The 57,671-nt window shown below is 63.1% G+C and carries 22 protein-coding genes and 1 pseudogene (2 of these 23 only partly in view); 12 read left to right on the forward strand and 11 right to left on the reverse strand.

The annotated features are described in order from the left end of the window. Together C0058_RS21945 and C0058_RS21950 are read left to right on the forward strand one after the other, a co-directional pair. Window positions 1-559: the 3' end of a MacB family efflux pump subunit gene (locus C0058_RS21945; RefSeq protein ID WP_102369563.1), read on the forward strand. Its footprint begins 1,412 nt before the window's first position; only the last 559 of its 1,971 coding nucleotides appear in the window; its start codon lies beyond the left edge, outside the window; its stop codon occupies window positions 557-559. A gap of 7 nt (window positions 560-566) precedes the next feature. Further along, a complete protein-coding gene (locus tag C0058_RS21950; RefSeq protein WP_102369564.1) occupies window positions 567-1,976 on the forward strand; it encodes an efflux transporter outer membrane subunit in 1,410 nt (469 codons plus the stop codon). Between the two features lie 44 nt (window positions 1,977-2,020). Here the strand turns inward: C0058_RS21950 and C0058_RS21955 are convergent, their stop codons facing one another. Further along, entirely contained in the window at window positions 2,021-3,649 is a 1,629-nt protein-coding gene (locus tag C0058_RS21955; protein WP_102369565.1) for a PvdJ/PvdD/PvdP-like protein, read from the reverse strand. A gap of 152 nt (window positions 3,650-3,801) precedes the next feature. On the opposite strand from C0058_RS21955, the gene pvdM reads away from it, so the two are divergent. From pvdM to C0058_RS21980, 5 genes are all read left to right on the forward strand, one after another. Continuing rightward, the gene (gene pvdM, locus C0058_RS21960) at window positions 3,802-5,151 is read left to right on the forward strand and encodes a pyoverdine-tailoring dipeptidase-like protein PvdM (protein ID WP_008434503.1); all 1,350 of its coding nucleotides are present in this window, start codon (window positions 3,802-3,804) and stop codon (window positions 5,149-5,151) included. A gap of 27 nt (window positions 5,152-5,178) precedes the next feature. Beyond that, on the forward strand, window positions 5,179-6,456 hold the full coding sequence (locus C0058_RS21965) for an aminotransferase class V-fold PLP-dependent enzyme (RefSeq protein WP_102369566.1): 1,278 nt from the start codon (window positions 5,179-5,181) through the stop codon (window positions 6,454-6,456). A 31-nt stretch (window positions 6,457-6,487) separates the two neighbouring features. Beyond that, window positions 6,488-7,363, forward strand: coding sequence for a formylglycine-generating enzyme family protein (locus tag C0058_RS21970; RefSeq protein WP_008434504.1), 876 nt, complete (start codon window positions 6,488-6,490; stop codon window positions 7,361-7,363). A gap of 157 nt (window positions 7,364-7,520) precedes the next feature. After that, complete coding sequence (locus tag C0058_RS21975) at window positions 7,521-9,170, forward strand: cyclic peptide export ABC transporter (protein WP_003208548.1); 1,650 nt, start codon at window positions 7,521-7,523, stop codon at window positions 9,168-9,170. A 97-nt stretch (window positions 9,171-9,267) separates the two neighbouring features. Beyond that, window positions 9,268-11,733 carry a TonB-dependent siderophore receptor gene (locus C0058_RS21980; protein ID WP_003208546.1) on the forward strand — a complete coding sequence of 822 codons (2,466 nt, stop codon included), beginning with the start codon at window positions 9,268-9,270 and terminating at the stop codon, window positions 11,731-11,733. A 50-nt stretch (window positions 11,734-11,783) separates the two neighbouring features. Here the strand turns inward: C0058_RS21980 and C0058_RS21985 are convergent, their stop codons facing one another. From C0058_RS21985 to C0058_RS22000, 5 genes and pseudogenes are all read right to left on the reverse strand, one after another. Next, window positions 11,784-12,746: an alpha/beta hydrolase gene (locus tag C0058_RS21985; RefSeq protein ID WP_102369567.1), complete on the reverse strand. Its 963-nt coding sequence runs from the start codon at window positions 12,744-12,746 to the stop codon at window positions 11,784-11,786. An 84-nt stretch (window positions 12,747-12,830) separates the two neighbouring features. Further along, window positions 12,831-25,160: a non-ribosomal peptide synthase/polyketide synthase gene (locus tag C0058_RS21990; protein ID WP_102369568.1), complete on the reverse strand. Its 12,330-nt coding sequence runs from the start codon at window positions 25,158-25,160 to the stop codon at window positions 12,831-12,833. Further along, the gene (locus C0058_RS21995; protein ID WP_371857028.1) at window positions 25,160-34,654 is read right to left on the reverse strand and encodes an amino acid adenylation domain-containing protein; all 9,495 of its coding nucleotides are present in this window, start codon (window positions 34,652-34,654) and stop codon (window positions 25,160-25,162) included. The genes C0058_RS21990 and C0058_RS21995 overlap by 1 nt, the downstream gene beginning before the upstream one ends. Window positions 34,655-34,813: 159 nt before the next feature. Beyond that, window positions 34,814-36,067: pseudogene (locus tag C0058_RS33290) on the reverse strand (condensation domain-containing protein); the annotation flags it as partial. A 155-nt stretch (window positions 36,068-36,222) separates the two neighbouring features. Further along, window positions 36,223-48,591 carry a non-ribosomal peptide synthase/polyketide synthase gene (locus C0058_RS22000; RefSeq protein WP_102369570.1) on the reverse strand — a complete coding sequence of 4,123 codons (12,369 nt, stop codon included), beginning with the start codon at window positions 48,589-48,591 and terminating at the stop codon, window positions 36,223-36,225. A gap of 208 nt (window positions 48,592-48,799) precedes the next feature. Between C0058_RS22000 and C0058_RS22005 the strand changes: the two genes are divergently transcribed. Beyond that, window positions 48,800-49,051 (forward strand): type II toxin-antitoxin system HicA family toxin, encoded by a 252-nt coding sequence (locus C0058_RS22005; protein WP_003208165.1) that lies wholly within the window; start codon window positions 48,800-48,802, stop codon window positions 49,049-49,051. After that, on the forward strand, window positions 49,048-49,404 hold the full coding sequence (locus tag C0058_RS22010; protein WP_003208166.1) for a type II toxin-antitoxin system HicB family antitoxin: 357 nt from the start codon (window positions 49,048-49,050) through the stop codon (window positions 49,402-49,404). The genes C0058_RS22005 and C0058_RS22010 overlap by 4 nt, the downstream gene beginning before the upstream one ends. Here the strand turns inward: C0058_RS22010 and C0058_RS22015 are convergent, their stop codons facing one another. Further along, a complete protein-coding gene (locus tag C0058_RS22015; protein WP_102369571.1) occupies window positions 49,405-50,577 on the reverse strand; it encodes an MFS transporter in 1,173 nt (390 codons plus the stop codon). 134 nt (window positions 50,578-50,711) lie between these two features. Here C0058_RS22015 and C0058_RS22020 point away from each other — a divergent pair, with 134 nt between their 5' ends. Then, a complete protein-coding gene (locus C0058_RS22020) occupies window positions 50,712-51,296 on the forward strand; it encodes a TetR/AcrR family transcriptional regulator (protein ID WP_102369572.1) in 585 nt (194 codons plus the stop codon). 297 nt (window positions 51,297-51,593) lie between these two features. Here C0058_RS22020 and C0058_RS22025 read toward each other — a convergent pair whose 3' ends face one another. From C0058_RS22025 to C0058_RS22040, 4 genes are all read right to left on the reverse strand, one after another. After that, window positions 51,594-53,105 carry an MDR family MFS transporter gene (locus tag C0058_RS22025; RefSeq protein ID WP_003208170.1) on the reverse strand — a complete coding sequence of 504 codons (1,512 nt, stop codon included), beginning with the start codon at window positions 53,103-53,105 and terminating at the stop codon, window positions 51,594-51,596. Continuing rightward, on the reverse strand, window positions 53,095-54,225 hold the full coding sequence (locus C0058_RS22030; protein ID WP_003208172.1) for an HlyD family secretion protein: 1,131 nt from the start codon (window positions 54,223-54,225) through the stop codon (window positions 53,095-53,097). The genes C0058_RS22025 and C0058_RS22030 overlap by 11 nt, the downstream gene beginning before the upstream one ends. Continuing rightward, window positions 54,222-55,670: an efflux transporter outer membrane subunit gene (locus tag C0058_RS22035; protein WP_102369573.1), complete on the reverse strand. Its 1,449-nt coding sequence runs from the start codon at window positions 55,668-55,670 to the stop codon at window positions 54,222-54,224. The genes C0058_RS22030 and C0058_RS22035 overlap by 4 nt, the downstream gene beginning before the upstream one ends. Window positions 55,671-55,784: 114 nt before the next feature. Then, window positions 55,785-56,528: a helix-turn-helix domain-containing protein gene (locus C0058_RS22040; RefSeq protein ID WP_102369574.1), complete on the reverse strand. Its 744-nt coding sequence runs from the start codon at window positions 56,526-56,528 to the stop codon at window positions 55,785-55,787. A 161-nt stretch (window positions 56,529-56,689) separates the two neighbouring features. Here C0058_RS22040 and C0058_RS22045 point away from each other — a divergent pair, with 161 nt between their 5' ends. After that, window positions 56,690-57,490, forward strand: a complete 801-nt coding sequence (locus C0058_RS22045) for a glucose 1-dehydrogenase (protein ID WP_102369575.1) — start codon at window positions 56,690-56,692, stop codon at window positions 57,488-57,490. Beyond that, a protein-coding gene (locus C0058_RS22050) for a glycoside hydrolase family 15 protein (protein WP_008434531.1) crosses the window boundary here: on the forward strand, window positions 57,483-57,671 show its start. Its footprint extends 1,638 nt past the window's final position; 189 of the gene's 1,827 nt are visible here — the first part of the coding sequence; it begins with the start codon at window positions 57,483-57,485; the stop codon falls past the right edge of the window. Before C0058_RS22045 ends, C0058_RS22050 begins: the two co-directional genes overlap by 8 nt.

The following is a 57,671-nucleotide window of genomic DNA, read 5'->3' on the forward strand; positions in this document are numbered from 1 at the left end:
CTTGTTCGGCAGCTATAACCCCGAATACGTAGTGATTGCCGCCGCCGACGCGCGCAACGTGCACGACGCCGAACAGGCTATCAATCAGTTGTTGCTGCGCCTGCACAACGGCAAGCACGACTTTGAACTGACCAACAATGCCGCGATGATCCAGGCCGAGGCACGCACCCAGAACACCTTGTCGCTGATGCTCGGCTCGATTGCCGCGATCTCACTGCTGGTGGGCGGTATCGGCGTGATGAACATCATGCTGATGACCGTACGCGAGCGCACGCGGGAGATCGGCATCCGCATGGCCACCGGCGCGCGGCAGCGGGATATCCTGCGCCAGTTCCTCACCGAAGCGGTGATGCTTTCGGTGGTCGGCGGCGTCACCGGCATCGGCCTGGCCCTGCTGGTGGGCGGCGTGCTCATCCTCAGCAACGTGGCCGTCGCGTTCTCGATTCCGGCCGCCGTGGGGGCCTTCTTCTGCGCCCTGGTCACCGGCGTTATCTTCGGTTTCATGCCGGCCCGCAAAGCCGCTCGACTTGACCCGGTCAAGGCCCTTACCAGTGAATGATCGCCCTATGAAAGTGTCCCTGACCCTCCTCGCCGCCAGCCTGCTGCTGGCCGCCTGCAGCAGCCCCGCACCGCGTCCGGGCGCAGGCATGCAAACACCGCCCGCCTGGCACAGCGCAAGCGACGCAACGGCGCTGCGGGCCAACCAGCAATGGTGGACAAGCTTCGACAGCCCCCAGCTCAACCAACTGATCGAACGGGCCCGCAGCGGCAGTTACGACCTGGCCAGCGCCATGGCCCGAGTGCGCCAGGCCCAGGCCAGCGCAGTGATAGCCGGCGCACCGTTGCTGCCTGAACTCACCGGCGCGTTCAATGCAAACCGCCAGAAGCTGCTGCGGGGCAAGGGCTACAGCCAGCTGGATGCCACCAGCAGCAACAAGGCCGTGGATTACTTCGATGCGCGCCTGAGCGCCACTTACGAAATTGATTTCTGGGGTGGCAAGCGCGCCGCCCGGGACAGCGCCGTGGAAGAGGTGCGCGCCAGCGAGTTCGACCAGGCCACCGTGGAACTGACCCTGCTCAGCGGTGTTGCGACCAGCTATACCCAGTGGCTGTCATTGCGTGAGCAACTGCGCATCGCCCAACTCAACCTGGACAACGCCCAAAACGTGTTGAAGCTGGTGCAGACTCGCCACGATGCAGGCTCCGCCACCGCCCTGGAACTGGCCCAGCAAAAAAGCCTCGTGGCCGCACAACAACGCCAACTGCCGCTGGCACAGCAACAGGCCGACGAGGCCTTGATCAGCCTCGCGGCACTGCTGGGCACACCGGTGCAGGACCTGCACCTGGCCCCGCAACCCTTCGCCCAATTGAACTGGCCGGGCATCGCCGCCGGTGTTCCCAGCCAACTGCTCAGCCGCCGTCCCGACATCGCCAGTGCCGAGGCCCGGCTGGCAGCAGCCCAGGCAGACGTCACCGTCGCCCGGGCAGCCATGTTGCCCACCCTCACCCTCAGTGCCGACCTTGGCTCGGGCGCCAACAAGCTCGCCGACGTAGTGCGCAGCCCGTTCTACAACCTCACTTCCGGCCTGGTCGCACCGATCTTCAACAATGGCCGCCTGAGCGCCGAGCGGGACAAGGCCCGGGCGCGCCAGGATGAGCTGCTGCAGACGTACCGGGGAGCGATCATCAATGGCTTTGCCGATGTGGAAAAAGCCCTGAGCAGCATTCGCGGGCTGGATGCGCAGCGTCAGTGGCAGAGCGAGGAACTGAGGGAGGCGCAGACTGCCTTTGAGATTGCCCAGAGCCGCTATGAAGCCGGGGCGGAGGACTTGCTGACGGTGCTGGAGACGCAGCGCACGTTATATGCGGCGCAGGACATGAATGTGCAATTACGCCGATCGCGGCTGAACGCAAGCATTGCGTTGTATAAGGCACTGGGGGGCGGCTGGCAGGTGCCAGCAAGCACAATCAACTGAATGAAAGCCGGGCTTGCCCGGCCCCAGCCGTTGAGCGGCGCGCTTTAGAGCACCCGCTCCTTGACCTTCAAATGGCGCGCGTACCAGGGACGCTTCGGCACCTTGCGAAACAGCCCGGCCAGCCTGTCCTCATCCGCCCCGAAGGTAATCCGCAGCGCCAGCTTCATGGTTTCCGGGTCCATCTCCATCGACTTGCCCATCTGCAAACCCGGCGTGGTGCTGCAACCATGGGTGTCCGGCCCCAGCCACGGGTCATCCACCTCCACCCAGCGCCCCGGCGCAAACCAGGGCACGCCGTTGACTTCCAGCCGGCTCACTTCACCCGGATGAAAACGCTCGTGGGCACGAAACCAATCCTCGATGCGGTCATCGATCCAACCATGAAAACGCCAGAACACCGGATTCACGTGAGAAGAAAACGGATCTCCAAGGAAGTCATTCTCTGCCACGTACCAACGCGCGGCAAAGTCAGCCGGGTCCCGTGCAAAAGGCACCGGCGCGCCGTTGGACGGGTCCCGCGGCACCGAGGCCCAGCGCATATGCAGCCAGTCGTGCAGGCCCAGCTCCACCTCAGAGCCGAACTGCCCCAATGTGAGTTTCGCCAGGTAGCGCGGGTCGCGGTACTGCGACTCCCAGACCTCAAAGTTACTGTGGTAAGTCTCGGCCGCCTTGATATCGCTGACCCACTGGGTATACGCACTGTCATTCGCCGCCATCCAGGTAGGCGGCAACGCGAAACCGTCATGATTGTCGAAATAACGCACAAACCCCTGGCGATCACGCTCCAGCCCCGGCTGTGGCTGAGGGAAGTACGTCCACGATGGCAAGTCCTGCATCGAACGTGCGGCGCCCAGCATGTGCCGATGCATGAAAAAGAAGTCGATGCCCGAACCGTTGCGATCCTTGCGCGGCCCCCGTGCATCGCGCTCCCGGTCACGCGGACCAGGCTGCCAGCCGATCCCCCGCAAGGCATTACGCTTGTCTTCGGAGAGTTTGTGCCACTGGTCACGGGAAGCGTGCCAGAGCTGGTGAAACAGGCGATGTTCGGGAGCAATCAACCAGGCCAATAGAACCGGGTTGAGACCGATGCGCTCACGCGCCTCGGGAAACAGCCGCTTGGTGGCGACAAAATGATTGTCCCGTTCGAGCAGGGCCAATGGGCGGTCCAGGCTGAGGATCTGCCCACTCAGGGTGCCGCTGCCGGCGTTACCGAATTCGGCCCAGACTTCATCAAGGGTCATTGTGAACTCGTAGGCCGGAGCCCCGTCCACGGCATCGCGGTCGATCAGGCGCCAGTACAGATGCGCCCCGTCGCCGGGAGTCAGGTCACCCAACACACGATAGCGCGGCTCGCCGTCGGCACGCAGTTGTTCGCCAGTGTCGAGGTAGCCCCGCAGGCCACGCCCACGCGGGGCAACGTCGAGGAGCAATTCCAGGCCTTCCAGGGGCAAGCCTTTCAGGCCGGCATCGCGGCCTGCCAACTGCACATGCCAAACGCCACGCAGGCTGTCCGCCAAATGCTGGCCGGCGGTGTCTGCCAGATCCACCGTGGCTTCGCCCGGGGTAATCGGAAACTCTTCACGCGTCAGCTCGCGATGGGCATAAAAGGCCGCAGGCACTGCAGCGCCAGTCAGCGCCAGGCCGGCGATGAACCCTCGTCGAGAAATCGTCATTGCTTTACCTGTGTCAGCCATCAAGCAGGCTTTATCCAAGCTAGAACGTTCGCTGACAGGGGAAATTTAGCACCGCGCCTCCCAGGCTTAAATTTTCCCGCCCATCGCTCGTTCATCCCAGATAGCAAAGGCCTCAACTGACTGAGATGGCAATGACAAAACCACGTTCGAAAAAGGCGTTGTACTTCGGCCTGCCGCTGGTCCTGGCCATTGGCGCCGGGGCCGGGTTCCTGGCTTGGGACCATTGGTTCAGGGGCAATGCCGGGTACCCGTTGGCGGTAATCAAGCAGGCCAATGAGATGCAGGACCGCCTGCTGTCGTTCGACAGTCACATCACCGTGCCGCTCAACTTTGGTACCGCCGGCAACGAAGCCGACAAGGACGGCAGCGGCCAGTTCGACCTGGCCAAGGCCAGCCGGGGGCGCCTGTCGGGTGCAGCCCTGACGATTTTCGGCTGGCCGGAAATGTGGAACGGCCCCAATGCGCCCCACAAGCCCACCGCGGGTTTTGTCGAAGAAGCCCGCCACCAGCAGGAGACTCGCTACAAGATCATCTCCGGCATGGTTCGCGACTTCCCCAACCAAGTGGGCATTGCCTACACCCCGGATGATTTCCGGCGTCTGCATGGCGAAGGCAAGTTTGCGATCTTTATCAGCATGCTCAACGCCTACCCGCTGGGTGATGACCTTAATCAGTTGAACCTGTGGACCGCGCGCGGCATGCGCATGTTCGGCTTCAGCTACATCGGCAACAATGCCTGGTCGGACTCGTCACGCCCACTGCCGTTTTTCAATGACTCACCCGATGCCCTCGACGGCCTCTCGGATATCGGCAAGCAAGCCGTGCATCGCCTCAATGACCTGGGGGTAATCATTGATGTCTCGCAGATGTCCACCAAGGCCCTGGAGCAAGTTGCGCAACTGAGCCGCACACCGATGGTGGCCTCCCACTCGGCGCCACGGGCGTCGGTGGACATACCGCGCAACCTCAGCGACAAGGAACTGCAACTGATCAAGAACAGCGGCGGTGTCGTTCAGGTGGTGGGCTTCCCAGCTTACCTGCGCCCCCTCAGCCAGCCCACCCAGGACAAACTCAACGCGTTGCGCGCGCGCTTCGACCTGCCGCCACTGCCCAACCTGGCCGTAGCCCTGATGCCCGGCGACCCGATCATCTCGGCCTGGCCAGAACAAAAGTTTGGCCAATACGCCAGTGCGCTGTACGCCATCCTCGAAGAAGAACCCAAGGCCACCCTCAAGGACTTGGGCGATGCCATCGATTACACCGTGCGCAAGGTTGGCATCGACCACGTCGGCATCGCCTCGGACTTCAACGACGGCGGCGGCCTCAAGGGCTGGGAGAACGTCGGCGAAGTGCGCAACGTGACTGCGGAACTGATCCAGCGCGGCTACTCCGAAGCCGATATCGCCAAGCTCTGGGGAGGCAACTTCCTGCGGGTCTGGGACCAGGTACAAAAAGCTGCCAAGCCATTGGCCAACCGCTGAACCACCCTCAATGAATGAAGTGAATTCATGACCGACCGCCGTACGTTTCTCAAGCAGGCCGGGCTTCTCGCCGCGAGCCTGCCGCTGGGCACTGCCATCATCCCCCAGGCACTGGCAGGCGATGCGGCACCACCTGGCGACCCTTGGGCAGGCTTTCGCCAACTGTTTACCCAGGACCCGGACTACCTGCACTTTTCGAATTTCCTGGTGGCCTCGCACCCCAAGCCGGTGCGTGAGGCCATCGAGCGCTACCGCGCGCAGATCGACCGCAACCCCGGCCTGGCCATGGATTGGGACCTGCAAGAGACATGGAAGCGTGAAGGCCAGGTGCGCGAATGGGCCGGCCGCTACCTGAATGCCAGGCCCGGCCAGATAGCCCTGACCGGCAGCACCTCCGAAGGCCTGGCGATGATTTACGGCGGGATCCAGGTACGCCCCGACCAGGAAATCCTCACCACTGTTCACGAACATTACGCCACCGCCTACAGCCTCGATTTCCGGGTACGCAAGGAAGGCACCCAGGTACGCAAGATCAAATTGTTCGAGAGCGCCCATTCGGTGTCCGTCGATGAAGTGCTCGGTTCTATCGAGCGCAATATCCGCCCCAATACCCGTGTGCTCGGCATGACCTGGGTGCAATCCGGCAGCGGCGTCAAGCTGCCGATCGGCGCGATCGGCAAGCTGGTGGATGAACACAACCGCAACCGTGACGACAAGGACCGCATCCTCTACGTGGTCGATGGTGTGCATGGCTTTGGCGTCGAGAACCTCGACTTCCCGGACATGCATTGCGACTTTTTCATTGCCGGCACCCACAAGTGGATGTTCGGCCCGCGGGGCACCGGGATCATTTGCGCCCGCTCGGAACAGAACACCGACGTGACACCGATGGTGCCGACCTTCTCCGAAGACACCAACTTCGCCACCACCATGACACCCGGCGGCTACCACGCCTTTGAACATCGCTGGGCTGCGGATGAAGCCTTCAAACTGCACTTGCAGTTGGGCAAGCCGCAGGTACAGGCACGCATTCATCAGCTCAACGACGAACTGAAGACCCAACTGCTGGCGCACTCGAAGATAGAGCTGGTGACACCCCGCAGCAGCGAGTTGTCGGCAGGCTTCACCTTCTTCCGGGTCAACGGCCAGGACAGCCGCGACGTGGCCGCCCACATGATGAAAAACCGAGTAGTGATCGACTCGGTATATCGGGACGCCGGCCCGGTGATTCGCACTTCCCCGGGCCTGCTCAACACATCGGCCGAGATCCAGCGCTTCATGACGTTGCTGAGCCAACGGTTGTGACGCCTCTTTTTCATTTCAGCGAGATGCTCCCATGAACCATCACCCGCACCTGAAACCGCTGGCCGCAGTGATTCTGACAACACTGTGCAGTGCCCTGCTACCGGGGTTGGCCCAGGCGGCCACGCCGACACCCGGTAAAGTGTTCAAGGACTGCAAGGACTGCCCGGAAATGGTCGTGTTGCCCGCCGGTACGTTCACCATGGGCACCCCGGAAGACGAAGTGGGCCGCGAGCCTGATGAAGGCCCGATGCACCCGGTCACCTTTGCCAAGCCCTTCGCCATGAGCCGCTTCCAGGTCACAGCCGGCGAGTGGGACAGCTATGTACGCCAGTCCGGGGTCAAGATTGCCAATGGCGATGAACGACCCGGCCGCGAGTGCGTCGCCAGCAAGCCACGCTACCCCCAGGGGCCGCGCCAACCTGCCGTGTGCATGGACTTCGAGGATGTGCAGAACTACGTCGCCTGGCTATCGAAGAAAACCGGCCATCACTACCAGATGGTCAGTGAAGCCCAACGTGAATACGCCGCCCGCGCCGGCTCCACCGGCCCGTTCCCCTTCCCGTTCGACGAGGGCAAGGGCTACAGCATTGCCCAGCATGCCAACACCTACGGCCCGGCGGATGGCTACAGCTACTCGTCCCCGGTGGGCAGCTACCCGCCCAACGCGTTCGGCATGTACGACATGCACGGCAACGTCTACGAGTGGACAGCCGATTGCTACAACGATGATTACGTCGGCGCCCCAAGCGACGGCAGCGCCTGGCTGACCGGTAAATGCCAGTTCAGACGCATCCGCGGCAACGACTGGGGTGAAGCCCCCGTGTTCTCCCGCTCCGGCAACCGCAATGCGTTGGTACCGGACAACCGCGGCGACTGGATCGGCTTTCGCGTCGTGCGGGACCTGTAAGGCAGCCAGCCCTCTAAATTAACCCTCCCCCCAGTCGTTTTACAGGTGTGTGTGACCCGTCATGCAACGCATTGCGGCGCACCACCGCCCTCTATGCCACCCAGGCCGAGCCCGCGACCGAAGCCGGGCCCGGCCGATCTTCAAGCAGGGAACCTCCATGAGCAAACCAACACGTGGGGTGATCAATGAATTGTTCACCCTGCTCAAACCCTTTCGGCTGATCGTTGTCGGCTCCATTCTGCTCGGCATGGTCGGCGGCCTCAGCGTCACGGTATTGCTGGCGACCATCAATACCGTGCTGCACGCCGACAACGGCCTGACCAACACCGTGGTCGGCGCCTTTGCCGGCCTCTGCCTGCTGGCACTGGTCAGTTCGATCTTTTCCGATATCGGCACCAATTATGTGGGGCAAAAGATCATCGCCCGGCTGCGCAAGGAGCTTGGGGAAAAAGTCCTGTCGGCGCCCATCGAACAGATTGAGCGCTACCGCAGCCACCGCCTGATCCCGGTGCTCACCCACGACGTCGACACCATCAGCGATTTCGCGTTCGCCTTCGCCCCGCTGGCCATTTCGCTGACCGTCACCCTTGGCTGCATGGGCTACCTGGCGATGCTGTCATGGCCGATGTTCTTGATCATGGTGGTCGCGATCATCATCGGCACGGTCGTCCAGTACATCGCCCGGGGCCGGGGAATCAAAGGCTTCATGGAGGCCCGCGACGCCGAAGACGAACTGCAGAAACACTACAATTCCATCGCCGAGGGCGCCAAGGAGTTGCGCATCCATCGTCCGCGCAGGCACCGCATGTTTGTGTCGGGGATAGAAAGCACCGCCGACAAAATCTGCGACACACAAATTCGTTCGGTGAATATTTTCGTCGTCGCCAAGACCCTCGGCTCCATGCTGTTTTTCGTGGTCATCGGGCTGGCACTCGCCCTGCAATCACTGTGGCCGAGTGCCGACAAATCAGTGATGAGCGGCTTTGTGCTGGTGCTGCTGTACATGAAAGGGCCGCTGGAGCATCTGATCGGCACCCTGCCAATCGTCAGCCGCGCGCAGATCGCATTCCGCCGTATCGCCGCGCTGTCGGAGCAGTTTTCCTCGCCCGAACCCCACCTGCTGCTCAGCGACCAAGGCAACCAGAGTACGCCGGTGCACAGCCTGGAATTGACGGACGTGTCCTACAGTTTCCCCGCCACCGAAGGCAGCGCACCGTTTCGCCTGGGCCCGGTCAACCTGAAGATCGAGCAAGGCGACATCATCTTCATTGTCGGCGAAAACGGTTGCGGCAAGACCACCCTGATCAAGCTGCTGCTAGGCCTGTACGCCCCGCAGCAGGGAGAAATCCGCCTCAACGGGCAGCCCGTGACGGCAGTGACACGTGACGACTATCGCCAGTTGTTCACCACGATCTTCGCTGACTACTACCTGTTCGACGACGTGGTGCAGGGCGATACCCATATTCCCGAAGATGCCAACCAATACCTGCAGCGCCTGGAAATCGGCCACAAGGTCAGCGTGCGTGACGGTTCGTTCACCACCACCGACCTGTCCACCGGCCAGCGCAAGCGCCTGGCGCTGGTCAATGCATGGCTGGAGGAACGCCCGGTGCTGGTGTTTGACGAATGGGCCGCAGACCAGGACCCGACGTTCCGGCGGATTTTCTACACCGAGCTGCTGCCGGATCTCAAGCGCCTGGGCAAAACCATCATCGTGATTTCCCACGACGATCGTTACTTCGACATTGCCGACCAACTGGTCCGCATGGAAGCCGGGAAAGTAGCCACCGAACTGCAACCGGCATGAATAAGTTAGATTCTCATTCTGGTTTTTCCGGCCTCATGCGTCTAATTAAGAATCGCTAACAACTACGCAACCATTAAAACCAGTAAGAGTGAGCACAATGTCAGCAATTGCGGGGATTCCACGTTTTACCAAAGCCTTGTTCATGCGCCGTATGCTGCAGCCGGGCTTCAGCGCCACCGCGTTCAGCATGGCGCTGGCGTTGCCGTTCAGTGCGCAGGTTCAGGCCCAGGAGATCAACTTCAATATCCCGGCACAATCGCTGGCAAGCGCCCTGCAGGCACTGGGCACCCAGTCGAACATGCAAGTGCTGTACAGCGCCGATGATGTAAAGGGCCAGCACAGCCAGCCGGTGAGCGGCCGGCTGTCGCCTGAACAGGCGTTGTCGCAGATGCTGGTGGGGACCGGCGCTGTGTTCACCGTTCAAGCCAACACCGTCACCGTACGTGCCCGGGCAACGGGTGATTCACTGGAGCTGGGTGCCACCACCATCAGTGGCCAGGCTGTTGAATCGGCCTACGGCCCCGTGGACGGCTACGTTGCCACCCGCAGCGCCACCGGCACCAAGACCGATACGCCCCTCCTGGAAATCCCGCAAACCGTCAACGTGGTCACCGCTAAACAGATCGAAACCCAGGGCGCACTCAACCTGACCCAGGCCTTGCGCTACACGCCAGGCCTGAACACCGGCGGCTTCACCGACCGCAACGCGATCGCCGACGAAATCACCAGCCGTGGCTTCGCCCCTACCCAGCTGTACCTGGACGGCGCTTACTTGCCCTATGCCGGCAGCCTCGGCGGCGCCCCGCAAATCGATCCGTATACCCTGGAGCGCATCGAAGTGCTCAAGGGCCCATCGTCGGTGCTCTTTGGCCAAAACCAGCCAGGCGGCCTGATCAACATGGTCTCCAAGCGACCGACCACCGAACAACGCAGCGAGGTCAAGATCGGTGCCGGCAGCTACAACCGGGTCAACGGCGCATTCGACACCAGCGGCCCGCTCGACGATCAGAAAGAGTTCAGCTATCGCATCGTCGGCGTCGCGAAGAAAGGCAACCAGCAGGTCGATCATACCCACAGCGAACGCATGCTGCTGGCACCCAGCCTGACCTGGGCCCCGAACGACGACACATCCCTGACCGTACTGGCGCAGATCCAGCGGGACCGAGGCCTGGAAGACTATCAGGCGTTGCCAATGATCGGCTCTCTCGAGCGCGGCCCCAACGGCAAACGCATCGACCGCAATTTCTTCTCCGGCGACTCGAAATACAACGACTACAAACGTGACCAGTTCATCCTGGGCTACGACTTGACCCACAGCTTCAGCGAAAACCTGAAAGGTCGCTCCACCGCCCGCTACACCGACGTACGCGACGACTACAAAGGCTTCTACCTGCGCAGCTTCGTCACCGATGCAGTCACCGGCGCGGTCGACCAGACCCGGGCCAACCGTGTCAAACTCGACTGGCGCCAGCACAACACCGCCTACACCATCGATAACAACCTGGAATACAAATTCAACACCGGCGCGCTGGAGCACACCACCCTGGTCGGCCTGGACTATCGCAACTTCAACCGCAAATACACCGGCTACAACGCCTACAACGTACTGCCGATCAACCTCTACGGCGAAAACAACAACTACGACACCAGCAGCCTGACCCCGGAAAAAACCACCAAGTGGGACAACACCGTGCGCCAGACCGGCGTCTACCTGCAGGACCAGATCAAACTGGACAAGTGGATCCTGACCATTGGTGGCCGTCAGGACTGGGCCGAAGTTGAAAACAAGGACCTGATTGCAAACTCCATCACCGAACAGCGTGACAACAAGTTCACCGGCCGTGTCGGCCTGACCTATGTCACCGACTTCGGGCTGGCGCCGTACGTCAGCTACTCCGAATCTTTCCTGCCGACCGTTGGCACTACCGCGCCCGAACGTGGCGGCAAGGCCTTCGCGCCGACCGAAGGCGAACAGTACGAAGTGGGTGTGAAGTACCAGCCGTTCGAGAAGACGCTGATCACGGCTTCCGTGTACCAGATCAAGCAGAAAAACGTGTTGAGCCAGGATAACGAGTACACCCAGTACTCGGTCCAGCAAGGCCAGGTTCGCTCCCGCGGTGTTGAACTGGAAGTCAAATCGACGATTGCCAACGTCGACGTACTGGCTGCTGCGTCCTACCTCGACGCGTTCTACATCAAGAACAACTACGGCAACACCGGTAACCGCACCGAGCAACAGGCACCGGTTTCGGCATCGCTGTGGGTTGACTACCACTTCACCCAGGCGGTGCTCAATGGCCTGACCTTCGGTGCCGGCGCCCGCTACACCGGCCCCAAACCCGGTGATGCTGCCAACTCGTTCGAGGTCCCGGGCTTTGTGGTCTATGACACCACCGTCAGCTACGACCTGAGCAAGGTATCGCCAAGCCTGCGTGGCGTGGAAACCAGCCTGAACGTGCAGAACGTGTTCAACCGCGAGTACGTGTCCCACTGCAACTACTCGTTCGGCTGCTACTACGGCCAGGAACGCGTCGCCTCGGTTGACGTGACGTACAACTTCTAGGCAACACCCACAAAAAAACCGGGCCTGGCCCGGTTTTTTTGTGCCTGTTCTCAAGCTGCCAGCGCGGCTCGCAATGCCTGGGTCAATTGAGCGTACACCTCGTCGATATCCGGCACCACGCTCTGCAGGCGCAGGAAATCGTGAATCAACCCGGCGTACTCGATCACTTCCACCGCCACCCCCTGTTCCTGCAACCGTCGGGCATAGGCACGCCCTTCATCCAGCAGCGGGTCATGACCGGCCAACGCAATCAGCGCCGGTGGCATGCCCGGGTACCCCGGCGCCAGCAATGGCGAGAAGCGCCAGTCAAGACGATCCGCCGCCTCCCGGGCGTAATGCCGGTAGAACCATTCCAGTGTCTCGGTCTCCAGCAGATAGCCCTCGCCGAACAGCTCGGTCGACGGGCTATTGGTAGAAGCGTCCGTCACCGGATAGCACAGCAGTTGCCAGCAGGGTTTAATTGCCAGCGTCGCGGGCTCGAGCACCGACTGCAACGCCAGCACCGTCGCCAGCGTGGCCCCCACACTGTCGCCACCGAAAGCCACGCGGGTGAGGTCCAGGCCTTCGGCTGCAGCGTTATCGGCCAGCCAGGCCATGGCATCGGCGCCATCGTTCAGCGGCGTCGGGAACCTGTGCTCCGGCGCCAGTCGATAACCCACTGAAACCACCGCACACGGAGTTCTGGCGCAGAATTCGCGGCACACCCCGTCATGGGATTCCAGGCTGCCGACCACGTAGCCACCGCCATGGAAGTACACCAGCACCGGCAGGCTCTGCGCCGAAACGTCAGCGGGACGGTACACACGCAACGCCAGCGTCGCGCCATCGCGTGCCGTGAATTCGATGGGGCTGCAGCGCACCTGCGCAGGCGCCTGCCAGCGCAGTTGCGCGGTGGTGCGCTCGAACGCCTCACGAGCCTGGGCGGGCGTTGACAGGTGAAACGGCCCAGGACCGTCCGCCTGGCTTTCTTGCGCCAGGTCGAGGAAGGCATTGAGTTCCGGATGCAAGGACATCGCAGGTTTCCTTATGAAAAAGCCACAGACGAAAGAGGAGCCACAAGGGCCCCTCTTTGTATAACGATGGATCGGCCTCAATCCTTAAGCCGCTTGTGCCACGCAATGCTCGATCAGCGCCTCCAGTTCGGCCTGGTACTCTCGCATCAACTGTTCGACGGTTTCGGCACGGTAGCGGCGCGTGCTGAAAATACAGCGCATCGCCAGGCGTCCGTCATACACCTGCCCCACCACTTCCAGCCAATTGCCCAGGGCCGCCTGCGGGCTGTAGCAACTGCCATAGCTCTCCTGAGCCGGCACCAGCATCGCCTTGTCATCGAAGCTCTGGTCGAACTGCCCCAGGTAGTTGAAGGTGACACGCGCCTGGGGTGCCAGGCGCAAGGTATCGGCCATCGACACACCGCTCATGTGACGCAGGATGCCGTAGCCCAGGCCCTTGTTCGGTACGGCCGCCAATTGCCGCTGCACCGCACGCACCGAGCTCCCGATGTCAGCCCCGGCACCGGGTGCCAGGCGCACCGGGAACATGCTGGTGAACCAGCCCAGGCTGCGGCTCAGGTCGATGTCCTTGACCAGGTCTTCGCGGCCATGGCCTTCGAGCTGGATCAATACCGAAGGCTGCCCGCTCCAGCGGCACAACACCCGGCTCAGCGCGGCGAGCAACACATCGTTGATCTGCGTCTGGTAGACCGCAGGCACTTGCTTGAGCAACTGCTGGGTATGTTCCTGCGACAGGCCCATCAGCGCGACCGACTGGTACTGCACCTGGTTCTTGCCACGCGGGTTATCGCACGGCAGCTCACTGCCCGGCTGGTCGATCTGCTCAAGCCACCAGGCTTGCTCCTGCGCCGGATAATTCGCCGCGTACGCTTGCAGACCCTCGGCCCAGGCCCGGTAGCTGCTGGTACGAATCGGCAGGGCCGGCGCCTGGCCATTGCGGTAAGCCTCATAAGCGACCTGCAAATCCTGCAGCAGCAAACGCCAGGAAACGGTGTCGATCACCAAATGATGGATCACCATCAATACCCGCACCTGGCCATCGCCCAACGTCACATGAGCGGTACGCCACACCGGCCCGTCTTGCAGGTCCAGGCTGCGCTGTACCTGTTCGGCGTACAGCTCAAGCTCCGCCTCATCGGCCACGGTGTGTTGCCATAACAAGGGCTCAGTGGCCCATTGCGCCTGCATGTCCTCCAGCGGCTGGTAATGCTGGTAATAGCGTGCGCCCACCTCACGAAAGCGCAGGCGCAGGGCGTCGTGCTGCTTCAACATGCAGCGCAATGCCAACTCCAGCGCCGGCAGATTCAGCGCCTGGCGTGCACGCAGCATCAATGCCTGGTTGTAATGGTGCGGCTCGCTCATACGCTGGTCGAACAGCCACTGCTGGATCGGAATCAGGTTGAACTGGCCCTCGGCGGCCACCTGCGAAACATCCTCGATCAGCGTGGCGACGGTGCTTGAACGCTGCTCGAAAATCGCCTCGATGGTCTGCCCGCGCATCAGGTCCCGCAGCTTGAGGTCCATCTTCAGTTCAGGGTGGTTGCGTACCCGCGAGACGACTTGCAGGCTGAGGATCGAGTCACCGCCCAACTCGAAGAAGTTGTCGGTGATGCCCACGCGTTCCACTTGCAACACATCAGCCCAGACCTGTGCCAGCAGTTGCTCGTCACGAGTACGGCCGGGAACATACTCGCCGCCCTTGAATTCAGGCTCCGGCAAGGCCTGGCGATCCAGCTTGCCGTTGGGCGTGACAGGCAGCGCCGCCATGCAGATGACCTGGGTGGGCACCATGTAATCCGGCAATTGCGCGCGCAAGTCCGCCTTGAGGCGATCACCGATGGCCATGCCATCGGGCGTCACCACATAACCGATCAGTTGCTTGCCCGACGCACTGTCACGGGCGATCACCAACGCGTCACTGACATCGTCCAGTTGCCGCAGGCTCGCCTCGATTTCCCCCAGTTCAATGCGAAAGCCCCGGACCTTGATCTGGTGGTCAATACGCCCGACGTAATCAAGCACACCATCAACACGCTGGCGTACCAGGTCGCCGCTGCGGTAGAGACGATCGCCCGGCGACCCGAACGGGTCCGGCACAAAGCGCTCGGCACTCAGGTCCGGACGACGGTAATAGCCGCGGGCAATGCCCTGGCCGCCGATGTAGAGCTCACCGGCAATCCCCGGCGGCAGCGGGTTGAGGTCTTCGTCCAGCACGTACAGCGCGCGCTCGCCGACAGCACGCCCGATCGGCGCATAGGCGGCCTCGCACCGGGTGTCGACCGGGACCTTCCAGAGCATCGGCGTGACCACGGTTTCGGTGGGGCCATAGCCGTTGGTAAAGAACTGTGGACGCAGTGCCGCTTTCACTTGTTCGAAGGTCTGGTCCGGCACCGCATCGCCACCGAAGCAATACACCCGTACCGCGGGTGGTTCCTGTTGGCTATGGGCCGCGTACTCGGCCAACTGCTTGAGGTAGGCCGGCGGGAAACAGGCAATCGTGATGCCGTGTTGATGCAACGCGTCGAAGGTCTGCTCCGGTGTCCACAGGCTGGCATCGCGGATCACCAGCGTGCCCCCGCTCAATAGCGTACTGAGCCAGCGCTCATGAGCGCCGTCGAAGGCAAATGACATGAAATGCAGCTCGCGGGTGCGCTCATCCATGTCATACAGCCCGGCGATGGCCTGGCAATGCATGCTCATCGGCCCATGCGCCACTGCCACGCCTTTCGGCCGACCGGTGGAGCCCGAGGTATAAATCAAGTAGGCCAGATTGGCGCCCAGCAAACTGCTGGCGGGCGGCGTGTCGCTGTAGCCGGCGCGGTCAAACGTGTCGATGGCCAGCTGCGCCAGGCCTTCCACCGCCGGAAGGCGCGCCTGCACCTGGCTATGGGTCAGCAACAGCGCCATCGCCGAGTCTTGCATCATGAACGCCAGGCGTTCGGGCGGATAGTCGATGTCCAACGGCACATAAGCCGCGCCGCTTTTCATCACCGCCAGTAACGCCACGATCATCTCGACGGAGCGCTCCAGGGCCACCCCGACCACCACTTCCGGCCCAGCCCCCAGCTCGATCAAGCGATGGGCCAGGCCATTGGCTCGACGTTCCAGCTCACCGTAGCTCAGCGAATCGCCCCCACACACCAGTGCCGTCGCCTCGCCACGCGAATCGGCATGGCGTGCGATCAGTTCCGGCAAGAGCTGCGCGTGATAGCTGGCATTCGGCGCCGCACTCCACTGCTCAAAGGCTCGCCACTGCTCGGCCCCAAGGCGCTGAAGGTTGCCCAGGCGCGCCGTCGGCGTAACGATCATGGCCTCGAGGGTGTCTTCCATGCAGCGGCGAATCTGCTCTACCGCCTCGACACTGAAGGCATTGCGCAGGAACAGATATTCGATCGACAACTGTTCGCCGAGATTGACCGCCAGGTCCATCGCAAAGTTGGTCACGTCATGGTTACGCGACTCGCCGAAACTCAGGCCGGTGTCCTGTTGCTCACCCAGGCGCTCATCGATCGGGTAGTTTTCAAACACGATGATGCTGTCGAACAGCCCTTGCCCACCCAGCCCCGACCAGCGCTGGATATCCGCCAGCGGCGCGTGTGCGTACTCACGGATGTCCATGTTGCAGGCCTGCAACGCTTGCAGCCACTGATCCAGCGGCTGCGCGGGTTCCAGGGTCTGGATCACCGGTAGCGTATTGATGAACAGCCCCAGGATGTTGTCGGCATTGGCCAACCCCGCAGGACGGCCAGCCACGGTGGCACCGAACACCACAGTGTTCTGCCCGGTAAAGCGTTGCAGCAACAACAGCCACGCGCCCTGGATCAGCGTGTTGGGTGTGATTTGCAAGGCGCGGCAAGCCTGTTGCAGGCGTGCGGTTTGCACCGCATCCCAACGTGAGTAAAGCGCCTGGTGCCCGGGCAAATCCTCGACATGCCGCGGGAACATCGCCTGGTTCAGCGAGGTGGCCTGCTCCAGCGTCGCAAGACGGCTTCTCCAGAAGCCCTCCAGCGCCCGTTGATCCTGGCGTTGCAGCCATTCGATGAACTCGCGGTAACGACCGTTGCGTGTCGGCACGTGGCCCTGAGCATAAAACTGCATTACCTCGCCAAACAGTCGCGAACTGCTCCAGCCGTCCATCAGGATGTGATGGCAGGTCCAGATCATCTGGTAGCGGTCGTCCTCAAGCCGCAGCAACAGCACACGCTGCAACGGCGCACGGGCCAGATCGAACCCTTGCAGGTAATCAGCCGTTGCGCGCGCGCTGATCGCCTGTTCGCTGATGTCCTGGCCGCGCCAATCTTCGATCAGCAGCGGCAATTCGGCCTGGCGGTGGACAATTTGCACCGGGGCGCTCAAGCCATCCTGCCAGTGAAAGCTGGTCCGCAGAATGTCCTCACGCTCAATCACCGATTGCCAGGCTGCGGCGAAGCGTTCGGTATCCAGCCCGTGTACCGGCAGGCTGATCTGGTTGATGTACAAACCGCTGCTGTCGTCGGCCAGGGTGTGGAACAGCATGCCTTCTTGCATCGGTGACAACGCATAGACGTCTTGCACCTGCGCCACGGGCACCGGCAAGCCGTCAAGGTGCGCCTGGGTCAAACGGGCCAGCGGGAAGTCAGACGGCGTCAGGCCCTGATGCTCTTCGCCGCAGCAATGCTCGATCAGTGCCTGCAACGCGACGCCGTAGGCATCGGCCAATTGCTGGACGGTGGCCTCATCAAAAACGTCGCGGCTGAAGGTCCAGTCCAGGGACAACTGGCCGTTGTACACCCGGCCATCGATGGTCAGCCAGTTGCCCAGCGCCACGTCATCAGCGTGCCCAGCCCCGCTGCCCTCCTCGCTCGGCGCGAATAACGCCTGCTCATCAAAGCTCTGGTCGAACTGGCCGAGGTAGTTGAAGGTAATCCGGGCCTGCGCGAGTTTCGCCAGACGCGAGCGGACATCCTCTGCACCGAGGTAACGCAGCACGCCATAACCCAGGCCCTTGTTCGGCACCGCGCGCAGCTGTTCCTTGATGCCCTTGATGGTGTCTGCCGCGTGCACCGATGGGGTCAATACCACCGGGAACAGGCTGGTGAACCAGCCCAACGTACGGCTCAGGTCGACGTCGCCGAACAGTTCCTCACGGCCATGGCCTTCCAGTTGCACCAGGCACGCAGGTTGCGCAGTCCACTGGCAAATCACCTGCGCCAGGGCACTGAGCAAAAGGTCGTTGACCTGGGTGCGATAGGCCGACGGTGCCTGCTTGAGCAGGCGCCGAGTCTGTTCTGTATCCAGACGCGTGTTGACCGAATGGCCATGCACCGAAGCCTGGCTGCCCTCAGGCCGCGCCCGTGGCAGTTCCGGCAACGCATGGGCCTGTTGCCCGGTCCAGTAACTCAACTCCCGAGCCAGCCCTTCGCTGTGGGCGTAGCCCTGCAACTGCTCGGCCCACGCCTTGAACGCGGTGGACTTGGGTGGCAACACCACAGGCTGGTTTACCGCCAGCTGCCGGTAGGCCGTTTGCAAGTCTTCCAGCAGCACGCGCCACGACACACCGTCCATCACCAGATGGTGAATCGCCAGATGCAGGCGCGAACTGCCGTCCTGCACTGCGATCAGGCTGCAACGCAGCAGCGGGCCGTGTTGCAGGTCGAGGCTGCGTTGCGCCTGGTTGGCAATGGCGATGATCTCATCGGCGTTCTCTGCCTGGCGCTGCCAGAGGCCTACCGGTTGCGCGCCGACGGCCTCATGGCTGGCCTGCCAGGTACCATCGCCCGATTGCACGAAGCGCAAGCGCAAGGCGTCATGATGGGCCACCACGTGCTCAAGGGCCTGCTGCAGACATGCGCCGTCCAATGGCTCGCGCGGGGTCAGCATCAGCGACTGGTTCCAGTGGTCACGGTGCGCCATGTCATTGGCGAAGAACCAGTGCTGCATCGGAACCAGATGGCTGTTACCGCTGACCGGCCCCTGATCGATCGTTGCGGCTTGATCGGCGCTCGCAGCCCGGGCCAGCGCCTGGATGTTCTGGTGCAGGAACAGGTCCTTGGGGGCCAGGCCGATTCCCTGCTGACGTGCACGGCTGACCACTTGAATCGAATTGATCGAGTCACCGCCCAAGGCGAAGAAGTTATCGGCAGTGCCCACCCGGGCCACGCCGAGCACGGCTTGCCAGATCTCGACCAGGGCACTTTCGACTGCATTGGCGGGAGCCACGAAGTCCTGCTGTACCTCAGCCATGTCTGGCACCGGGAGAGCCTTGCGGTCGAGTTTGCCGTTGGGGCTCAGGGGCATTTTTGCCAGCGGCGTCAGGTGCGTCGGCACCATGTGTTCCGGCAGGGTCTGGCGCAGATGCGCAGTCAGCGCCTCGCGCAGTGCCGGCCAGTCGCTGGCGGCGCCAGGCTGGGTAACGACGTAGCCACTCAGGGCTTTGCCGTTGCGGCTGTCCTGCGCCACCACCACGGCTTCGCGCACGGCCCCGTGCTCCAGCAGACGGGCCTCGATTTCACCCAGCTCGATACGAAAGCCGCGGATTTTCACCTGATGGTCGATACGGCCAATGTAATCAATCACCCCGTCAACGCGGTAACGGGCCAAGTCGCCCGTGCGGTACAGCCGTTCACCCGCGACAAACGGGCTTGCCACGAATCGTTCGGCCGTCAGCTCAGGGCGACGGTGGTACCCACGCGCCAGTCCCTGGCCGCTGAGGTACAGTTCGCCGTTGACGCCGCAGGGCACCGGGTTGAGCTCGGCGTCGAGAATGTAGGTCATCAAGTTCGCAATCGGCTCGCCGATGGGCACTGCGTCACGGCCCTCGTCACGACAGGTCCAGTGGGTGACGTCAATTGCGGCTTCGGTAGGGCCGTAGAGATTGAACAGCCCCGCGCCCGGCAGCTTGGCGAAGACCTGCTGCTGCGCATCGATCGGCAACGCTTCGCCACTGCAAACGATACGGGTGAGGCTGGTGCAGCGGCTGACATTGGCATCCAGCACGAACGCTTGCAGCATCGACGGGACGAAATGCAGGGTAGTAATGCCTTCGCGCTCGATCAATTGGACCAGCTTCTGTGGATCGCGATGATCCCCAGGCGACGCCACGACCAAGCGGACGCCGGTCATAAGCGGCCAGAAAAACTCCCAGACGGACACATCGAAGCTGAACGGCGTTTTTTGCAGCACGCGGTCGTCGGCGTGCAACCCGTAGGCCTGTTGCATCCAGCACAACCGGTTGGTCAGGGCACCGTGGCTGTTGCCAGCCCCTTTGGGTTTGCCGGTGGATCCGGAGGTGTAAATCACATAGGCGAGGTTTTGCGCGACGGCCCGCGACTCGGGGTTGCCTTGCGCCTCACCGGCCAGCCAGGCATCGTCACCATCGAGTATCAGCGTGCGCACCCGTTCCGGCAGCGGCAAGGTTGCGACCAGTGCTTGCTGGGTCAGCAACCATTCGATGCCGCTGTCGTCGATCATGTAGGACAGGCGTTCCGGCGGGTATTCCGGGTCCAGCGGTACATAGGCGCCGCCGGCCTTCAGGATCGCCAACAGGCCCACCACCATTTCCAGGCTGCGGTGCAGTGCAATGCCCACCAGCACATCGGGGCCTACGCCACGCGCGATCAAGGCATGAGCCAATCGGTTGGCCCGCGCGTTGAGCTGGGCATAGGTCAGCGACTGCCCCTCGAACACCAACGCCACGGCATGCGGGGCCCGCTCCACCTGGGCTTCGATCAAGTGGTGCACCGGCTGGTTGTTCGGGTAATGCGCGAACGTGCGGTTCCAGTCCTCAACCATCATCCGGCGCTGCACCGCATCGAGCATCGGTAATTCGGCGATGCGCTGGGTGGGGTTGGCCACAATCGCGCGCAGCAGGTTCAGCCAGTGTTCGCCCAGGCGTGCGACGGTGGCTGGCTCAAACAAGTCAGAGGCATAGGACAGTGCGGCACTGATGCCTTCGCTGTACTCGAACGTATCCAGGGAGAGGTCGAACTGCACGCTGCCCGAATCCCAGGTCAATTGCTCCAGGCTCAACCCCGGCAGTTCAATCGCCTCGCGACGAGCATCACTGGCATGGTTGAACATGGCCTGGAACAATGGCGTATGGCTCAGGTTGCGTGCAGGTGCAAGCAGCTCCACCAGTTGCTCGAACGGCAGGTCCTGATGGGCCTGTGCTCCCAGTACCCGCTGCTTGACCTGATGAAGCAATTGGTCAAAGCGCAGGGGCCCCTCAATGTCGGCCCGGAGTACCTGGGTGTTGACGAAGAAACCCAGCATCCCTTCGGTTTCCAGGCGATTGCGGTTGGCAATCGGTACCCCGACACGAATATCCTGCTGCCCGCTGTAGCGGTGCAACAAGGTCTGGAAGCCGGCCAGCAGCAGCATGAACAGTGTGGTGTTTTGCTGCTGCGCCAGGCGCTTGAGACTCTCGGCCAGGGACGGCTCGAGGGTGATCGGCAGCCGGGCCCCACGATAGCTTTGCTGAACCGGACGTGGATGGTCGGTTGGCAGTTCAAGGACCGGTTGCTCGCCGCCCAACTGTTCTGTCCAGTAGCTGAGCTGCCGTTGCTGCTCACCCGCCGCCAGCCACTGACGCTGCCACTGTGCGTAATCGGCATACTGGATCGGCAGTGCCGCCAACGCCGCCGGTTGGCCTTGACTGAAGCCGCGGTATAACTGCATCAGCTCATCGATCATGACCCGCATCGACCAGGCATCCGACACGATGTGGTGCTGGGTCAGGATCAGCACGTGATCTTCAGCGCCCAGTTGCAACAGCTTGACCCGCAGCAACGGCCCACGCTGCAGATCAAAGAGTTGGCGGGTTTCAGTTTCAATCAAGCCGCGCAGGCCAGGGTCATCCAGCCCGGCAGCCGCCGACTCAAGCGCAATCGCCACCGGTGCCGGCGCGTCGACCCGTTGTACGGGACGCTCGTTCTCCAGCACAAACCGGGTACGCAAGCTCTCATGACGCGCCACCAGAGCGTCAAAACACTGTTGCAAGGCCGCCAGGTCAAGGTGTCCGCGCAAACGCAGGGCCGCGGGAATATGGTAGGCGCTGCTGGTGGGCTCCAATTGCCACAAAAACCATTGCCGTTGCTGGGCATATGACAGGGCAAGCGGCTGGTCGCGTGCAACGCGCGGGATGGCCTGTTCAGGAGTCAACGATGCCGGGGCCATCGCCTCGACAAATGCTTGCAAGGTGTTATGGGCGAACAGCAGGCGCAAAGGCACCTGGACTTGCAGTTGCTGGCGAATCCGCGAAACCATTTGGGTCGCCAGCAGCGAATGGCCGCCCAGCTCGAAAAAGTTGTCACTCAGGCCAACCCGCGGCACGTTGAGCACCTCGGCCCAGATCGCCGCCACCGCTTGCTGCACCGGTGTCTGCGCAGCCACGTAGGTTTTCTGCCATTGGCTGGCATCGGGCTTGGGCAGTTGCCTGCGGTCCAGCTTGCCATTGGGGGTCAGCGGGAACCTTGGCAACAGCACCATATGCGCCGGCACCATGTAGTCGGGCAAGTTGGCCTTGAGCCGGGCGTTCAGGCTGTCGCGCAGGCGACCCTGGCCGTCGGCATCCAGGCCCTGCCATTCGGCGGCGGGGACCACATACGCCACCAACGCCTGGCCGCCCGGGGCATCCTGGGCCAGTACCGCGGCTTCACGTACAGCGTCCTGCTCCAGCAGGCGCGCTTCGATTTCCCCGAGCTCGATGCGGAAACCGCGAATTTTCACCTGATGGTCGATCCGCCCCAGGTATTCGAGGATACCGTCCGGGCGCTGACGTGCGAGGTCGCCGGTGCGGTAAAGCCGCTCGCCGGTGCTGGAAAACGGATGGGGAACAAAACGTTCGGCGGTCAATCCCGGGCGCTGGAAGTAACCCCGCGCCAGGCCGTCCCCGCCGATCAGCAATTCGCCGGCAACACCATAGGGCACCGGCATCAGGTCTGCACCGACGATGTACAGCGATGTGTTGTCGATTGGCCCGCCCAGCCAAGGTTGCGCAGCCTGCGGACGCAGCCGGTGCAACGCCGACCAGACCGTGGTTTCCGTCGGGCCATAGAGATTCCAGACTTCACCGCCAAGGCCAAGCATGCGCACCGCCAGTTCCTGGGGCAACGCCTCGCCGCCGCACAGGCACGTGCACCCCTGGAGCACGTGGGCCTGTTCATTGTCGAGCAACATGCGCCAGGTCGAGGGAGTCGCCTGCACCACGTTGACCTGTTCGGCGTCGATCAGGGCCAGCACGGCGTACGGGTCCTGCGCCACCTCCTGGCCGGTCAGCACGATGCACGCGCCGACCATCAGGGGTACGTAGATTTCCAGGCCGAAAATATCAAACGAGAACGTGGTCAGTGACAACGCCCGATCCTGGGCGGTCATGCCCGGCACCCTGGCCATGCTTGCGACAAAGTTGGTCAGGGCGCCATGTCGCACCATCACCCCTTTCGGCTGGCCGGTGGAGCCAGACGTGTAGATGACATAAGCCAGGTGCTCCGGATCCAGCCGGGTAGGCAGATCGTCACCGGCATGGCCGTCAAGCCAATTGCCCGGTTGATCCAGCACCAGCGTAGTGACCGTGTCAGGCACCGGGATCTGGCTGAGCAGTGAATGTTGGGTCAGCAACAGGTCGATGCCACTGTCCTCAATCATGTAGGCGAGGCGATCCTGCGGGAACGCGGGATCGAGAGGCAGATAGGCGCCGCCGGCCTTGAGGATTGCCAACAACCCGATCAGCATGTGCGGGCTGCGTTCGACGGCAATGCCCACCAGCACACCCGCGCCCACCCCGTGACGTTGCAGCTCCACCGCCAACTGATTGGCCCGGGTATTGAGTTGCCCGTAGCTCAAGCGCTGGCCATTGATGACCAGCGCCTGCGCCTCCGGCGAGCGGGCCACCTGTGCCTCGAACAATCGATGAACATAACCCGCCTGCGGGGTGGCTACCGACGTGCGGACGCAATTGTCGAGCTGCGCTTGGCGCTGTTCAGCGTCAAGCAACGGCAGCTCACCGATGCTTTGTGCCGGGTTCGCGATGATTGCCTGCAGCAGGTTTTGCCAGTGCCCGGCCATCCGCGCAACCGTGTCTGCACCGAACAGATCCGTGGCATAGATCAGCGCCGCAGACAGCCCATCGGGGCGCTCCATGGTTTCCAGGGTCAAGTCGAACTGTGCACTATGGGTATCCCAGCGCAGCCCCTCGACCTTCAATTCACCGGCCGGCCCCTCGCCCGCCGGGCCTTGGGTCTGGTGGTTGAACATCACTTGAAACAGCGGGCTGTGGCTCAGGTTGCGTTGCGGCTGCAAGGCTTCCACCAGTTGCTCGAACGGCAGGTCCTGATGCGCCTGGGCATCCAGCGCAGTCTGCTTGACCTGTTGCAGCAAGGCACTGAAGGAGCCCTGGCTGTCGACCTCACTCTTGAGCACTTGGGTGTTGACGAAAAAGCCGATCAACCCCTCGGTCTCCACCCGGTTACGGTTCGCGGTCGGCACGCCAACCCGAATGTCGTTCTGCCCGCTGTAGCGATGCAGCAAGGCCTGGTAGGAGGCCAGCAGGATCATGAACAGACTGACCCCTTCGCGCTGGGCCATCTGCTTGAGGTCGCAGGCCAGCGCGGCGTCGATATCCAACTCCAGCCGGGCACCGCGATAGCTCATCACGGCCGGGCGGGCAACGTCAGTCGGGAGCTCAAGCACCGGCTGCTCGCCGCCCAGTTGCGCGGTCCAGTATTGCAACTGCCGCTCCCGCTCGCCGGCCTCCATCCAGTGCCGCTGCCAGATGGCGTAGTCGCTGTATTGAATCGGCAACGCTGGCAGTTCCAGGCTCAACCCTCGACTGAACGCGGCGTAACCCTTGACCAACTCCTCGACCATTACCCGCATCGACCAGCCATCGGAAACGATGTGGTGCAAGGTGACAATCAGCACATGGTCATCCGCGCCCAGTTGCAACAGGCACGTACGCAACAAGGGCCCCTGCTGCAAGTCGAACAGCCGGCGCGTCTCGTCTTCGATCAAATGCCGCAGTTGCGCCGCATCCGGCACCTGGGCCAGAGGCTGCACCTGCAGACTTACCGGTGCAGCCTCCTGCACTTGCTGCACCACTTGCTCGCCGTGCACCACGAAGGTGGTACGCAGGCTCTCATGGCGCGCGACCAGCGCACTGAAACTCTGTTGCAGCGCCGCAATGTCCAATGGACCGCGCAAGCGCAGGGCCGTAGGCATGTGATAAGCCGCGCTTTCCGGGTCCAGCTGCCACAAGAACCATTGACGCTCCTGGGCAAAGGACAATGACAACGTGTCGAACTCGGCACTGACAGGCGGAATCGGCAGGTTCGCCGGGGAAACGTCCTCTTCGAGCATTTTCTGCAGGTAAAGACGGCGTTTTTCCAGCGGCAGCGTTATGAAGCGCCTGGCAATACGTTGTGCGACAGCGGTGTCCATCAAACCTCCTCGAATTCATCAAGCAGCGCTTCAAGCTTGCTCAATTTTGACGTGCTCATTGACGTGCCGGTCTGCTCCAGTTGCGCGACAAACGCACCGAGGACCGGAAATTGGAATATCAATTGGGGCGTTAACTTCATGCCCAGTTCGAGCTGCAGGCGCGACACCACATTCACCACCAGCAGCGAATGCCCGCCCAGCTCGAAGAAATCATCCGCCAGACCGACCTGCTCAACGTTGAGCACGCCTTGCCAGATGGCCGCGACCTTGCATTCCAGATCGCTTTGCGGCGCCAGGTAAGCCGAATGCAGCGCGCGGGTATCCGGTGCGGGCAGTGCCTTGCGGTCGAGTTTGCCGTTGGGTGTAAGCGGCAGTTGATCGAGGAAGACCAGATGGGTGGGCACCATGAAGTCCGGCATCTGTTGTGCCAGCCGCGCCTTGAGCTGTTCACTCAAGCGCGCCTCGGCCGCCCTATCCAGGCTGCTGTCCTGGCTGACAAGCCAACCCACCAGGCTCGTGCCGGTCGCCGTTTCCCGAGCCAGCACTACCGCGTCTCGTACTTCAGGTTGAGCGTGGAGGCGGGCTTCGATTTCACCCAGCTCAATGCGCAGGCCACGGATTTTCACCTGATGGTCAATCCGGCCGATGTATTCGATTACGCCATTTTCGGCGTGGCGCACCAGGTCGCCGGTGCGATACAGACGTGCGGCGGCCGACTCGCCAAACGGATCGGGAACGAAGCGCTCGGCGGTCAGCCCTGGACGCTGGTGATAACCACGGGCCAGGGATTCACCACCGATGTACAACTCGCCAATCGCCCCCACGGCGCAAGGCTGCAAGGCGCCGTCCAGCACATAGGTGCGTACGTTGTTGATCGGACGACCGATGGCGATGATTCGCCCGTCGTCTTCGACAGTGGCCGCCACGGCATGGCTGCTGGTATCAATCGTGGCCTCCGTGGGGCCATAAAGATTGCGCAACTCGCCATCGAAGAGGCCCAGGACCTGGCGGGAAAGGTGCGCACTCAGCGCTTCACCGCCGCACAGCAGCAGGCGCAAGGAGGCCAGGTGTTCACGGGTCGCCAGCGGCAACAGCGCCTGCAGCAACGATGGCGCCATTTGCAGCACACTGATCCCCCAACGCTCCACCTCGACCCACAAGGTGGTCAAGTCCAGGTTCAATTGCGGCGCGGCCAATACCAGTTGCGCGCCGCTCATCAGTGGCAACCAGAACTCCCACACCGAGGCGTCGAAACTGATGGCGGTCTTCTGCAGGACACGGTCACTGTGATCCAGCTTCAGGCAACCCTGCATCCATTCCATATGGTTGCTCAGGGCGCCATGGCGAATCGTCACGCCTTTGGGTTTCCCGGTGGAACCGGAGGTATAGATCACATAGGCGAGGTTCTGGCTGTCGACGGTTACCGAAGGCTCATGCTCGCCGTAGCCATCGAACCGCTCGGGCAGTGCGTCCAGCAGCAGGCAGTCCACGGCCACGTCGGCGAAGTACGGCTGTATGCTGGTTTCGGTCAACAGCAAGGCAATGCCGCTGTCCTCGACCATGTACATCAAGCGATCCTGTGGATAAGCGGGGTCCAGCGGTACATAGGCACCACCGGCCTTGAGGATCGCCAGTAGCCCGACGACCATCTGCACGCAGCGCGGCATGCACAGTCCCACCAACACGTCCGGGCCTACACCCCGCTCGATCAACGCATGAGCCAGGCGATTGGCGCGCAGGTTGAGCTGGGCATAGGTCAGCGACGCTTGATCGGCCAACAGGGCCGGCGCATCAGGCGTGCGTCGAGCCTGGGACTCGAACCATTGATGAACGTGGCGTGGGTCGGTGGCCGGCACTGCCGTGGCATTCCAGTCGCGCAACAGCACGGCGCGCGTCGCCGCGCCAACCAGGTCGATATCGCCCAGGCTACGGTCGGCGGCCAGGCTCACCATCTGTGCGAGCACGTGCTCCACCTGCTCAGCCAGGCGCTGGATTGTATGTGTATGGAACGCAGCATGGGCATAAGTGAAGTGCAGGCTCAGGGTCTCATTGAGATTAACGGCCAGGGTCAACGGGAAATTAGTCTGTTCCTGATTACCCACCGTGCCGAAGCTCAGGCCTGACGGTGCCTGCGCTTGCAGGGCCTCGGCCAGCGGGTAGTTTTCGAACACCAGCAGCGTGTCGAACAGGCCTTCACCGCCCTGCCCGGCCCAGCGCTGAATCTCGAACAGCGGCGTGTGTTCATGCTCGCGCAACGCAACGTTGCGGGCCTGAAGCTGTTGCAGCAGGCTGGTGACCGATTGTTCCGGCCGGGGGCTGGCAATCACCGGCAAGGTATTGATGAACAGGCCTATCTGCTGTTCGACGCCTTTGAGTTCGCCGGGGCGTCCGGACACCGTGGCGCCGAAGGCCACCGTGTCATGCCCGGTGTAATGTTGCAGGAGCAGCAACCAGGCCGCCTGGACCACGGTATTGAGGGTGACCTTTTGCTGGCGGGCGAATTCGCCCAGGCGTTGGGTCTGCTGTTGGGACAGTGAGTGATACAGGCTGGCATGGCTGGTCTCGACAGCCGGCTGCGGCGCGGCGAAACGGTTTTCGGCGAGGCGCGTCGGCGCGTCGAGCGCGTGCAGTTGCGCACGCCAGAACGTTTCACTGGCCTTGGCATCACGCCCTTGCAGCCAGGCGATGTAGTCACGATAGCGGCCGGCCGGGCGCGGCAGCACCTGGCCATCGTAACGTTGCAACACCTCGCCCAGCAGCTGCGAGTTGCTCCAGCCGTCCATCAGAATGTGGTGATGGGTATAAATCAGGTGATAACGCTGTTCAGCGGTCTTGACCAGCACCAGCCGCAGCAGCGGCGCGAGGGCGAGGTCGAAACCCTGGTCGCGCTCGCTGGACGCCAACTCGACGAGGGCCTGCGGGGCATCCGTGCGTGTGCTCCAATCCAGCGCGGTGAAGGGTACGCGCACCTGTTTATGCACCACCTGCACCGGTTGCTCGCTGCCTTCCCAGATGAAACTGCTGCGCAAAATGTCATGGGCGTCGACCGCCGCCTGCCAGGCAGCCTCGAAACGCTGTGGGTCGAGACCGTCGATGTCCAGGCACATCTGATTGATGTACTGACCGCTGCCGTGTTCGTACAAGCTGTGGAACAGCATGCCCTGCTGCATCGGCGCCAGCGGGTAGATGTCATCCACCGAACGGGCGGCGAGGCCCAGGTTATCGAGCTGCGGTTGGGTAAAGCTGGCCAGCGGGAAGTCGGAAGGCGTCATGCCATGGTTTGCAGGGTCGCAGCAATGACCGATCAACAGAGCCAGTTCCACGGCATAATCGTCGGCCAGTTGCTGGATGGTGGCCTGCTCGAACTGTTGGTGGCTGAACGTCCAGCCCAGGCTCAGTGCGCCATCAAATACCCGCCCGTTGAGGCTCAGCCAATTGCCCAGGGGCGCCATCGCGCATTGCTCTTCACCGGCGCTTTCGCTGGCCGGGCTGAACAACGCGCCCTGTTCCTTATCGAAGCTGGCGTCGAACTGCCCCAGGTAGTTGAAGGTAATGCGCGGCACCGGCAGCGCTTGCAAGGCTGACCGGCTGGCCTCGTCACCGAGGAAGCGCAGCGCGCCGAAACCCACCCCCTTGTCCGGGATCGATCGCAACCCTTGCTTGATCGACTTGATCGAGTCCCCGAGTGCCGCCGCCGGCGACAACTGGACCGGGAACATACTGGTGAACCACCCCACGGTGCGCGTCAGGTCGATGTTGGCAAACAACTCTTCGCGACCATGGCCTTCAAGCTGGATCAAGGTACTTGCATGCCCGGTCCAACGGCAGACCACCCGCGCCAGGGCGGTCAGCAACAGGTCGTTGACCTGAGTGCGATAGGCGGCTGGCGCTTCCTGCAGCAGTTGCCGCGTCAGGTGTTTGTCCAGACGCGTATGAACAGTGATGGCCTGGCCGTTCTGTGGGCTCGCCTCGGGGTTGAGGCACGGCAGGTCAGCCGGCGCACCTTGCAGCTGCGCCTGCCAGTAGGCCAACTGTTGCTGCAATTGCGCGCTGCGTGCATGCGCTTGCAACTGTTCGGCAAACGCCTTGACCGAGCTGGTCTTGGCCGGCAATTGCAAGGCTTGCCCGGCGAGCAATTGGTTGTAGGCCGTTTGCAGGTCGTCGAACAGAATCCGCCACGACACACCGTCCACCGCCAGGTGATGGATCACCAGCAACAGCCGCTGGGTGCCATCGTCCAGGGTCGCCAACACGGCGCGCAGCAAGGGTCCGGTTTGCAGGTTCAGGCTGCGCTGGGCTTGATTGGCCAGCACTTCCAGCGCGCCAGCATCGGCCACCGGGCGCACCCATAACAGATCATTGCGCATCGATGCATCGCGATGGCTGGCACTCCAGCCTTCGGCGCTTTCGTTGAATATCACCCGCAACGCATCGTGATGCAGCACCAGCGCCTGCAATGCTTGCTCCACCAGCGCCGCTTGCAGCGCACGGGCCGGTTGCAGCAGCACCGACTGGTTGTAGTGGTGACGCTGCGGGATGGCGTCGGCAAAGTAAGCCTGTTGAATCGGCAGCAGCAACGCCGGGCCCTGCACCGCAGCTTGATCGATTACCTGCAGCTGGTCACCGGTCTGCGCGACAGTCGCCAATGCCTGCACCGTCTGGTGCTGGAACAGGTCTTTTGGACTAAAGCGGATGCCGGACTGCCGGGCGCGGCTGACCACTTGAATCGAGATAATCGAGTCGCCACCCAGTTCGAAGAAGTTGTCGGTGAGACCAACCCGCTCCAGTTTCAGCACGTCTTGCCACACGGTTGCGATTTGCTGTTCCAGCGCGCTTTGCGGCGCCACGTACTCGTGCTGTACCTGGCTTGCGTCCGGCTGCGGCAGGGCCCTGCGGTCGAGCTTGCCGTTGGCGGTCAGCGGCCATTCATTCAGGAACAGCAGGTGCGTCGGTACCATGTAGTCCGGCAGGTCCGCCTTCAACTGCGCCTTGAGGGCGCCTGCATCCTCGGCACCTTGCGCCGGGATCACGTAAGCCACCAATTGCTGGCCGTTCAGCCCCTCCTGGGCCAAGACCACGGCTTCGCGCACCGCCGCCAGGGCGTTCAGGCGCGCTTCAATTTCACCCAGTTCGATACGGAAGCCACGGATTTTCACCTGATGGTCAATCCGGCCGATGTACTCGATCACCCCGTCGCTGCGGTATTGCGCCAGGTCACCGGTGCGGTACAACCGTGCACCGCTTTCGCCGAACGGGTCGGGAATAAAACGCAGTGCCGTCAGGTCGCCACGCTTCAGGTAGCCCCGGGCCAGGCCGGCGCGGCCAACATACAGCTCACCGATGCAGCCTTTGGCCACCGGGTTCAGTTCACCGTCGAGCAGGTACCACGACAGGTCGGCAATCGGCTCGCCAATCGGACTGCTGGCGTCCAGCTCGAGATCAGCCACCGACAGCGGACGGTAGGTGACGTGCACCGTGGTTTCGGTGATGCCGTACATGTTGATCAGCTGTGGCGCGCTGTCGCCAAACCGTTCGAACCATGGGCGCAGGCTCTTGACGTCCAGCGCCTCGCCGCCGAATACCACGTAGCGCAGGGCATTGGCCCGGGAGTCGGTACAAGCCACGTGCATCAACTGCTTGAACGCCGACGGCGTCTGGTTGAGCACCGTGACGCCCGCGTCGCACAACAGGTCGAGGAATTCCTGGGGCGAGCGGCTGACGTCGTACGGCACGATCAGCAGTTCGCCACCGTGCAGCAGTGCGCCGAAAATTTCCCAGACCGAGAAGTCGAAAGCATAGGAATGAAACAGGCTCCAGACGTCCTGCGGGCCGAAACCGAACCACGGTTCAGTGGCCGCGAACAGACGCAGGATATTGTGGTGCGCAAGCAAGGTGCCTTTGGGGTTGCCGGTGGAACCGGAGGTGTAGATCACGTAGGCGAGGTTCGAAGGATCCACGACGACTTGCGGGTCGCTGTCGGCAAAGGCGCTGACGTCGGTATCCAGCAGCAGGGTTTTCACGCCGTCAGGCACCGGTAATTGACCAGCCAGCGACGCCTGGGCCAGCAGCAGCTGGATGCCGCTGTCTTGCATCATGTAGGCCAGGCGGTCCTGCGGGTAGGTTGGGTCGAGCGGCACATAGGCGCCGCCGGCCTTGAGGATCGCCAGCAGGCCGACGATCATCTCGATACCCCGCTCCGCGGCCAGGCCCACCAGCACGTCCGGCCCCACGCCGTGAGCGATCAACTGATGCGCACGGCGGTTGGCCTGGGCATTCAGTTCGGCGTAGGTCAGGGTCTGGCCGTTGCAACGCAGGGCCACGGCGTCAGGCCGTTGACGGGCCTGCTCGGCGATCAGTTGATGGGCGCAGGTGTCGCTTGGGAAGCTGCGCGGGCCGGGGTTCCACTGGGCGATGTTGTGCTGTTGCTCGGTCGCGTCCAGCAGCGGCAATTCCCCGATGCGCCGTTGCGGATCGGCGACGATACCGTGCAGCAGGTTCAGCCAGTGAGCGGCCATACGCTGTGCAGTGCTTGCGTCGAACAGGTCGGTGGCGTAAGTGAGGGTTGCACTGAGCTCGCCGTCGGCGTCCAGGGTGTCGAGGGTCAAGTCGAACTGGGCGGTACGGCTTTCCCACTCCTGGGCCTTGATCACCAGCCCCGGCAGTTGCGGGATGGCTTGGCGGCCGGCGCTCTGGTGGTTGTACAACACCTGAAACAACGGGCTATGGCTCAGGTTGCGCTCAGGGCGCAAGGCTTCGACCAATTGCTCGAACGGGAGGTCCTGATGCGCCTCGGCGCCCAGTGCCGCCGTCTTGACCTGTTGCAGCAGTTCGCTGAAACGCTGCTGCGGATCGACTTCAGCCTTGAGCACCTGGGTATTGACGAAGAACCCGATCAGGCCTTCGGTCTCGACCCGGTTGCGGTTGGCAATCGGTACGCCCACGCGGATGTCCGACTGGCCGCTGTAACGGTGCAGCAGGCCCTGGAACGAAGCCAGCAACAGCATGAACAGGCTGCAACCTTCACCCAGCGCCAGTTGCCGCAGCTGTTGGCCCAATGCCTTTGGTAACTGGACGGCCAGACGGGCGCCGGCAAAGCTCTGGCGTGCCGGTCGCGGACGGTCCGCAGGCAGCTCCAGCAATGGCTGTTCAGCGCCGAGGACGTTGGTCCAGTAAGCCAGCTGCCGCTCACGCTCACCGGCGTCCATCCATTGGCGTTGCCACACCGCGTAATCGGCATACTGGATCGGTAACTCCACCGGTTCAACCGATCCACCCTGGCTATAGGCGGCATAACGCTCAATCAGTTCCTGCACCAGCACCTGCATCGACCAGCCATCGGAGACGATGTGATGCTGGGTCAGCACCAGCACCTGTTCATCGGCGGCCACCTGCAGCAGCCCGACCCGCAGCAGCGGACCGTTCTGCAGGTCGAACGGCCGGCTGATCTGATCGCGAACAAACGCCTGGATCTGCTCGGCCTGGTTGGCCGAGGTCAGGTCGAGAAACTGCGGCGTCAGCAGCGGACCGGACTCGGCATGGATAACCTGGAACGCACGCTCGTCCTTCTGGACAAAGGTCGTGCGCAAACTCTCGTGACGCTGCACCAGTGCGCTTAAGCTGCGTTGCAACGCCTTCAAATCCAGGTGGCCATGAATCCGTAGCGCCGCAGGGATGTGGTACGCCGCACTGGAGGGTTCCATTTGCCAAAGGAACCACTGGCGTTGCTGGGCGTAGGACAAGGGCAACGGTTGATCACGCGGCACCCTTGGAATGCGCGCAGGCATCGCCGCCTGGATTGGCTCAAGCGCAGCCACGCAAGCCTTGAGGCTGGCGTTTTCGAACAGCTTGCGCAGTTGCAGGTTCATGCCGAGGTGTTGGCGGATGCGCGACACCATCTGTGTAGCCAGCAATGAATGGCCACCCAGTTCGAAGAAGTTGTCGGTGAGGCCAACCCGCTCCAGTTTCAGCACGTCTTGCCAGACGGTTGCGATTTGCTGTTCCAGCGCGCTTTGCGGCGCCACGTATTCGTGCTGTACCTGGCTTGCGTCCGGCTGCGGCAGGGCCTTGCGGTCGAGCTTGCCGTTGGCGGTCAGTGGCCATTCATTCAGGAACAGCAGGTGCGTCGGTACCATGTAGTCCGGCAGGTCCGCTTTCAACTGCGCCTTGAGGGCGCCTGCATCCTCGGCGCCTTGCGCCGGGATCACGTAAGCCACCAATTGCTGGCCGTTCAGCCCTTCCTGGGCCAAGACCACGGCTTCGCGCACCGCCGCCAGGGCGTTCAGGCGCGCTTCAATTTCACCCAGTTCGATACGGAAGCCACGGATTTTCACCTGATGGTCAATCCGGCCGATGTACTCGATCACCCCGTCGCTGCGGTATTGCGCCAGGTCACCGGTGCGGTACAACCGCGCACCGCTTTCGCCGAACGGGTCGGGAATAAAACGCAGTGCCGTCAGGTCGCCACGCTTCAGGTAGCCCCGGGCCAGGCCGGCGCGGCCAACATACAGTTCACCGATGCAGCCTTTGGCCACCGGGTTCAGTTCACCGTCGAGCAGGTAACACGACAGGTCGGCTATCGGTTCGCCAATCGGGCTGCTGGCGTCCAGCTCGAGGTCAGCCACCGACAGCGGACGGTAGGTGACGTGCACCGTGGTTTCGGTGATGCCGTACATGTTGATCAGCTGTGGCGCGCTGTCGCCAAACCGTTCGAACCATGGGCGCAGGCTCTTGACGTCCAGCGCCTCGCCGCCGAATACCACGTAGCGCAGGGCATTGGCCCGGGAGTCGGCACAAGCCACGTGCATCAACTGTTTGAACGCCGACGGCGTCTGGTTGAGCACCGTGACGCCCGCGTCGCACAACAGGTCGAGGAAATCCTGGGGCGAGCGGCTGACGTCGTACGGCACGATCAGCAGCTCGCCACCGTGCAGCAGTGCGCCGAAAATTTCCCAGACCGAGAAGTCGAAAGCATAGGAGTGAAACAGGCTCCAGACGTCCTGCGGGCCGAAACCGAACCACGGTTCAGTGGCCGCGAACAGACGCAGGATGTTGTGGTGCGCAAGCAAGGTGCCTTTGGGGTTGCCGGTGGAACCGGAGGTGTAGATCACGTAGGCGAGGTTCGAAGGATCCATGACGACTTGCGGGTCGTTGTCGGCAAAGGCGCTGACGTCGGTATCCAGCAGCAGGGTTTTCACGCCGTCAGGCACCGGTAATTGACCAGCCAGCGACGCCTGGGCCAGCAGCAGCTGGATGCCGCTGTCTTGCATCATGTAGGCCAGGCGGTCCTGCGGGTAGGTTGGGTCGAGCGGCACATAGGCGCCGCCGGCCTTGAGGATCGCCAGCAGGCCGACGATCATCTCGATACCCCGCTCCGCGGCCAGGCCCACCAGCACGTCCGGCCCCACGCCGTGAGCGATCAACTGATGCGCACGGCGGTTGGCCTGGGCATTCAGTTCGGCGTAGGTCAGGGTCTGGCCGTTGCAACGCAGGGCCACGGCGTCAGGCCGTTGACGGGCCTGCTCGGCGATCAGTTGATGGGCGCAGGTGTCGCTTGGGAAGCTGCGCGGGCCGGGGTTCCACTGGGCGATGTTGTGCTGTTGCTCGGTCGCGTCCAGCAGCGGCAATTCCCCGATGCGCCGTTGCGGATCGGCGACGATGCCTTGCAGCAGGTTCAGCCAGTGAGCGGCCAGGCGTTCGATGGTGCCAGTGTCGAATAAATCAGTGGCATAGGTGAATGTGGCGGCCAATGCGCCCTGGGTCTCGTGCGTGCCAAGGGTCAGATCGAATTGCGCCGTGTGCGAGCGCCAATCCAGGCTCTCGACATGCAAGCCTGGCAGTTGCAACGGTTGGGCGGCATCGCCGCTCTGGTGATTGAACATCACCTGGAACAACGGACTGTGACTCATGTGTCGGTCCGGTGCGAGGGCTTGCACCAATTGCTCGAACGGCAAATCCTGGTGAGCCTGGGCGCCCAGCGAAGCCTGCTTGACCTGCGCCAGCAATTGATCGAAAGGCATTGCCCCCTGAATCCGCGCATCCAGCACCTGGGTATTGACGAAGAAACCAATCAGGCCTTCGGTTTCAAGACGGTTGCGGTTGGCCACCGGCACGCCCACGCGGATGTCCGACTGGCCGCTGTAACGGTGCAGCAATACCTGGAATGAGGCGAGCAACAGCATGAACAAGGTGCAGCCTTCGCGCTGGGCCACGCGCTTGAGGCGTTCGGTCAGCCCGGCATCGATGGCGAGGTCCAGCCGCGCACCGCGGTAACTCTGCACCGCCGGACGGGCGCGGTCAGCAGGCAAAGGCAGCACTTCACCGCCATCACCCAGGCGTTCGGTCCAGTAACCCAATTGCCGCGCAAGCTCGCCGGCTTCCATCCATTTGCGCTGCCAGGTCGCATAGTCGGCGTATTGAATCGGCAGCGCCTGCAGGTCCGGCGCCTGGCCGGTGCTGTGGGCAGCATAGAGTTTGACCAGGTCGTGAACCATGATCTGCGCCGATGCGCCGTCACAAATGATGTGGTGCTGGGTGAGCACCAGCACGTGGTCGTCCGGTGCCAGTTGCAACAGCTTGACCCGCAACAGCGGGCCCTGCTGCAAGTCGAACAGCGCAGTGATTTCAGTGTCAATCAACGCCTTGAGCGCTGCGGCGTCCGGCACCGCTTCCAGCACCACCGTCGTGACCGGCAGGCTCAGGCATGCGTGCGCAACCTGCAGCGGCCCTTCCGGCCCGTCGACAAACACCGTACGCAGCACCTCATGGCGCTCCAGCAATGCATCGAAGCTGCGCTGCAACGCCGGCACGTCCAGTGCACCGCGCAACCGCAGCGCCGTCGGCACATGGTAGGCCGCGCTGTGAGGGTCCAATTGCCAGAGGAACCACTGGCGCTCCTGGGCGTAGGACAGGCCGATATGCTCGAACTCGTCACGCATCGCCGGAATCGGCAACGCGGCAAAACTCATGTTTTTGCTGTGCAGCTTTTGCAGGAACGCTTGCCGTTGGGCGAGCGGCAAACGGATGAATCGCTGAACCAGAGACAGGTTATCGAGCTGAGTCATTTTCAAAGGGTCTCCAGGTCTGCCAGGAAATCATGCATCTCACTCAAGTCTTCGCTGGAGTGAGGTGTCAGGTGCACCGCCAGTTGCGCGGCGTACTCCGACAGCGATGGGGTTCGAAATAAAAGGTCCAGAGGCACGGCTGCGCCTTGCTCCATTTGCAGGCGGGCTGTCGCTTGGGTCGCCAGCAAGGAATGCCCGCCCAATTCAAAGAAGTTGTCGTCGCGCCCTACCCGCGCAAGCTTGAGCACCTCTTGCCAGATCTGTGCGACGCTCTGCTCAAGCGCCCCTTGCGGCGCCACATAGGCCCGCAGCAACTGATTGGCGTCGGGCAGCGGCAAGGCTTTGCGGTCCAGCTTGCCGTTGGGCGTCAGCGGGAAGCGCTCAAGCAGCATCCAGTGCGCCGGAATCATGTAGTCCGGCAGGTCGCAGGCGAGCCGCGCCTTCAGCTCGTCGCGCAGCGCCACCAACGACTGCGCCTCGGCCGCCTCAGTACCGGCCGCAATCAGGTAGGCCACCAACTGCGTGCCACCCGGCCCTTGCTGAGGCACCACCACCGCCTCGCGGATCGCGTCCTGCGCCAACAGGCACGCTTCGATCTCTCCCAACTCGATGCGAAAGCCACGAATTTTCACCTGGTGGTCTGCCCGGCCGATGTACTCGATCACACCGTCGACGCGATGTCGCGCAAGGTCACCGGTGCGGTACAGCCGTGTGCCATTACCAAATGGATCCGGGAGGAAGCGTTCGGCGGTGAGCGCCGGCCGCTCGTGGTACCCGCGCGCCAGGCCATCACCGCCAATCAGCAATTCACCGATCAACCCGACAGGGTTCGGCGCGAAGTGCTCGCCGACGATGTACAGCGAGGTGTTGGCAATCGGCCGGCCGAGGTAAGGCAAGCGCTTGTCTGTGGTCAGTGGATAAGCCGCCGACCAGATCGTGGTTTCCGTGGGCCCGTAGAGGTTCCAGACCGGGCCTGCGACCGCCAGCAAGCGCTCGGCCAGGTCCTCGGCCAATGCCTCGCCGCCACACAGGCATGTGCGTCCGGCAAGACGCTCGGCCATCGGATGCTCAAGCAACATGCGCCACGTCGACGGCGTGGCCTGCACGATACTGACCTGCTGCTGTTCGATAATCCCCAGCAATGCTTCAGGGTCGTGGGCGCTCTGTTTGTCCACCAGCACCACGGCCGCACCGCTGAACAGCGCGCCGTACAGTTCCAGGCCGAAAATATCGAACGAGAAGGTGGTCAGCGACAGCAGGCGGTCACTTGCCTCGATGCCTGGTTCGCGGGCCATGCTGGCAACGAAATTCACCAGGGCACCATGGCGTACCATCACACCCTTGGGCTTGCCGGTAGAGCCCGAGGTATAAATGGCGTAGCACAGGTTATCGCCGTCCACCGACACCTGCGGATTGGCCGCCTGTTCAGGGCTGACCGATTCATCCATTGCACTCGCCAAGACGGTGTGCACCCCTGCCGGAATCGGCAACTGGCGCAGCAACGATGCCTGGGTCAGAAGCAACTGCAACCCACTGTCTTCAATCATGTGGGCCAGGCGATCCACCGGATAGTGCGGATCGAGCGGCACGTAGGCGCCACCGGCCTTGAGGATCGCCAGCAGCCCGACGATCATGTCCACCCCACGCTCAAGGGCGATACCCACCGGTTGGTCAGCGCCGACACCGAGTTCAATCAAACGATGCGCCAGGCGATTGGCCTGGGTATTGAGTTGAGCGTAGGTCAGCGCCTGATCAGCAAACAGCAGCGCCGTGGCATCCGGCGTCTGCCGTGCCCGCGCCTCAAACAGACGATGAATGCAGTGCTCGCCCGGGTAGACGCTTGCGGTGGCGTTCCAGTCCTGCAATTGCTGGCGGGTTTCACTCGGGTCCAACAGCGTGAGGTCACCCAGTGGGCGTGCGGCATCGCTGCTCATTTGCAGCAGAAGACGCTTGAGGTGCACGCCGATCTGCTCCACCGACACAGGTGTGAAGCTCGCACATTGATAGCTGAACTGCACGGTCAGCTCGGCGCCCAGGCCCACCAGCAGGGTCAGCGGGTAGTTGGTTTGCTCCAGATTGCCCACGGCACCAAAGCGCAGACCCTGAGGCGAACCTTTCTCCAGGGCTTCTGAAATCGGATAGTTCTCAAACACCAGGATGTTGTCGAACAGCGCTTCACCACCCTGCCCCGCCCAGCGCTGAATATCGAACAACGCGGTGTGCTCGAAGTCCCGCAACGCCAGGTTCTGCGCCTGGACGCTGTGCAGCCAATCCCCCAGGCTCTGCTCGGAGCGCGGGCTGGCAATGACCGGCAAGGTGTTGATGAACAGGCCAATCTGTTGCTCGACGCCTGCCAGGTCCGCCGGGCGACCCGACACGGTTGCGCCGAAGGCGACGCAGGACTTTGCGCTGTAACGCTGTAACAGCAACAGCCACGCAGCCTGGACCACAGTGTTGACGGTGACTTTCGCCTCTCGGGCAAAGTCGCCCAGACGGCGCGTTTGCTGCTCATCGAGGTGCAGGTGGTGGTGAGCGTAAAGGTGGGTGGCGATGGCCTGCGCCGGACGGGCAAACATCTGCGCCAGGCGAATCGGTTCATCCAGGGCGTGTAACTGCTCCTTCCAGAACGCTTCGCCGAGCGATGCGTCCTGCCGCTTCAGCCACGCGATGTAATCACGATACCGGCCAACGGGTCGTGCCACGGTTTCTGCGCTGTAGTGCTGTAACACTTCGCCGAGCAACTGCGCGCTGCTCCAGCCATCCATCAGGATGTGATGGTTGGTGTAGATCAGGTGATGACGATCAGTTGCCGTGCGTACCAGTACCAGGCGCATCAAGGGCGCGCAGTTCAGGTCCAGGCCTTGGGCGCGCTCTTCATCGGCAAGGGTTTGCAGTGCCGCATCCCGATCGGCGTGACCGCTCCAGTCGAGCACACGGAACGGCACCTGCACTTGACGCTGTACCACCTGCATCGGTTGTTCAAGATTGCCTTGCCAGATGAACCCGGTACGCAGGATGTCATGGGCATCCACCACGGCTTGCCAGGCCGCGCGGAAGCGTTGCGGATCGACGCCATCGATATCCAGGCGCATCTGGTTGATGTAATCGCCATTCCCCTGTTCGAGCAAGGTGTGGAACAGCATGCCCTGCTGCATCGGTGACAACGGGTAGATGTCGTCGATGCCTTGAGGTTCGAGCACCAGCGCATCGAGTTGGGCCTGAGACAGTTGCGCCAACGGGAAATCCGACGGCGTCACTCCCCGGTTGGCGTTGTCGCAGCAATGGCCGATCAGCGCCGTCAGCTCTTGCACATAGTCGTCGGCCAGGCGCTGGATGGTCGCGGCATCGAACATCGCGCCGCTGTAGGTCCAGCTCAGGTCCAGTTCACCACCGAAGACTTTGCTGTTGAGCGCCAGCGGGTTGCCGAGCGGCCCCTGCAGGTTGACTTCTTCACCGCCGGATTCGCCGGTCGGCACAAACAGGGCGTCGGCGGCGGCATCGAAGCTGGCGTCGAACTGACCGAGATAGTTGAAGGTCAGGCACGGTAGCGGCAAGGCTTGCAGAGACTCCCGTGTCTGTTCATCGCCCAGGTACGCCAGTGCGCCGAAGCCGATGCCCCTATGCGGAATTGCCCGCAGCTGCTCCTTGATCTGCTTGAGCGACCCAGCGAGATCCGCAACCGGCGACAGCCGCGCCGGGAACACGCTGGTGAACCAGCCCACGGTACGGGTCAGGTCGATGTGCTCGAACACGTCTTCGCGACCGTGCCCCTCAAGCAACACCAACGCATTGTCGTCACCGGTCCAGCGCGTTATCACCCGCGCCAGCGCGGTCAGCAATACGTCGTTGACCTGGGTGCGATAGGCCGCCGGCGCATCCTGCAACAGCTGGCGGGTCAGGGCCCGGTCCAGCTTGCTACGAAAGGTCAGGGCCTGATCATGTTGCTGCCCGCCGTTCGGACGGTCATACGGCAAGGCTGGCGAAGCGTCCTGCAACTGTTGTTGCCAGAAACCCAGCTCGGCCTGCAGCGCAGGGGTTGTGGCGTAGCCCTGCAATGCCGCCGCCCAGGCCTTGACCGCACTGGTCCTGGCCGGCAACTGCACACCTGCGCCTGAAAGGATTTGCCGGTAGGCGTTCTGCAGATCCTCGAACAGAATCCGCCACGACACGCCATCGACCACCAGGTGATGGATAATCAGCAACAGCCGTTGAGTGCCGTCCGCCAGGTTCGCCAGCACCGCGCGTATCAGCGAACCACCGTTCAATTGCAGGCTGCGCTGGGCCTCGTCACCCAGTGCCTCAAGGGCTGCGAGGTCCGCGACCTCCACTGGCCACAGAAGCGTTTGATCCGTGTGCGCCGCGACGTCACGGTAGTGTGCCGACCAGCCGCCAGCCCGTTCGACGAAATCCAGGCGCAAGCTGTCGTGATGCGCCACCAAAGCCTCCAGCGCCTGCTCCAGTGCGTGTGCATCCAGTGCCTGCGCCGGCTTGAGCATCACCGACTGGTTCCAGTGGTGACGATCGGGAATTTCCTGAGCGAAGAATTGTTGATGAATCGGCAACAGCACCGTGGTGCCGGTTGCCGGTCGCTGATCGATCGACGGCAGCGTCTCACCGGTCTGTGCGACCACGGCCAGCGCCTGGATGCTCTGGTGCTGGAACAGGTCTTTGGGGCTGAAGCGAATCCCCGCCTGCCGCGCACGGCTGACCACCTGGATCGAAATGATCGAATCGCCACCCAGTTCGAAGAAGTTGTCGCTGATGCCCACCTGCCCAAGCTTGAGCACGTCTTGCCAGATCGTCGCCAGTTGCTGCTCCAGCGCGTTGCGCGGAGCGACGTAGGCTTGTTGCAGTTGACTGACATCCGGTTTGGGCAGGTTCTTGCGATCCAGCTTGCCGTTCGGTGTCAGCGGCATGCGTTCCAGAGACAAGACATACGCCGGCACCATATGCGCCGGCAATGAAGCCTGGAGCTGCGCACGCAGGTCTTCGCTGAAACCGGCACGGGTTGAATCGCCGACCACGTAAGCCACCAGGCGCTTGCCGCTACCGGCGCTGCCTTCCTGGGCCACGACCACCGCTTCGCGCACACCCTGAAGGGCTTGCAGCGCCGCTTCGACCTCACCCAGCTCGATGCGGAAGCCGCGAATCTTCACCTGATTGTCGATACGATCCAGATAGTCGAACGTGCCGTCGGCGCGCTGGCGCACCAGGTCGCCTGTGCGGTAAAGCAGGCCGCCAGCGGCGCTGAACGGGTCAGCGACAAAACGCTCGGCGGTCAGCCCCGGTCGGTTGAGGTACCCACGGGCCAGGCCGGTGCCCCCCAGATACAGCTCACCGGCCATGCCTTGGGGCAACAGGTTCAGGTCGGTGTCGAGCACATAGGCGCTGCGGTCACCGATGCGGCTGCCGATCGGCGCGTAGGCAGCACCGCACGGCACCTCGCGACCGGCCTTCCAGATCAGCGGGGTGACCACGGTTTCGGTCGGGCCGTAGCCGTTGATGATGTAGTCCGGATCGAGCGCACGCTTGACCCGCTCGAAACTGGCGTTCGGCACCGCGTCACCGCCAAAGCAATAGATGCGCACCTTCGGTGGATTGCCGACGCGCTCGGCATGTTCGGCCAGTTGTTGCAGGTACACCGGCGGGAACGCGACCACGGTCACGCCGTGTTCGATCATGGCGTTGTAGGTCTGCTCCGGCGTCCACAGCGTGTCGTCGCGAATCAGCAGCGAAGCCCCGTGAGTCAGGCTGGTCAGCCAGCGCTCGTGGGCACCGTCGAAGGCGAACGACATGAAGTGGAACTCGCAGTCGCTGTCGCGCATTTCATAGCGCTGGCCGATGGCCTGGCAATGCATGGCCAATGGACCGTGGGCAACGCTGACGCCTTTCGGATTGCCAGTGGAGCCGGAGGTGTAGATCACATACGCAAGGTTGTGCGGGTCGAGCTGCACCGAGGGTGCCTTGATCGACTGCTCACGCAGATCAAGACGGTCCAGCTCCAGCAAGGGTACCGATTCGGCAACCGGCAACTGCGCCGACACCGACGAATCGCTGATCAGCAGCGCCAGCCCCGAATCCTCGATCAGGTAGGCCAGGCGCTCGCGCGGGTAGTGGGTGTCCAGCGGCACATAAGCGCCGCCGGCCTTGAGCACCGCCAGCAACGCCACAATTACCGACTCGCTGCGCGGCAACGCCACACCCACACGGGTTTCAGCGCCAACGCCGCGGGCGATCAGCGCGTGGGCCAGTTGGTTGGCGCGCTGGTCGATTTCACCGTAGCTGAACTGCCGATCGTTGAAAATCACCGCCGTGCGTTGCGGGCGCTCGGCCGCCAGGGTGGCAATGCGCTGATGCACGCCGATGTCCACCGGGTACGGCTGTGGATGGTTCTGCGCTTGCTGGCGGGCCTGTTCGTCGCGGCTTGCCAGGGCGACTTCACCCAGGTTGCGTTCTGCCGACTCGGCAAACTGCTCAAGCAGTTGCAGCAAATGCGCACTGATGCCTTCGACCACCTCGCTCGCGAATTGGCCGCGGTCGAAGCTGTAATGCAACGCCAGCTGCCGGCCGAGGGTCACCGCCACGCTCAGCGCGTAGTGCGTCTGTTCCAGGTTGCCCACATCGCCGAACACCAGACCCTGCCCGGCCTGGCTCAGCGCCTGGGCTACCGGATAGTTTTCGAACACCAGGATATTGTCGAACAGCGCTTCACCGCCCTGCCCGGCCCAACGTTGGATGTCCGCCAGCGGCGTGTGTTCGAAGTCACGCAGGCTGAGATTCTGCGCCTGCACCGTTTGCAACCATTGGCCGACGCTTTGATCGGGACGCGGTGCGCCGATCACCGGGAGGGTGTTGATGAACAGGCCGACCTGTTGCTCGATGCCGGGCAAGTCTGCCGGACGTCCAGCCACGGTCGCGCCGAACGCCACCGCTTCGTGCCCGGTATAGCGTTGCAGCAACAGCAGCCACGCGGCTTGCACGAGGGTGTTGACGGTGATTTTCTGCTGGAGGGCAAACGCTTCCAGCGCCTGGGTGCGTTGCTCGTCCAGCGTCAGGTAATGGTCGCCGTGACCGCTCTGGCGCGCGCCTGCGGTGGCCGCGCGGGCCAGCCGGGTCGGCGCTTGCAGCGCGGCCAGTTGTTCGCTCCAGAAGTCCTGGCTCAACTGGGCGTCCTGACGTTGCAGCCAGGCGATGTAGTCGCGATAACGGCCGCCGGCATTCGCCGGTGTGCGGCCGCTATAGCGCTGCAATACTTCGCCGAGCAACTGCGAGTTGCTCCAGCCGTCCATCAGGATGTGGTGATGGGTGTAAATCAAGTGCCATTGGTCACTGCCGGTCTGCACCAGTACCAGGCGCAGCAAGGGCGCACAGGCCAGGTCAAACCCTTGCGCTCGTTCGGCATCGGCCAGCGCCGCGAGGGCCGCCGGCTGATCGTCGCGAGCCCGCCAATCCAGGGTGGCGAACGGCAGTTGCACCTGCTTGTGCACAATCTGCAGCGGTTGCGCAAGCTCGCCCTGCCAGACGAAACCGCTGCGCAGGATGTCTTGCGCATCGACGGTGGCCTGCCAAGCGGCGCGGAAACGCTCGGGATCCAGGCCCTGCACGTCGACGCGCAACTGGTTGATGTATTCACCCGCCGCCTGTTCGTACAGGGTATGGAACAGCAACCCTTGCTGCATGGGCGACAGCGGATAGAGATCGTCGAGCTGGCCGGCCGGCACCGGCAGCGCATCCAGTTGCGCCTGGGTCACCCGCGCCAGCGGGAAGTCCGATGGCGTGGCTTGCGCGGCCGGCAAGGTGCAGCAGTGTTCGATCAGTGCATGCAGCTCGCTGGCATAGCGGTCCACCAGTTGCTGCACGGTCGCGCTGTCGAACATCTCGCGGCTGAAGCCCCAGCTCATCGACAGTTCGCCGCCATAGACCTGGCCTTCAACCGTCAGCCAGTTGGCCAATGGTGCCGCCAGGTCCTGTGCCACACCGCTGGTTTCGGCAGACGGCACAAACAAGGCCGCGTCGTCGAACTGACGGTCGAACTGGCCCAGGTAGTTGAAGGTGATCCGCGGTGGCGCCAGTGCCGCCAGCTCGGCACGCACTGCCGGGGCCGCCAGATGACGCAGCACGCCATAACCCAGGCCTTTGTCCGGCACCGCGCGCAGTTGCTCCTTGATCGACTTGATCGAACCGTCGAGGTCATCGCTGGCGGTGAGGTTGACCGCGAACAGGCTGGTGAACCAACCCACGGTGCGACTCAGGTCGATGTCATCGAACAGGTCTTCGCGGCCATGGCCTTCAAGCTCGATCAGCGTGCCTGCCTGACCGCTCCAGCGACTGATGGTGCGGGCCAACGCGGTGAGCAGCAGGTCATTGACCTGCGTGCGGTACGCGGCGGGCGCCTGTTGCAGCAACTGACGGGTCCGTGCGGCGTCGAGTCGCCACTCGATTTTTTCACCCTGCGCATTTTGCAGGCTGGCGTCAGGTCGGTCGCACGGCAGATCCTTCGCATCCTGATGCTGTGTTTTCCAGTACATCAGTTGTTCATCGAAGCGCTGCACTTGCTGTTCGAGCCGCGCAGTCCAGCCCTGGAATGCACTGGTTTTCGGCGGCAGCTCAATGCCGCCGCCTGCCGCCAATTGTTCGTAAGCCTGCTGCAGATCTTCCAGTAATACGCGCCAGGACACACCGTCGACCACCAGGTGGTGAACGATCAGCGCCAGCCTCTGGCTGCCATCGGCCAGCGTGACCAGCAAGGCTCGCAACAGCGGGCCGTTTTGCAGGTCAAGGCTGCGCTGCGCCTCGTTGCACAAGGTATTCAGGTGTTCCGCCGACTCGGCATCGCGTAGCCACAGATCAGCGCTGGCCACTGGAGCATCGTGTTTTTGCTGCCAGCCCTCGGTGCTTTCGGTAAAACGCAGGCGCAAGGCATCGTGGTGATTGATGATGTACGTCAGCGCTGTATCGAGCCACTGCGCATTCAAGGCCTCACGGGGAGTCAGCAGCAGCGATTGGTTCCAGTGTTCGCGCACCGGCATCCCGCGGCTGAAGAAATGCTGCTGGATCGGCCCGAGCACGGCATCACCACTCACCGGCCCCTGATCCACCGCCGAGCGTTTATCGAGGGCGGCGACCAGTGCCAGGCTGCGCACGGTCTGGTACTGGAACAGGTCACGCGGGCTGACGCGGATGCCGGCCTGCCGCGCACGGCTGACCACCTGGATGGAGATGATCGAATCGCCGCCCAGCTCGAAGAAGTTGTCTTCGAGGCCGACGCGCTCAAGACCGAGCACATCCTCCCAGATCGCCGCCAGGGCTTTTTGCAATGCATCCTGTGGCGCCACAAACGCCTGCTGCGGCGCAGCGTCCGGCAACGGCAAGGCCTTGCGGTCGAGCTTGCCGTTGGCGGTCACTGGCAATTTCACCAGCGGCATCAGGTGGGTGGGCACCATGTATTCCGGCAGGCTGTTCAACAGCCACGCCTTGAGCTCCGGTTGCCACGGCGTGGCAGGCTCGCCTCCCTCCAGCACCAGGTAAGCAACCAACTGTTTGCCCCCCTGCACCAGCACCACGGCCTCGCGCACCAGCGGGTGTTGCATCAGGCGGGTCTCGATCTCACCCAGTTCGATGCGCAGGCCGCGCAGCTTGACCTGATGATCGAGGCGGCCGAGGTATTCGATCACACCGTCGGCGCGCTGGCGCACCCGGTCGCCGGTCCGGTACAGCCGCGCACCGTCATTGAACGGGCACGGCACAAAACGCTCGGCGGTGAGCGCCGCGCGGCGGTGGTAACTGCGGGCCAGCCCGGTGCCACCGAGGTAAAGCTCACCGCTGACGCCTGCCGGCACAGGGTTGAGTTGCGCGTCGAGGATGTAGGTTCCCAGATTGGCAATGGGGCGGCCGATGGGCACGCTGTCGGCACCTTCGTCGATGCAGGTCCAATGGGTGACGTCGATGGCCGCTTCCGTCGGGCCGTAGAGGTTGTACAACCCGGCGCCCGGAAGCTTGGCGAACACCTGCAACTGCGCATCCAGCGCCAGCGCCTCGCCACTGCATACGATGCGCTTGAGGCTGGCGCAGGCCTGCACGCCCGGCTCGTGGATAAATGCCTGCAGCATCGACGGTACGAAGTGCAGCGTGGTGATAGCGTGCTCGCCAATGGTCTCGATCAGGCGAGCCGGCTCGCGATGCTCGCCGGGTGCTGCGACCACCAGCCGTGCGCCGCTCATCAATGGCCAGAAGAACTCCCACACCGACACGTCAAAGCTGAACGGGGTTTTCTGCAACACTGCGTCGCTGGCATCCAGGCCATAAGCCTGCTGCATCCAGCACAGGCGGTTGACCAACGCACGATGGCTGTTGCCTGCGCCCTTGGGCTTGCCGGTGGAGCCGGAGGTGTAGATCACATAGGCGAGGTTCAGCGCGTGCACGTTGACGGCCAGAGGCTCGCGGCCGTAATCGTCGAGCCAGCCTTGTGCCTGGTCGAGTGCGATGACGTTGATGCCGTCGACCGGCAAGGTCGACAGCAGGCTCTGCTGGCTGAGCAGCAGCCCGATGCCGCTGTCTTCGATCATGTAAGCCAGGCGTTCGCGGGGGTATTCAGGGTCCAGCGGGACGTAGGCGCCGCCGGCCTTGAGAATCGCCAGCAGGCCGACCACCATTTCGATGGAGCGCTCGATGCAGATCCCCACCAGTACGTCCGGGCCAACACCCTGCTCGCGCAGGGCATGGGCCAACTGGTTGGCGCGCGCGTCGAGCTGCGCGTAGGTCAACTGCGTCGCGCCGAACACCAGGGCAACGGCGTGCGGAGTGCGTTGTACCTGGTCTTCGATCAGGTGGTGGATGCCACGTTCGGTCGGGTACGCCTCGGCCGTCTGGTTCCAGTCATGCACCAGCACGTGCTGCTCTGCGGCGGCGAGCATCGGCAGTTCACCGATGCGCTGGCTGCCATCGGCGACCATCGCCTGCAACAGGCTGAGCCAGTGCCGGGCCATGCGCTCGATGGTGGCGGCGTCGAACAGGTCATTGGCATAGGTCAGCGCGGCGTGCAGGGTGCCGGACTTCTCGTAGGTGTCCAGGCTCAGGTCAAACTGGGTGGTACGGCCTTGCCATTGCACCAGGGACAGTTCAAGCCCGGAGGCGGTGTTGACCGCGGCGATGTCCGCCACTTGCGGCTGATGGTTGTACATCACCTGGAACAGCGGCGTGTGGCTCAGGCTGCGCTCGACTTTCAAGGCTTCTACCAGGCGTTCGAACGGCAATTCCTGATGGGCCTGGGCGCCCAGTGCGTGTTCCTTGATGCCTTGCAGCAACTCGTCGACGCGGGTTTGCCCGGTCAGTTCGGTGCGCAACACCTGGGTATTGACGAAGAAACCGATCAGCCCTTCGACTTCGCTGCGGTTGCGGTTGGCAATCGGCACGCCAACCCGAATGTCGCCCTGCCCGGTGTAGCGATGCAGCAGCACGTTGAACGCGCCGAGCAGCAACATGAACAAGGTCACATTGTGTTTTTGCGCGCAACTGCGCAACTGCGCAGCCAGCGCCGGATCAATCGCAAAGTCATGCCGGGTGCCCTGGTAGCTGGGCATCGCCGGGCGTGGATGGTCGATGGGCAGTTCCAGTACCGGGTGCTCATCTCCCAGGCGTGCCTGCCAGTATTCCAGCTGACGAGCCTGCTCGCCGGCCTCCAGCCAGCGGCGCTGCCACAGGGCGTAGTCGCTGTACTGGATCGGCAGGGCCGGCAGTTGCGGCGGCTCGTTGCGCTCATGGGCGTCGTAGCAGCGAATGAACTCGTCGATCAGCACGTTCATCGACCAGCCGTCGGACACGATGTGGTGCAAGGTCAGCAGCAGCACGTGTTCCTGCTCGGCCAGCTTGAGCAATTGCACCCGCAGCAGCGGGCCGTTGGCCAGGTCGAAGGGCAACAGCGACTGACGGGTAGCGGCCTGCATCACCGCCTGCTCACGCTCGGCGGGTGCCAGGGCGCTGAAGTCCAACTGTTCGACAACCAGCGGCGACTGCGCGGCCACTTGCAACAGACGATCATCCGCCTGGCGCTGGAACACCGTGCGCAACGTCTCATGGCGGGCCACCAGGCTGGCGAACGCCTGCTCGATCGCCGGCAGGCTCAAGGCGCCCTTGAGCCGTACCGCGCCGGGCAGGTTATAGGCGCCACTGGCCGGATCCAGTTGCCACAGAAACCACATCCGCTGCTGCGCATAGGACAGCGCCTGCCGGTCCTCGGCCTCCACCCCTGCCGGGATCGGAAACCGGGAAAAATCCACCCCTTCCTTGTGCAGCGCCTGGAGGAACATCTGGCGTTTTTCCAGGGGCAACCCGATAAACCGGCGAGCAAGTTTCAAGGAGTCTTCAGCGTTCATTTCTTGGGATCCGGGGCAATAGGCAGGAAGCACAAAGGCACGTCGTCCCTATAAAACGAATCCGGAAGGGAAAAATTAGCGGGGATTGGGGGCGCAGACCACGGTGTCATCAAGGGTTACATCAAACACCGAGAGGCTCGGCGCGGCTGTCCTATCATTGACGCAACCCATCAATTGCAACTACATTTAGTTGCAGGCGAGAATCGCCGTGTCGAAAAATGAAAAGCTGCTGGCCAAACTGCTCAATGAGCAATCGGCCTTTACCTGGCCCGAACTCGTCACGCTGCTGCGGCGCCGGGGATACACGCAAATCGAAGGGGCGGGTAGCCGGGTCAGGTTCGACATAGGCGACCCCAGTGCAATGATCACCCTGCACAAGCCTCACCCCGGCAACGAACTGAAACACTACATTCGGCGCCAGATCATCGAACAATTGAAATCAGGAGAACTGATTCAGTGAACAACCAGCTGAAACACAAAGGCTACATCGGCTCCATCGAAGCCAGCATCGAAGACAACTGCCTGTTCGGAAAGCTGCTTTTCATCAAGGCCCTGGTCAGCTACGAGGGTAAAACCGTCGCCGAACTGGACGCCGCCTTTTGCACCGCCGTGGACGACTACATCGAGACCTGCCAGGCCCTTGGGCAAGCACCGGAAAAGCCCTGCAAGGGTTCGTTCAACGTCCGTGTCGGCCATGACCTCCACCTGGCCGCCGCGCTTGCCGCGACCCGGCAAAAAGTCACGTTGAACGATCTCACGCGCCAGGCGCTGAACGAATTCCTGCAACATCGCGGCGCACTGGTGACCGGGTAATCACCCCAGCCGCCGATACCCCAGCACCGCCGCCCCAAGCACCACCGCACCCGCCGCCAGCGCCACCCAGAACCCGCTGGGTGCGCCGAAGCGGTCGATCATCCAGCCGGAGCTGGCAGCACCAATGGCCACGCCGATGCTCAGGCCGGTGATCAGCCAGGTCATGCCTTCGGTCAAGCGGCTGGGCGGAACGATTTGTTCCACCAGGGCCATGGACACGATCAGGGTCGGGGCGAAGAACAGGCCGGAGATGAAGATCGCGGCTGCCAACCCCGGAATATTCGTCACCAGCAACAACGGCAGCGTGGTCACGGCGGTGGCCACGCCGCAGTACAAGAACTGGCGCGGCAGCGGTGCTTTCAACTTGAGCGCACCGAACGCCAGCCCGGCCAGGCACGAACCGATGGCGTATACCGACAGTACAATGCTCGCCGCGGCGGGCTGGCCCTGATGCTGGGCGAACGCGACACTGACCACATCCACCACCCCAACGATGATACCCATGGCCATCAACAGCACCATCAGGATCAACACCGAGGGCGAGGCGATCAGCCAACGGCCGTGCTCGGCGTGATGTTCATGCACCGGTGGCTCGGTCTGGCGTTGCAGCACAAAGGCGGTCACGCCCACTGCCAGAAACAGCGCGGCAATCAACGGCCCCGCTTCGGGGAACAGCAGCACGCACAGACCCACCGAGACCGGCGGGCCAATAATGAACACCACCTCGTCGAGCACCGACTCCAGGGCAAACGCCGTTTGCAGTTTGGGCTGGCCGCGATACAGCTCGGTCCAGCGCGCCCGCACCATGGCCGACATGTTGGGCATGCAGCCGGCCAGGGCGGCAAAGACGAACAGCGTCCACGTTGGCGCCTGCACCCGGGTGCAGAGCAACAGCAGCAGCAGCGCGCCGCCGCCGATGGACGCGGCCACCGGCAACACCCGGCCCTGGCCATAACGGTCCACCAACCGTGAGACCTGGGGCGCGCAAAACGCGGTGGCCAGGGCGAAGGTAGCGGTCACCGCACCGGCCAAACCGTAACCGCCGTGCACTTGCGACAGCATGGTGATCAAGCCGATCCCGGTCATGGAGATCGGCATGCGGGCCAGCATGCCCGCCAATACAAAAGCCCTGGAACCTGGCGCCTGGAACAGCTCGGCGTAGGGGTTTGCCATGGTGTGTAACCTCTTCCTGAGCGCCCTGAAACTTGCTATTCGAGGTTTTCGGGGCAAAATACATACGGTGCGTATGTGACAAATCATGCGTAACATACGCGTCGTATGTCAATCACCTATTGTGAGCCTTACCCATGAGCCGAGCCCGTGCCGACATGATCGAAGACACCCGCGCCCGCCTGATCGCCAGCGCCCGCCAGGCCTTCGCCACACAAGGCTACGCCCAGACGTCGATGGACGATTTCACCGCTCGCGCCGGCCTGACCCGGGGTGCGTTGTACCATCATTTTGGCGACAAGAAAGGCTTGCTCGCGGCAGTGGTTGCGCAGCTCGACGGTGAAATGGACGCGAGCCTGCAGCGTATCTCGGAGCAGGCGGTTGATCCTTGGGAAGGGTTTTGCGAGCGCTGCCGGATTTATTTGCGTATGGCTCAGGATCCCGAGGTCCAGCGCATTGTGCTGCAAGATGCGCCGGCGGTGCTGGGTGCCACCGACCAGCAGCAATGCGTGGACTCGCTGCGCCAGCTGCTTGATGACTTGATGCAGGCGGACCTAGTCGAGCAGGCGTGCAGCCAGGCGCTAGCGAGGCTGATCAATGGCAGCCTGGTAAGCGCATCGCTGTGGATCGCCCAGGATGAACACCCGGGCGAGCGGTTGGAAGAAGCCTTGCAGGGGCTGGAGTTGTTATTGCGTGGTTTGAAGCCTAATGCCGTTCGCTGAACGAGTGCGGTCGGGGTTTTCAGGATCAGATGGGGTACATATCCGTTATTCAGGTAACTCTGCTTTTCTGTGGGAGCTGGCTTGCCTGCGATGCAGACAACTCGGTACATCAGGCACACCCAGTTGATGCCATCGCAGGCAAGCCAGCTCCCACATTGAACCGTGCCCGCTTTTGATTTTGCTGTTGCTCTTCAACACTCAAGCCGGCCGGTAGTCCGCTGTGCTCTTGATCTGCTTTTGATCTTGATCTTGGGCGCCCCGTTATTGCGCTCACTTGAATCACCCACAGCACTGCCCCTAGATACGCCGCAACATCAACGCCGCCACCCCACACGCCGCCAACGCCACGCACGCCAGAAAGAACGCATCACTGTAAGCCATCAAAAACGCCTGATGACGAACACTCTGGTCCAGCAGGTTCAGCACCACCTGATGTTCCGGCAATTGATCCTGCAGCACTCCGCCACCGGGAAGCTGCTGTTGCAAGGCCGGGTCAAACAGCGTCACCGACTCGCCAATACGCGCCGAATGCACCCGCTCGCGCACCACCACCAATTGCGCCAGCAGCGCCGTGCCAACCGCGCCCCCCAGGTTGCGCAGCATCGAGAACACCGCCGACGCCGACCCCGCCTGCGCCTTGGCCAGGCCGTGCACCGCCAGCACCGACAACGCCACCATGATCAGCGGCTGGCCCATGCCGCGCACCACGATCGAGGGCACGATCACATTGCTGGCGCTGTCCGCCGACAAGTGCGCACCCATCCAGCAGCCCAAAGCCATGATCGCGAACCCCGAGGCCACCAGCATTTTGGCGCTGACCCACTTCATCAGGCGCGGCAAAAACGGCGCCATGATCAGTTGCACCAGACCATACGCGATCAAGCTCACGCCAATTTCGCTGGCGTTGTAGTGCTGCAATTGCGACAGGTAGTTGGGCACCAGGAACACCAGGCCATAGGTACTGGCGCCGAAGATAAACATCGCCACGCTGGCCACCCCAAAGTTGTAGTGGCCCAACAGTCGCAGGTTGATAAAGGCGTGCGCGCCCCATAATTGCCGGGCAACGAAGCCGATCAGGCCCACCACCGCCAGCAGTGTCATCCACACGATAAAGGGCGAGCCGAACCAGTCCTTGCGCCCGCCCTCCTCCAGCACGATCTGCAACGCACCCAGGCCCAGCACCATGCAGCCGATACCCAGCCAGTCGCCCTGGCGCAGCAGGCCCAACTGCATCGGCTGGCGGTCAATGGACCAGGCCACCGCCGCCAGCAACGCGATCCCCGGGAACAGTTGCAGGTAGAAGATCCAGCGCCAGGAATACGCATCGGTCAGCCAGCCGCCAATCGACGGCCCGGCGGCCTGGGCCACACTGTTGGCCAGGCTGAACAAGGCCATGCCCAGCGGGATCTTGCTGGGCGGCAGCTCGGTGATGATCAGTTGGAATGACAAGGGAATCAGCACCGCCCCGGCCGCGCCCTGCACCACCCGGATCAGGATCATCACTTGCAGGTTGGGCGACAGCGAACACGCCACCGAGGCCACCAGGAATATCCCCGAGCCCCACAACATCACCCGGCGCAGGGAAAACACCTGCACCAGCCACGCGGTGAGGGGAATCATGATGATCTCCGCCACCAGGTAAGCGGTGGAAATCCACGAACCCTCCTCAAACGTCGCGCCCAGTGCACCTTCGATTTCCGGCAGTGCGGCGCTGGTGACGTGCACGTTCATCCCGGCCATGAAGCAGCCGAACAGCCCGCCGATCACCGCGACCCAGGCGCGAAACGGCACACGCCCTTCAGCCTCCATGGACGTGCTCCTGGCTGGCGGCAGGGCGGGTATCAACCGTGGCAATCACCGACATGCCCGGCAGCACCCGCGACTCACCGGGTTCCAGGCGAATCTTTACCGGAAACCGCTGGACGATCTTGGTGAAGTTGCCGGTGGCGTTGTCCGGCGGCAACAGCGCGAACACGGCACCAGAGCCGGGGGCGATGCTTTCCACTTTGCCGTGCCAATGTGCGCCGGCAAAACTGTCCACCGCGATTTCCACCGACTGCCCCGGCGCCATGTGCTGCAACTGGGTTTCCTTGTAGTTGGCAATCACATAGGCCTGCTCCACCGGCACCACCGCCAACAGCGGCAGGCCGGGCATCACGTATTGCTGGCGCCGGACCTTGCGCTGGCCCACCACGCCATCAAAAGGCGCGCGGATCTCGGTGTCCTTCAACGCATTGCGGGCCAGCGCGAGGTTGGCCTGGGCCTCGCCGATGCGTGCCTGATGCTCGACGATTTGCGCCTGCGCCTGTTGCCGGCGCGCCTGCAAGACCTGCAACTGCGCCTGCTGCCGCGCGACCTGGGCGCTCGCCTGGGCCAGGGCCGCCTGGGCCTTGGCCTGGCTGGCGCTGACGGTTTCCAGGTGCTGGGCGCTGGCCACCTGTTGCGCGACCAATTCACGATAACGCTGGTAATCGAGCCGCGCGCGCCGGGCTTCGGCCTCGCCACTGCTCAGTTCCGCCCGGGCCTGGGCGATGCGTTGCTGTTGCTCGCCCATTTGCGCGTCGAGGGTTTGCACCGATGCCTGCTGTGCGCTCGCTGCTGCTTGCGCCTGTTGCAGTTGCGCCTGGGCGCTGTTCAGACGCTCGGTGAAATCCCGCTCATCGATACGCACCAGCACATCCCCGGCCTTGACCGGCTGGTTATCTTCCACCAGCACCTGGGCTACATACCCGGCAATTCGCGGGCTGATAGCGACCCAATCAGCGCGCACATAGGCATCGTCGGTTTCTTCAAGAAAACGCCCCCATTGCCACCAGTACCCGGCAAAGGTTGCCAGCCCCACCAGCGTCGCGAGGGAAGCCGTGGTCACCAGGGCGCGACGATGACGTTGCATAACGGTCAGGCGAATGGGTTCAACAGCCTGGTTCATGGTTTGGCTCCATTGACAGCGACAGATAAGGGGGCGGTTGGATCGTCACGCTGCCAGCCGCCACCGAGGGCCTGGAACAGGTCGATCTGGCGGTTGATCAAGCGCAGGTCGGACTCGGCCACGCGGGCTTCAAGGCCCACCAGGCTGCGTTCGCTGTCCAGCAGTTGCAGGGCATCCAGCGCGCCGGAATGGTAGCCGCGGGAGGCCAGGTCGAAGGCGCGGCGGTTGTTGTCCAGGGCGGCGGCCAGGGCCTGCCCACGCTGCTGTTCGCCCTGGTACAGGGCCATGGCCTGCTCCACCTGCTTCAGTGCGTTGAGCACCGTACCGTCAAACCGTGCCAGGGCCTGGCGCGCTTCGGCCTGGCTCTGCCTGACCCGCGCCTGGGCGACCTGCCGGTTGGGAAAGCGCCAGGACACCAGCGGCCCGACGGAATACACCGTGGCGTAGCGGTCCCCGAGTTTGCCCAGGCTGCTGGCGGACGAACCGAGCATCGCGCCGAAGGTGATCCGCGGGTAAAGCTCGGCGCGGGACAGGCCCACCGTCAAGGTGGCTGCGCGCAATTGCCCTTCGGCGCGGCGGATGTCCGGCCGCCGTTGCAGCAGTGCCCAACCCTCGCCCACCGGCAAAGGCGCCTGCAACTGCGGGGCCTGGGTACAGCTGCGTGGCGTGACCTGCTCCGGCGGCAACCCGCTGAGCACGGCCAACTCATACAGCGCGCTGCTGCGCCGGGCCGTGAACATCGGCAACGGTGCCCGGGTTTCTTCCAGCAACCCTTGCAGGCGCGCCAGGTCGAGTTGCGTGGCCGCGCCGGCCTTTTGCAGCTTCTGCGTGACCGCGACGCTCTGCTCCAACAACTGCACCGAGTGCGCCTGCACCTGTTCGCGCACACCATAGACGCAGGCCTGGGCATAGGCGCGGGCCGTCTGCGCGGCCACCGTCACCCGCAGCTCATCCTCCAGCGCCCGCGCCACCTGGGCATCCGCCCGTGCCGCAGCGATGCGATAACGCACCTCGCCCCACAAATCGAGGGTGTAGCTCAGGGAAAACTCAGGGGTGTGGCTCCATTCGGCACCGGCATGACGGTTAGTCGCCTGGGCCAGCGTCTGGTCATCGCGGCTGCGACCGTAGGCCAGGCCATAGTCCAGGGAAGTCGACGGCAGGCGCTCGCCGTCTGCCTGTTCCAGCTGCGCCAGCAACGCATCGACATGGGCGGCGGCGGCTTCGAGGTCTTTGTTCTGGTGCAGGGCCCGAGCCACCAGGGCGTCCAGTTGCGGGTCGCGGTACAGCTGCCACCAACGGGCGGGCAACGCCTCGGCCGACTCGGCGAAGAGCCGCGGTGCAGGCTGCGCCGTGACGGTCGACGGTTGACCGGGCACACCAGTGCACCCGGCCAGCACACTCAACAGGGCGATGGGCATCCATGGGTGAAAAGAAGGGCTGTGCATCACAAGGCTCGCTCAAGAAGGAGCCTTGCAGATTAGGCAGATGGCCTGTCCGATTCGCCCGCGTCAGGGCCATGTATCGTCGCTAAACGGACAATAGCGTTACCTGACGCAACACTAAACTCCGGGCCGAAAATGACTTGGCGGATAACCCAGCGACTTGCGAAACATCGCACTGAACGCACTCGGGCTCTGGTAACCATGCTCCAGCGCCACCTCCAGGATCGACACGCCCTGGGCCAGCAACTTCAAGCTCAGGGCCAACCGCGCACGCTTGCGCCATTCACCGAAACTCATGCCCAACTCCCGCTGGAACACCCGGCTCAGGGTGCGGGCGCTCATGTTCAGGCTGTCGGCCCAGGATTCCAGGCTGCTGTCGTCAGAAGGGTTGCGGATGAAATGCGTGCACAGCCTGGCCAGCCGTGCTTCGCCGGGCACCGGCACGTGCATCGCCACCACCGGCGCGGCGAGCAGTTCCATGCGGATCAACTCGATCATGGCCTGCAGACGCGGGCTGTGGTGCCCGGCAATCTGCGTGGCGGCGACGATCAGCTCCCGCAGCAATGCCGACACTTCAATCACCTGGCAGGTGCGCCCCAGCCCCGGCTCGGCCTCGGGCATGAGGAACAGCGTGCGCATATGCACCTCGCCGGCCATGCGGATCTCATGCGGGGTGCCGGCCGGCACCCACAACGCATGCCCGGACGGCACCAGCCAACTGCCCTGGGCGGTGCTGACCACCATCACCCCGGACACGCCGTGGATCAATTGCGCCTGGGCGTGGCAATGGGGATGCACCACGTCATCGTTGCGGTAGTTGTCGGCGTAGGCTTCAAGCCACGGGCGGGTTGGGCTGTTCATCGGCTGAGGTCTCGCATCAATCAAGCGTCGATTCTAGCGAAAAGTCCTGTGGCAGAAACGATAGATATAGACAGCCATCGTCGCATTCCAGACAGCCGGTGAACTTGTGGGCCGCCCCGCCAGTCAGCTAGTTGGGCACTCTGAAAAAGGTTGGGTGGGCAATGCGCATTTCGTTGGAGCAACAAGTGGCGCTGGTGACTGGCGCCAGTTCCGGAATCGGCGCGGGGGCCGCCAAGGCCCTGGCCGAGGCCGGAGCCGCCGTGGTACTGAACTACAACGCCCAGGCGGCGCCGGCTGAAGCACTGGCGGCGCAGATCAACGCCAACGGCGGCCGGGCCATTGCGATTGGCGCCGATGTGTCGCAAGAGGCCGATGTGGAGCGCCTGTTTGCCCAGACCCTTGATGCCTTCGGGCACCTGGACATCCTGGTGGCCAACTCGGGCATGCAGAAAGACGCCGCTGCCGTGGACATGACCCTCGACGACTGGAACACCGTGATCGGCGTCAACCTCACCGGCCAGTTCCTCTGCGCCCGCGCCGCGTTGCGCATCTTCAACCGCCAGGGCATCCGCGAAGGTGTTTCCCGGGCCGCCGGGAAGATTATCCACATGAGTTCGGTGCACCAGGTGATTCCCTGGGCCGGGCACGTGAACTACGCCGCGTCCAAGGGCGGCGTGGAAATGCTGATGCGCACCCTGGCCCAGGAAGTCAGCCAGCAGCGCATCCGCATCAACGGCGTTGCGCCGGGAGCGATCCGCACGGCCATCAACCGCGCCGCCACCGAAGGCGCGGCCGAAGTGGAACTGCTCAAGTTGATTCCCTATGGCCGCGTGGGTGACGTCGAAGACGTGGCCAACGCGGTGGTGTGGCTGGCCAGTGATGCCTCCGACTACGTGGTGGGCAGCACCCTGTTCATTGATGGCGGCATGAGCCTTTATCCGGAGTTTCGTGGCAATGGTTGATCTGAAAAACGAACCACAAAGTGCCATTGATGCCCACGGCATCATCGGCGACATGCGCAGTGCAGCGCTGGTGAACGACAAAGGCAGCATCGATTTTTTCTGCTGGCCGGAGTTCGACAGCCCCTCCATCTTTTGCTCATTGCTGGACTCCCCCGCCGCCGGCATCTTCCAGCTCACGCCG

The sequence above is a fragment of the Pseudomonas sp. NC02 genome, from assembly GCF_002874965.1.
Taxonomy (GTDB): Bacteria; Pseudomonadota; Gammaproteobacteria; order Pseudomonadales; family Pseudomonadaceae; genus Aquipseudomonas.

Coding starts and splice junctions, on each gene's coding strand:
- C0058_RS22000 (WP_102369570.1), bottom strand. CDS start 48,591: ATGAACGCTGAAGACTCCTTGAAACTTGCTCGCCGGTTTATCGGGTTG.
- C0058_RS21990 (WP_102369568.1), bottom strand. CDS start 25,160: ATGGACACCGCTGTCGCACAACGTATTGCCAGGCGCTTCATAACGCTG.
- C0058_RS21975 (WP_003208548.1), top strand. CDS start 7,521: ATGAGCAAACCAACACGTGGGGTGATCAATGAATTGTTCACCCTGCTC.
- C0058_RS22020 (WP_102369572.1), top strand. CDS start 50,712: ATGAGCCGAGCCCGTGCCGACATGATCGAAGACACCCGCGCCCGCCTG.
- C0058_RS21955 (WP_102369565.1), bottom strand. CDS start 3,649: ATGACGATTTCTCGACGAGGGTTCATCGCCGGCCTGGCGCTGACTGGC.
- C0058_RS22035 (WP_102369573.1), bottom strand. CDS start 55,670: ATGCACAGCCCTTCTTTTCACCCATGGATGCCCATCGCCCTGTTGAGT.
- C0058_RS22030 (WP_003208172.1), bottom strand. CDS start 54,225: ATGAACCAGGCTGTTGAACCCATTCGCCTGACCGTTATGCAACGTCAT.
- C0058_RS21985 (WP_102369567.1), bottom strand. CDS start 12,746: ATGTCCTTGCATCCGGAACTCAATGCCTTCCTCGACCTGGCGCAAGAA.
- C0058_RS21965 (WP_102369566.1), top strand. CDS start 5,179: ATGACCGACCGCCGTACGTTTCTCAAGCAGGCCGGGCTTCTCGCCGCG.
- pvdM (WP_008434503.1), top strand. CDS start 3,802: ATGACAAAACCACGTTCGAAAAAGGCGTTGTACTTCGGCCTGCCGCTG.
- C0058_RS22015 (WP_102369571.1), bottom strand. CDS start 50,577: ATGGCAAACCCCTACGCCGAGCTGTTCCAGGCGCCAGGTTCCAGGGCT.
- C0058_RS21970 (WP_008434504.1), top strand. CDS start 6,488: ATGAACCATCACCCGCACCTGAAACCGCTGGCCGCAGTGATTCTGACA.
- C0058_RS21950 (WP_102369564.1), top strand. CDS start 567: ATGAAAGTGTCCCTGACCCTCCTCGCCGCCAGCCTGCTGCTGGCCGCC.
- C0058_RS21980 (WP_003208546.1), top strand. CDS start 9,268: ATGTCAGCAATTGCGGGGATTCCACGTTTTACCAAAGCCTTGTTCATG.
- C0058_RS22045 (WP_102369575.1), top strand. CDS start 56,690: ATGCGCATTTCGTTGGAGCAACAAGTGGCGCTGGTGACTGGCGCCAGT.
- C0058_RS22040 (WP_102369574.1), bottom strand. CDS start 56,528: ATGAACAGCCCAACCCGCCCGTGGCTTGAAGCCTACGCCGACAACTAC.
- C0058_RS22025 (WP_003208170.1), bottom strand. CDS start 53,105: ATGGAGGCTGAAGGGCGTGTGCCGTTTCGCGCCTGGGTCGCGGTGATC.